The following is a 47,052-nucleotide window of genomic DNA, read 5'->3' on the forward strand; positions in this document are numbered from 1 at the left end:
CAGGTCGAAGTCGATCCCCGCCTCGTTCGCCATGGCGGGCAGGTGAAGCCCGGCATTGGTCGAGCCGCCGGTCGCGGCGACCACGCGCGCGGCATTCTCGAACGCTTCGCGGGTGCAGATGTCGCGCGGGCGGATGTTGCGCGCGACCAGCTCCATTACCTGCTCGCCCGCCGCCTCGGCGATGCCATGCCGGTCGAGGAAGGGCGCGGGCATCATGTTGCTGTTGGGCAGCGACAGGCCGATCGCCTCGCCGACGCACGCCATGGTGTTGGCGGTGAACTGTCCGCCGCACGCGCCGTGGCCCGGGCAGGCGACCTTTTCCAGCGCGATGAGCTCATGGAGCGGGCAGTTGCCTGCCGCATGCTGGCCGACCGCCTCGAACACGTCGACGACGGTCACGTCGCGGTCATGATGCCGGCCGGGCAGGATCGAGCCGCCATAGACGAAGATCGACGGCACGTTCAGGCGCAGCATCGCCATCATCATGCCGGGCAGCGACTTGTCGCACCCCGCAAAGCCGACCAGTGCGTCGTAGCAATGGCCGCGCACGGACAGCTCGACCGAATCGGCGATGACCTCGCGGCTGACGAGCGATGCCTTCATGCCCTGATGGCCCATAGCGATGCCATCGGTGACGGTGATGGTATTGAACCGGCGCGGCATGCCGCCACCACGGATCACCCCCCCCTGCGCGGCATCGGCCTGCGCATCCAGCGTGGTATTGCAGGGGGCGGAGTTGTTGCCAGCGCTCGCCAGCGCAACGAACGGCTTGGCGATATCCTCTTCCTGGATACCCATCGCATAATAATAGCTGCGATGCGGCGCGCGCTCGGGGCCGACGGAAACGTGCCGGGACGGCAGGCGGGACTTGTCGAATTGGCGTGTCATGGCGCAGGCCTATGTCGCCGGACCCGCCGTTGACGCAAGCAAATTTCGCAAAACGGGGTGATGGCGGGGCTTTCGACGCCCCGCATGGCGTTTAGAGCGATCCCAAAGCCTTTGCCACGCCGTCCATGGTGAACGGCTTTTGCAGGCGCGGGCGATCGCGAAAGCGTTCGTCGACCGAATCATCCGATCCGCCAGTGGCGAAAACGAAGGGCACGCCGCGCTCCGCCAACGCTTCGGCGACGGGGGTGCTCTTCTGGCCGCCCCGCAGGTTGACGTCGAGGATCGCAGCATCGATACCGCCCTCTGCCACCCGCGCCAGCGCGTCGTCGACGCTGTCGACGGTACCCGCCACCTGCTTGTCGAGGACGTCCAGGAAATCCTCGAGCATCATGGCGATAAGGGGTTCGTCCTCCACGATGAGGATCTGCACGGGCTCTGTCATCAGCACTGCCATAACATGGTTTGCGTCATCCGCCAGCGGGTTGTTGCGCCAGCGCCGCCTGCGTCGCCTCCGCCAGTTGCTGGACCGAGAAGGGCTTGGGCAGGAAGCCGACATTGGGGAGCGTGATCGACTTGCGCAGCTGTTCCTCGGCATAGCCCGACATGAACAGCACCGCGAGGTCGGGATAGCGCTTGCGCACCAGCCCGACCATCGTCGGACCGTCCATCGTCGGCATGACCACGTCAGAGATCAGCAGGTCGGGCTTGCCGTGCTTGTCGAGCATTTCCAGCGCCGCCTCGCCATTCTCGGCCGCCAGCACGGTATAGCCCTGACGCGACAGCGCGCGCTCGGCGACGGCGCGGACCATGTCCTCGTCTTCGACGAGCAGGATTGTGCCCGAACCCCATGGCGTCGCCGTGGCGCGCGGCGCGGGCTTTCCGGCGGACAGTTGCGCGGCGGGAACGGCGGGCGCGGCGTGGACCGGCAGGTAGATGGAGAACTTGGCACCGCCACTGGCCGGCGAATCGGCGAAGATATAGCCGCCCGACTGCTTGATGATGCCATAGACGGTCGACAGGCCCAGCCCGGTGCCCTTGCCCAGCTCCTTGGTGGTGAAGAACGGCTCGAAGATCTTGGGCAGGATTTCGACCGGGATACCGGTGCCGTTGTCGCTGATGATCAGCGCGGTATAGTCCGCCGCCGGCAGGATGTCGTTGCCCATCGCCCGGACGTCGGCCATCGATACGGCGCGCGTCTGAATGGTTAGGATGCCACCGCCGACCGGCTCGTTTTCCAATATGGCGTCGCGGGCATTGACCGCCAGGTTGACGACCACCTGCTCCAGCTGACCCGGATCAGCGCGGATCGGGCCCAGATTGCGGCCATGGCTGACGTCCAGCCGTACCCGCTCGCCCAGCAACCGCTTCAGGAGGTTGGATACCTCGGATACGACATCGGGCAGTTGCAGGATCTGCGGACGCAGCGTCTGTTGCCGCGAAAAGGCGAGCAACTGGCGCGTCAGGCTGGCGGCGCGGTTGGAGTTCGTCCTGATCTGCTGAATGTCGTCATAATCGCTGTCGCCGGGCGAATGGCGCATCAGCATCAGGTCGCAATGCCCGATGATCGCGGTCAGGATGTTGTTGAAGTCATGCGCCACACCGCCGGCCAGCTGGCCGACCGCTTGCATCTTCGTCGCCTGCGCCACCTCGCGCTTCAGGCGGCTTTCCTCCGAATTGTCCTTCAGGCTCAGCAGCACCGCAGCCTCGCCCAGCCCGCGCGCGCCGGCGATGGTGAGCGCTACGGGTTCCTCGGGATGATCCTTCAGGCGGACCGCCATGTCGGCGGAGTGGGTCGCGCCCCCGGCGAAGCGGCGGATCGCATCGGCCACCGCCGCCTTGTCCTCGCGCACGACCAGATCGCCGGGATAGAGCGGCGGTGCGGCGCCGCTGACCCCGGCGGCCCGCATGAAGGCCGAGTTCATCTGGATGAACCGCCCATCCCGGTCGACGAGCGCGATGCCGAACGGCATCAGCGAGACGAGGCCCCGCACATGGCTGCCCGGATTGGTCCCCGCCGCCGGCAAAAGCTGTGTCTCTTCGTCGAGCAGGATGACGAGCATCGGCGCACCCTCCCCCTCCACGAACGGGATCTGAAGGATGCGCAGCGCCTTGCCCGTGCTCGCTTCGCTGGCGAAATGGACCTGCCCGTTGGGGTCATGCGCCAGGAAGGTGGCGAAGTCCTGTCCGACGATGGACAGCATCTCGCCGCCCATGGCCCGCGCGCACAGAACGCGGTTGGCGGCGCGAACGCGGCCGTCGGGGGCGATCAGCGCCGCCATGATCCCCGCCGCGCCCAGCCGATCGCCCTGCAGGCCGCCGATCAGCCCCTCGACCGTCTCGGCCAGATCCTGTTCCTCGGCGATGGCGAAACGCCAGACCAGCAGGTCGGCCTCGTCCCCCGCCCGCGTTACCAGCACCGACAGCTCGGTCCCCATGACCGCGATGCGGTCCGCTCGGCCCAGACCGTCCCGCCACGCCGCCCGCCCCGCCTGGGCCAGCGCCTCGACGCTCGGCGCGTCCAGCGGCACGCCCGGCGGCGTCGGCATCATGGGGAACAGCGAGGCGAAGGCATCGTTCGCGCAGACCAGCCGCCCCGCACGATCGGTGACCGCGATCGCGTCGGCACTGGCGTCCGCCACGACCCGGGTGAAGTCCCAGTCGATCGTCCGCCGCGTCTGTTCGGCGGACGGACGCAAGAGCCGCCACGCCGCCAGCATGGCGAACGCGACCAGCGCCGTCGCAAGGAAACCGATCGCCACCACCCAGTCACGTACGGCCAGGAACAGCAGCGCCGCCGCCCCCAGCCCGCTGGCGCCCGACAGGATCGCGGCGCTTTTGACCGGGGACAGGGTTGGGGGAGACGCGATCGCCATGATCGAACTCTTCATCAGGCGACCGGGCACGGGTCAAGCGCGATCCTGCGCCCGCCGCGTCTCCCCACTGGATCTTACCAGATCCGTACGCGCTGCTCGGGCGTCAGATAGAGCTTCTCGCCCGGCTTGGGCTGATAGGCGGCATACCAGGGGTTCAGGTTGCGCACGACCCACGCCCGCTGCTGCGACGGCGAGTGCGGATCGGTGAGCAGGCGGTTGCGCAAATTCGCTTCACGATAATTGCGCCGCCATACCTGCGCCCAGCCCAGATAGAAGCGCTGGTCCCCGGTGAAGCCGTCGATGACCGGTGACGTCTTGCCGCCCAGCGACGCATGATAGGCGTCATAGGCGACCGACAGGCCGGCCAGGTCCGCGACATTCTCGCCCAGCGTCAGCGCGCCCTTCACGTGCAGGCCGGGCAGCGGCTCATAGGCGTCATACTGCTTCACCAACGCACCCGTACGCGCCTTGAACGCCGCGACATCGGCGGGCGTCCACCAGTCGGTCAACTGGCCCTTGGCATCGAACTTCGATCCCTGATCGTCGAAATGATGGCTCAGCTCATGGCCGATCACCGCGCCGATTCCGCCATAATTCACCGCCGGATCGGCCTTGGGGTCGAAGAAGGGCGGTTGCAGGATCGCCGCCGGGAAGACGATCTCCACCATGCCGAAATTGGCATAGGCGTTCACCGTCATCGGGGTCATGCCCCATTCCCAGCGCTGGATCGGCTTGCCGAGATGGGCGATGTTGTCCTCGTGACGCCACCGCGCGGCACGCAGCGCGTTGCCGAACGCATCGCCCGACACGATCTTCAGGCCGGAATAGTCCTTCCACCGGTCGGGATAGCCGATCTTGGGCGTGAAGGCGGCGAGCTTGGCATGCGCCTTCGCCTTGGTCTCGGGCGCCATCCAGTCGAGCTGGTCGATACGCTTGCCCATCGCCGCCAGGACGTTCCTGACCAGCGTGTCCGCCGCCGCCTTCGTTTCGGGCGGGAAGTAGCGCGCGACATAGACCTTGCTCACCTCATCGGCCAGCGCGCTGCTGGTGAAGTCGACCGCGCGCTTCCACCGTTCCTGCTGCTGGGGCGTGCCCGACAGGGTAGTGCCGTAAAAGGCGAACTGCTCCTGATCGAACTTGGCGGGCAGCACGTCGGCGAACTCGTCGAGCGAGCGGGCGAGCAGTTGGTCCTTCAGCACCGCGATCGGCGTCGCCTGGATCAACGCGACGATGCCGGTGACCGCCGTCGGCTGCGCGACGACCAGCGTGTCGACGGGGGTCCCGACGCCCTTCAGATAGGTGGCGAAGTCGAAGCCGGGCGCCATCTTCGCCAGATCGGCGACGCTCATCCTGTTATAGGTCTTGGTCCGGTCGCGGCTGTCGATCCGGGTCCAATGCGCCTTGGCGATCTGGGTTTCGAAGGCGACGATCGCCTGGGCGCGTGCCTCGGCATCGGCTTGGCCCGCCATGGTCAACATCTTGGCCAGATGCGCCTGATAGGCGGTGCGCGCGGCGACCAGCTTGGGATCGTCGCTCAGATAATAGTCGCGGTCGGGCATGCCGAGCCCGGCCTGGCGCAAGCCCACCGTGTAGAGATTGGGCTGTCGCGCATCCTGTCCGACGCCGGATCCGAAGGGGATGCCCACGCCGTTGCGATCCGCCTCCGCCAACAGCGCGGGATAGCCGGACTTGTCGCGCAGCGCCTTGATCCGGTCCAGCCATGGCTTGATCGGGGTCAGCCCCTTGGACTCGATCGCCCCCGTGTCGAGATAGGTGGCATAGGCGGTGCCGATCTGGTTCCGCTGGCCCTTGGCCTGCTCCAGGATGGTGTGCGTCCGCTCGCGCGACAGGTCGGCCAGAACGTCGAACGCGCCGTAGCTCGATTTGTCGGCCGGGATCGCCGTCGTCTTCGCCCATTCGCCATTGGCGAAGGCATAGAAGTCGTCGCCTGGGCGAACCGACTTGTCCATGCCCTTTTCATCGAAACCGAAACGACCATAGGTCGGCCCCTTGGCGGGCGCAGCGCGATCCTGCGCCTGCAATGCCACGCCCCCCGTGATCGCGGTCGCACCCAGCAGCGCGGCGATGACCAAGCTCTTCATCATGCTCTCCAAAAAACAAAGCCTCTCCCGACCATGTGATCGGGAGAGGCCATAAGGGCTGTTATCGTCTTACCAGATGCGAACGCGCTGTGCGGGCGGCAGCGCCATCTTGTCGGTCGGCTGCACCTTGAACGCCGCATACCAGGGGTCGAGGTTGCGCACCGTCAGCACGCGCTCATGCCCCGGCGAATGGGGATCGGACAGCAGCGCCTGTTGCAGTGCGGCGTCGCGCCACTTGGTCCGCCACACCTGCGCCCAGCCATAATAGAAGCGCTGGTCCCCGGTCGTGCCGTCGATCACCGGCGCGGGCTTGCCGCCCAGCGACTTGTGATAGGCGTCAAGCGCGACGGTCAGGCCGGCGAGATCGGCGATATTCTCGCCCAGCGTCAATTCGCCTTGGACGTGCTGGCCGGGCAGCGGCTCATAGGCATCATACTGCTTGACCAGCGCGTCGGTGAACGTCTTGAAGCGCGCCACGTCCTGCGGCGTCCACCAGTCGGTCAGCTTGCCGGTCGCGTCATATTTGCGGCCCTGGTCGTCGAAATGGTGACTGATCTCATGGCCGATCACTGCGCCGATACCGCCATAGTTCACCGCCGGGTCGGCCTTCGGATCGAAGAAGGGCGGCTGGAGGATGGCGGCCGGGAACACGATCTCGTTCATCGGCGGGTTGGCATAGGCGTTGATCGTCATCGGCGTCATGAACCATTCGCCGCGATCGATCGGCTGGCCCAGCTTGTTGAGGTCACGCTGGAACTCGAAGGCGTTCGACCGCGCGACATTGCCGACCAGGTCGCCACGCTGGATGGTCAGGCCCGAATAATCCTTCCACTTGTCGGGATAGCCGATCTTGGGCGTGAAGGCGGCGAGCTTGGCCAACGCCTTCTGCTTGGTCTCGGGCGCCATCCATTCCAGATTGCGCAGCCGGTCGCCCATCGCCGAGATCAGGTTCTTGACCAAAGCGTCGGCGGCGGCCTTCGACTCCGGCGGGAAATATTTGGCGACATATTGCTTGCCGACTTCCTCGCCCAGCCCTTCGGAGACGAGCCCAACGCCACGCTTCCAACGCGGCTGCTGCTGCGGCGTACCCGACAGGGTGGTGCCGTAGAAGGCAAAGTTGGTCTTGTCGAAATCGCTCGACAGATAGGGCGCGTAGCTGCGCAGGACCTTGAGCATCGCATAGTCCTGAAGGACGTTCAGCGGCGTCTGGCTGTACAGCTTGGCCTCACCGGTGACCGCGCTCGGCTGCGCAACCAGATAGGCCGGGCGGCCCGCGACGCCCAGCGCCTGCATATATTGCGTCCAGGGGAAGCCCGGCGCCTTGGCGGTGAAATCGGCCGCCATCCATTTATTGTAGGTCTTGTCCGCGTCGCGGCTTTCGATCCGCGTCCAGTGCGCCCCCGCCAGCGCCTTTTCGAAGTTGAAGACGGCGGCCGCACGCGCCTCGGCATTGGGCTCGCCCGCCAGGGTCAGCATCCGCGCGAGATACGCCTGATAGGCGGTGCGCACCGATGCCAGCTTGGCGTCGTCCTTCAGATAATAGTCGCGGTCGGGCAGGCCCAGCCCGCTCTGGCTGAAGCTGACGATATAGGTGTCGGGGGCCTTGTCGTCCTGGCCGACATAGGCGCCGAAGGGCGCACCGACGCCCTGACGCTGGAGCTTGGCCATTTCGACCGCCAGCGCGTCGCGGTCCTTGGTCGCGCGGATCGCGTTCAGCCACGGCTTGACCGGGGCCGCGCCCTTGGCGTTGACGGCCGCCTCGTCCATGAAGCTGGCATAGAAGTCGCCGGCCTTGTTGCCGGTCTGCTTCGTCGCTTCGTCAAGGATCGTGCGGGTCTGTTCGAGCGAGCGGTCCTGAAGCACATGGAACATGCCATAGGTCGAGCGATCGGCGGGGATCGTCGTCGCCTTGTACCAGGTGCCGTTCGAGTAATCGAAGAAGTCGTCCCCCGGCTTCACCGAGGTATCGCGGCCGGCCATGTCGAAGCCGAAATCGCCGATTTCGGGACCGTTCTTGGCGTTGGGCTTGACCGGGCCGACGGCCGCCTTGTCGATCGGCGCATTGGTCTGGGCGATGGCGGGGGAAACGGTGGAGGCGAGAAGTGCGGCAATCAGAACAGAGCGCATCTGAGTTCCCAAATAGGACAGTGATGCACCTGTTGTAGCGGGCCGATAGGTCCAGTCAAACGATACGCCGGGTCAAATCTGCGCCGATCTGCGGCGGTTACGCCATTTCCGTGCGATCCACAGTCGCCACCCCAAGGCCGAGGCGGCATAGCCGACGATCGCACAGCCCGCCGTCAGCACGCACAAACCCAGCCCGAACGCCGGCCCCTGCTCCCACAGCCAGTGAAAGGCGCTGGTCGCCCATTGCAACCAGCCGGTCGCGGCCTCCGCCACCGGCTGCGTATTGATCGGCGTGTCGCTGCGGAGCAACATCGTGCCGATTCGATAGGCGATCAGCCACAGGAGCGGCGTGGTCAGCGGGTTGGTGATGAAGGTCGTCAGCGCCGCGACCGGCACATTGGCGCGGAACGGCAGCGCGAAGACCGCCGCGATCGCGATCTGCGCGACCGGAAACAGGAAGCCTGCGACGACGCCCAGCGCGACCCCGCGCGGCACCGACCGGCGGGTGAAACGCCACAGCTCGGGCGCAAGCACCCGGTGCGCGACCGGCCGGAGCAGCCGGTTCTTCTCCATCGAATCGCGGGTCGGCATGTTGCGCCGCACCCATGCCAGCGATCGGCTCCACATGGTCGGCGCGGCGGAGGCCATCAGCCGCGATCGCGCAGGATACGGCCCTGCTCACGCTTCCAGTCGCGCTCCTTGATCGCGTCGCGCTTGTCGTGCGCCTTCTTGCCCTTCGCCAATGCCAGCTCCACCTTCGCGCGACCGCGCGAATTGAAATAGATCATCAGTGGCACCAGGGTCATGCCCTCGCGCGCCACCGCACCATGGAGCTTGTTTATTTCGCGCTCATGAAGGAGCAATTTACGAGGCCGCTTGGCTTCGTGATTGAAGCGGTTGCCGTGGCTGAATTCCGGCACATTGGAATTGACCAGCCACACCTCCTCGCCGCGCACCTCGGCATAGGATTCGGCGATCGATCCCTCGCCGAAGCGAAGCGATTTCACCTCGGTCCCGGTCAGGGCGATACCGGCCTCATAGGTGGTCTCGATGGAATAGTCGAAGCGGGCGCGCCGGTTCTCGGCGACGATCTTCTTCTTGTCGAATGTCTGGGGTTTCGGGCGCATGGACGGGTCGATGTAGGCGCTTGCACGCGTCATGAAAAGCCGCTGATGGGCACGTCATCCCGTTTCTGGAACGGCGCGTTCAATCGCCACGACGCCCGCCCAGCGGGATCGTCAGCCGGATCATCGCCCGTCTGCTGGGCGATCCACCGACATCGCCCTGTCCGGCTTCGGCGGAAAGGGTGCCGACACCGGCGATATGGGTTTGCGCCTTGGGCAGGGTCATCGCCCTGGAATAGTCGGCTATGGCGCCAATCCGATCCGCGTCGGACGATCGGCCGCACACCACCACCTCGTCACCGGTATCCGTCGGCGGACAACGGCGCCCGGTGGGTGCCTTGCGCGGCGCGGGCAGGACGGGCCCCGCAACCGCGCCGGCTTGCAAGGCGATGATCACCAGGATCGACATCCGCCAACTCTCCCATGCAGCCATCGCCGATGCCGATGGTCGAACCGGATTATGGCCGGAGGAAGGCCGGGTCAGATCAATCCGGCATGGGCCAGCGCGGCATCGACCTGCGCCCGTGCCGCGTCCGACGGCCAGGTCATCGGCAGCCGGACACCGGTCGCAAAGCCCGGCATCACGCGGCTGAGGGCATACTTGACCGGGCCCGGCGAAGCGTCGGCGAACATCGCCTCATGCAGGGGAAACAGGCGGTCGTGCAGTTCCAGCGCGCGCGCCATGTCACCGGCGGCGCAGGCCGCCTGGAAATCGGCGCTCAGGCGCGGCGCGACATTGGCGGTCACCGAGATGCAGCCCACCCCGCCCATCGCATTGAACGCCAGCGCCAGATCGTCATTTCCCGACAGCTGGCAGAAGTCCGGGCCCAGCGCGGCGCGGTGGTGCGACACCCGGGCCAGCGCGCCGCTCGCGTCCTTGACCCCGACGAAGATGTCCGGCGCGCCTTGGACCACGCGGATCAGGGTCGCGGGCTGGATGTCCGTCACCGTCCGGCCGGGGACATTATAGAGGACGATGGGCAGCGGCGCGTCCTTCGCCAGTTCGGCGAAGTGGCGGGCGATCCCGTCCTGGCTCGGGCGGTTGTAATAAGGCGGCACCATCAGCGCGGCATCGGCGCCGGCGGCCTTGGCGGCCTTCAGATTCTCGATCGCGACGATCGTGTCGTTGGACCCCGCCCCCGCGATCACCGGCACCCGGCCATTCGCCTGATCGACGCAGACGCGCACGACGTGGAAATGCTCGTCCTTGGGCATGGTCGCTGCCTCGCCCGTCGTGCCACAGGCGACCAGCGCCGACGAACCCTGTTCGATCTGCCATTCGACGAAATCGCGGAAGCGGCCTTCGTCGAATGCGCCGCCGACATGACCGCCGCGATCCTCGAACGGCGTGACCAGCGCGGGGATGGATCCTGAAAACATGAGAGGAAATGCGCTCCTGTCGCGCCGAAATTTGGAATTTGTTCAGGACATGTACGGGTAGAGGCCCTATTCTGTCCACCATGATGGCATTGACGAAAGCGGGCGCGCTCCTGGCGACACTGGCCGGAGCCCTGGTGGCGCCGGGTGGGCAGGACCAGCTCGAACGGTATCGGACGCAGATGGCGAATATGAGCCCCAATGGGGTTCAGGCACCCAGCGACGGCGCGATCGCCGCCGCGCTGGCACAGTGGCGGGCGCTGCAACAAACCGACTCCCTGCCCTTCGACAGCTATGCCGGCTTCCTGATGGCGCATCCCGGTTGGCCGGGCGAGAGCAGCAATCGCCGCGCGGCCGAGCGTCAGGCCGCGAACTTCACCGCCGCGCCCAGCAGCATCGTCGCCTATTTCCGGCGCTTCCCGCCCCAGACGGCGGCCGGCGGCGTCGCCTATGCGCGTGCGTTGATGGCGACGGGCGCACCGGGCGAAGCCGCACAGGCCGCGCGTGCGGCGTGGCGGCGCGGCGTGCTCTCCCCCACGGACGAAGCGTTGGTGCTGTCCACCTTCGGATCGGCGCTGTCGCCCGAGGATCATGACGCCCGCATGGACACCCTGTTGTGGAGCGGTCAGACGACCGCCGCGCAGCGGGTGCTGGGTTATACCAGCGCGGCGCGGCGGCCGGTCTTCGCCGCCCGTCTGGCGTTCCGCACCAAGTCGGCCGATGCCGCCAGCCTGTCGGCCTCGACCGCCGAGCTTTATGCCAATGATGCGGGCTATGTCGCCGACCGCGCCATGTGGCTGCGCAACACCGGCGACAGCCTGACCGCCCGGTCTTGGCTGGCGCGGCCCCGGCAACTGGCCGTCCGGCCGGGCAATGTCGAGGAGTTCTACGAAACCCTGCTGCTCAACGCGCGCGCGGCGGCATCCGACAATCAGCTTCAGACCGCCTATGACATCGCCCGGCAGGTGGACGACGCCTATCCCGCCGGCACCGACGTCTCGAAGCGCCCCTATGGCGAGCGGGACGACTATACCAGCCTGGTCTGGCTGGGTGGACAGACGGCGATGAAGCTGGGTCGGCCGGCCGATGCGATGACCCTGTTCGACCGCTATGGCCGGGGCAGCCAGTCGCCGCAGACGCGAGCCAAGGGCTTTTACTGGGCGGGGCGTGCGGCGCAGGCGGCGAACCGGCCGGCGGAGGCCGCCGGCTATTTCAACCGCGCCGCCGAATATCGCGACCAGTTCTATGGCCAGTTGGCGCTCGAACGGACCGGTCGCCCCCTGACTGCGCCGCCGACCCTGGCATCGAGCGCTGTGCCCGCCGCCACCCGCGCCGCGTTCGACGCGCGCGAGACGGTGCGCGCCGCCCGCTTCCTGGGCCAGATCGGCCAGTGGCAGGATCAGAGCGCCTTCATCCGCCAGATCGCCGCTGATGCGACGGATGAGAACGACCATCTGCTGGCGGTCGACCTGTCGCGCAACCTCGCCCGGCCCGACCTGGCGGTCATGGTCGGGCGCAGCGCGTTGCAGAACGGGCTGACCGACTATTCGGCGGCGGGCTTCCCGACCATCCCGGTGCCTTCGGGCTACGATTCGAGCTGGACGATCATCCACGCCATCGCGCGGCAGGAAAGCCAGTTCGACCGGGCCGCCGTCAGCCATGCCGGAGCGCGCGGCCTGATGCAGTTGATGCCCGCCACCGCCGCCGAGCAGTCGAACAAGATCGGCTTGTCCTACTCCCCCGCCGCGCTGACCACCGACCCCAATTTGTCGATCCAGCTGGGGGCCAGCTATTTCGAGCGTATCCGCAATAACTTCGGCAGCTATCCGCTTGCGATCGCGGCCTATAATGCGGGTGGCGGCAATGTGAACAAATGGCTGCGGCAGAATGGCGACCCGCGCACCGGCGCGGTCGACATCGTCGATTGGATAGAGGCGATCCCCTATATGGAGACCCGCAACTATGTGCAGCGGGTGCTGGAGAACGCGGTCGTCTACGACCTGATGAACCCGCAGCGCGCGACCAGCCGGGGGCCGACGCCGCTCAGCTGGTATCTGGGCAAGTCGCCGCCGGGTTGATTGCGCGGCGCTGCGCGATAGAGCGGGGCGATGGATCGCCCCAACTATATCACGCCCGCCGGCTATGCCGCGCTTCGCCAGGAATATGAGGCGCTGTTCGCGGTCGAGCGGCCCAAGCTGGTCGACACGATCGCCTGGGCGGCGGGCAATGGCGACCGGTCGGAGAATGGCGACTATATCTATGGTCGCAAGCGGCTGCGCGAGATCGACCGGCGGCTGGGCTGGCTGTCCAAGCGGATGAAGGCCGCCAAGGTCATCGATCCCGCCCGCCAGGAGGATCGTGGCAAGGTGTGGTTCGGCGCGACCGTCATCATCGCCGATGAAGACGACAACGAACGCGTGCTGACGCTGGTCGGCGACGACGAGGCCGATGCCGGCAAGGGGCGCGTCGGCTGGAACGCGCCGCTGGTCCGCGCGCTGCGCGGCGCCTCGGTCGGCGACCTGCGGCGTGTGACGCTGCCGGCGGGCGAGCGGGAATATGAGGTGATCGCCATTACTTACCCGACGGAGTGAGGAACCCATGGCACGCCTTCTTCGCTGTACAGATAGCGAACGAAGGAGAGCGACCATGGAACATCCCCGCACCACCACCGCGCGTGAGAATGACGACAGCGCGATCATCGACGCGGCACAGGCTTCGCCCTCGGCGGTCGGCCATGGCGGCGGCATCGCTACCGATGTCGGCACACGCGATGACCTTGCCCGTGAGGTCGATGACCCCGAAAGCCATGAGCGCGTGACCAAGGGCGTCGAAATGGCGAACGGTCAGGTCCGCAACGGCCAGCGCCGATAAGCCCCCGGCCTTGGCGAGCACGGCGAAGCGATCCGGGCGCCTCGGTGTCCCGGAACGTTTCGCCGCGCCTCACGCAATCGACCACCTGGCAATGGCCCCAGCCGCGCGGCTTTGCTAGACTGGGCTCATGAATGCCCTGACCCGCAACATCGCGCTGCTGATCGACGCCGACAATGCCCAGTCCGCCGCCATAGACCCGGTGCTTACCGTCTTGGCCGAGCTGGGCACGGTCAATGTCCGTCGCGCCTATGGCAACTGGTCGAAGCCCGGCCTGAAGGGCTGGCGCGACGTCATGGTCAAGCATGGCATCGAGCCGCAACAGCAGTTCGATCTCACCAAGGGCAAGAACGCCACCGACATGAAGATGACCATCGATGCGATGGATCTTCTGTTCCGGGGGCGGATCGACGGCTTCGGCATCATGTCGTCGGACAGCGACTTCATGCCGCTGGCTACGCGCATCCGCCAAGACGGCTTTCCCGTCTATGGCTTCGGCAATTCCCGCACGCCCGAGGCGTTCAAGCAGGCGTGCAGCCGCTTCATCGACGTCGGCGCGTTGATTGGCGGCGGGGGACCCAGCGGTGCGGCGAAGCCCGTTTCCGCCAAGCCGAGCACGACCGACGTTCCACTCGCCGACTCGCTGCCGCCCGCGATAGAATTAGGCAAGCGGACCGCCGGAACGCCGCAGCCGATCGACGAGGAATTGCTGAAATTGCTGGTCGACGCCTATAATTCGGTGAAGCGCGACGAGCGAGGCTTTGCCAGCCTGTCGGCGATCGGGCAGTTGGCCGGCAATCGCTCCAGCTTCGATACGCGAAACTACGGCTTCAAGCGGCTTTCCGATCTGATCGAAGCCATTCCCAATTTCCAGACCGAGCGGCGTGAGGACGGGCGTACTTTCGTCAAGCGGGTCCGCTAAACCTCAATCGCGCGGGTCGGGCAGCGTCAGGGTAGCGCAGGTGCCGGGCTCTACCGTCTCGAACCGGATCTCGCCGCGCAACTGCCGCGCAAGGCTGGTGATCATCCGCATGCCCAGACTGCGACGCGACGCGGCTTTCATGTCGAAATCGGCGGGCAGCCCCCGCCCATGGTCGCGGACCGTCATGACGAGGTGACCGTCGCGCGCGTGCAGCGCCACGTCGATCGCACCACCCGATTCGCCGTAAGCATATTTGATGGCGTTCGTCAGCAGTTCGGTCAGCATCAGGCCGATTGGGATGGCGGTATCCGCGCTGATCTCGATCGCCTCGATGTCACAGTGCACCTGATGGTTCTGGGACTGTTGCGCCAGTTGCTCGGCGATGCCGCACGCCAGATCGGCTAGCGATACGATGCCCACCCGCTCGCCCCGCCAGAGCTGGTCGTGGGTCTGCGCGATCGCGGTGATCCGCGCTTGGGCATCGTTCAGCATGCGCAGCACGCGGGGGTCGTCATCCTCCTGTTTCTGGAGATTGAGCATGGCGGACACGAGCGCCAGGCTGTTCTTGACGCGGTGACTGGCTTCGCGGGTCAACAATTGCTGATGTTCGACCGCTTCGGCCAAGCGGCGCTCGGCCTCCTGCCGTTCGATCGCGACGCCGATCAGGTTGGCGAAACCCTGCATGAAGGCCAGATCGGCCTCCTCGAAGCGTCCCTCATCGGCGCTGTCCACCTCCAGCACGCCATAGCGCTGGCCCGATGCCTCGACCAATACGTTGATCGCGCGGCGGATGCCGTGTTCGGCCATGAACGCCGGGGTTCGGAACCGCTCTTCCTGGTCGAGATGATTGGAGATTACCCCCTGCCCGGTCTGAAGCGCGAAGCCGGCGGGCGAGCCGAGGTCGGTGCGCATCTCGGTCGACCCGACCACGCCGGGGCCCCAGCCGACGCCGGTCCGCACGAGCAACGTGTCCCGATCGGCGCGATATTCCAGGAATTTGCAAAAGCGCGACCGCATGCCCTCGGCACAAAGTTCGGTCGCGCGCTGGAGCATCGGGTCCAGATCGCGGGCGCGCAACGCCTCGATCCCGAAGGCGGCGAGCACCGATTGCTGGCGAAGCCGATAATGCAACTGCCCTGCGCCGGCGATCTCCATATCCTCGCCCTGCGCCTGTTCCACTACCGCCATCCGTAACCCAACCCCTTGTGATCCCTTTGCCGGACCGCGTTCAGAATAAGCGGTCGACCAGCCGATTTAAAGCCGTAGCGGCTGCAATCGCGAACGCCTTGCCCAATTTGGCCCCGATTTGGCGAGGCCCGAATACGACAATGCCCTTCCCGATCGCTCGGAAAGGGCATTGCCAGGTCAGCGATGATCGCGAATCAGCGGGTCAGCTTCTTGTACGCCAGACGGGTCGGACGATCGGCGGCATCGCCCATGCGGCGACGCTTGTCCTCCTCGTACGACTCATAATTGCCCTCGAACCATTCGACATGGCTGTCGCCTTCGAATGCCAGGATGTGCGTGCAGAGGCGGTCAAGGAAGAAGCGATCGTGGCTGATGACCACGGCGCAGCCCGCGAACGTCTCCAGCGCCTCTTCCAGCGCGCGCAGCGTTTCCACGTCGAGGTCGTTGGTCGGTTCGTCGAGCAGCAGGACGTTTCCGCCCTCCTTCAGCATCTTGGCCATGTGGACGCGGTTGCGCTCACCGCCCGACAGCTGGCCGACCTTCTTCTGCTGGTCGGGGCCGCGGAAGTTGAACGCGCCGACATAGGCACGCGTGCCCAGTTCCTGCTTGCCGAAGCGGAAGACCTCCAGCTCGTCGGAGATTTCCTGCCAGACATTCTTGTTGGGATCGAGCTCGTCGCGGCTCTGGTCGACATAGCCGAGCTTCACGGTCGAGCCGATCTCGATCGTGCCCGCATCGGGCTGTTCCTGGCCGGTGATCAGCTTGAACAGCGTCGACTTGCCAGCACCATTGGGCCCGATCACGCCGACGATACCACCCGGCGGCAGCATGAAGTCGAGATTTTCGAACAACAGCTTGTCGCCGTACGACTTGGTCAGGCCCTTGGCCTCGATCACCCTGCCGCCCAGACGCTCGGGGATCTGGATCAGGATCTGCGCCTTGCCCGCGACGCGGTTCTCCTGCTTATCCATCAACTCCTCGAATGCGCGGATACGCGCCTTCGACTTGGTCTGACGCGCCTTGGGCGTCTGACGCATCCAGGCCAGCTCGTCGGCGATCGCCTTCTGCTTGCCCGCCTCGTCGCGCTCCTCCTGCTCCAGGCGCTTGGCCTTCTTTTCCAGATAGCCGGAATAGTTTGATTCGTAAGTGTAGTAGCGCCCGCGATCCAGCTCGAGCACCCAGTTCACGACGTTATCTAGGAAGTAGCGATCGTGGGTGACGAGGATGACGTTACCCGCATATTCCTTCAGGTAATTTTCGAGCCACGACACGCTTTCGGCGTCGAGGTGGTTGGTCGGTTCGTCGAGCAGCAGCACGTCGGGCTTTTCGAGGAGCAGCTTGCACAGCGCCACGCGACGCTTTTCACCGCCCGACAGGCGGGTGACGTCGGCATCGCCCGGCGGGCAGCGCAGTGCTTCCATCGCCTGTTCCAGCTGGCTGTCGAGCGACCAGCCGTCGACCGAGTCGATCTTGGCCTGAAGCTCGCCCATCTCTTCCATCAGGGCGTCGAAATCGGTGTCGTCCTTCGGGTCGCCCATCTCGGCCGAGATGGCGTTGAAGCGATCGACCAGGTCGGCGATCGGACGCACGCCGTCCTTGACGTTGCCCATCACGTCCTTGGACGGATCGAGCTGCGGCTCCTGCGCCAGATAGCCGACGCGGACGCCCTCGGCGGCCCAGGCCTCGCCGGTGAAATCGGTGTCCATGCCCGCCATCACCTTCATCAGCGTGGACTTGCCCGCGCCGTTCGGGCCGATGATCGCGATCTTCGCGCTCGGCAGGAACTGAAGGTGGATGTTGTTGAGGACAGGCTTGTTGGCGCCGGGGAAGGTCTTGGTCAGACCCTTCATCACATAGGTATATTGGACGGCCATGGCGGCGCGGGGCTCCGTGCTTTTCGACTGTAGGATATTTCCCCGTCCATGTAGTGGGTACGTCGGCTGTTGGCAAACCGGACCGGTTGGGCAACAGTCCGCGCCATGAAGCGCTTTGTTCTCGCGGCCTTGACCGCCTCCGCACTGTCGTCGCCCACCCTCGCGCAGCGGACCCCGCCACCGCCCCCCGCGACCGTCGCGCCCGAGGTCGATCGGCTGCGCGACGCCGCCCTGACCGACACGATCGCGTGGGACATCGTCGAGGGACTGACGACCGAGGTCGGCCAACGGCTGGCGGGCACCGAGGCGGAAGCGCGGGCGCGCACCTGGGCGGTCGCGCGGCTGACCGCGCTGGGCTTCAGGAATGTGCGGGTCGAGCCCTATCGCATGCCCGTCTGGGAACGCGGTGCCGAGAGCGCGGAGGTGCTCAGTCCCTTTCCGCAAAAGCTGACGCTGGCCGCGCTCGGCAACTCCGCGGCGACGCCGGCCGCCGGCCTGACCGCCGAGGTCGCCGTCTTTCCGAGCATGGCCGCATTCCAGTCGGCACCTGATAGCGAGATCAAGGGGCGGATCGTCTATATCGGCAATGCCATGCCGCGCACCCAGGACGGGTCGGGCTATGGCGCCTATGGCACCGCGCGCTTCACCGGGCCGGCGCTGGCGTCGCAACGCGGCGCGGTCGCGATCGTCATCCGGTCGATCGGCACCGACCATCACCGCTTTCCCCATACCGGCACCACGAACTTCCCGGACGGCGTGAAGGCCATCCCGGCGGCGGCACTGTCCGTCCCCGATGCCGAGCAGCTGGAACGCATCGCCGCGCGCGGCAAGCCGGTGCGCATGAAGCTGGTCCTGACGCCGCGCACGGTGGGCACTCGCGAATCGGGTAATGTCGTCGCCGAGGTGCCGGGCAGCGACCCGTCCGCCGGCATCGTTCTGGTCGGCGGCCATCTCGACAGCTGGGACCAGGGCACCGGCGCGATCGACGACGCCAGCGGGATCGCGATTACCGCGGCGGCCGCCAAGCGGATCATGGATGCCGGACAGCCGCGCCGCACCATCCGCGTCGTCTGGTTCGGCGCCGAGGAGGTCGGCGGCCTGGGCGGCGCGGCCTATGCCAAGGCGCACGCCGGGGAACGTCACGCCACCGCCTCCGAGAGCGATTTCGGCGCCGACCGCATCTGGCGGTTCGAGGTCAATCTGCCGGCCAGTGCCAAGCCGGTCGCCGATCGGTTGCAGATCGCGCTCGCCCCCATCGGTGTCGCGCGGGGCAGCGGCGTGGGGGGCGATGGCACCGATATCGGCCCGACGCTGCGTCTCGGCACCGCCGCGATCGACCTGAACCAGTCCGGCTGGGACTATTTCGACACTCACCACACGCCCGACGATGTCATCGACCGCATCGATCCGGCCGCGCTGCGCCAGAATGTCGCGGCGTGGACGGCGATGCTGGCGGTGGTGGCCAACGCGCCCGAGGAGATTGGCCCGGTCACGCCGCGTTGAGCGAAAAGGTTCCGAAACGGCCGGTAACACTTCGGTAACGCCAACGCCTTGAAAAAGCCTGATAGGCGCCATCGGTTCGTCGCGAACCTTGCCGCGATGTGAATTTTGCGGATTGACCGCGATGAACCGCGCGTTATTTGAGCCGCTTCGCGACGGCATTCGGGCCGGCCGCGATTTTTGCTTTGCTTGGGAGCATTCGAATGAAGAAGATCGCTTTCGTTCTCGCTGCCGCCGGCCTGATGTCCGTCGCCGCATGCACGAAGTCGCCGGAAGCGGCCGCTGTTGAAAACAACGCGGACATGCTGGCCGACAATATGGAAATGCAGGCCGACAACCTCGAAGCGGTTGCCGACAACACCTCGAACTCGGCCGCTGCCGCGACCCTCGAAAACGCTGCCGACAACATGAACGCCGCTGCCGACAACGTCCGCGACGCTGCCGACGCCAAGGCTGACAACATGCAGTAATGTTGTTTCGGGCCTTCGGGTCCGAAGCACCGACTGTTTGTCGGAAAAGGGCGCCTTCCTTCGCGAAGGCGCCCTTTTTCTTTTATGTGACGATCGATCCCGGTTGCGAACGCCCCGCGCGTCACGCTACGGGACAGGCATGGTGGGGCCTGTAGCTCAATGGTTAGAGCTGGCCGCTCATAACGGCTAGGTTGCGGGTTCGAGTCCTGCCGGGCCCACCAATCCCGCCTTCGACTATACGATGATGATCAGGCGATCATGTCAGGCGCAGCGACGCCTCGTTGATCCGGCCGATCTCCACCAGCACCTCCGATGTCTCGAGCGAGAGGTTGCGAACCTCATCGGCGACGACCGCAAAGCCATGACCCTGGCTGCCCAGCCGGGCCGCCTCGATCTGGGCATTCAGCGCGACGAGGCGGGTATTGGCCGCGATCCGCCCGACCCGCTCCAGCATCGCGTGCGCCTGCCGCGTCAGATTCTCGCGCGTCGCGCTGATCCGCTGGAGCTGCCGCTCATGCGTGACGTCGAGATAGGTCATGGTCGCCCCACCATCGGCATGGGGGTGAAAGGCGATCTCGAAGACCGTGCCATCGTCAAAATTGTGATCGAACCGCCGCGACACGCCTTCGGTCGCCCAGCTTCGGTGGTTCCGCATGATATTCGCCCGGCGATCCGGCGACCAGCCCACGACATCGCCGATGCAGTCTATATAGTGCGTCAGCGTCGACCCAACGGTCACCGCCGCTTCGGAAAGTCCGAACGAGCGACTGACATAATGATTGATCAGGCAGATGCGTTCGTCGCGGTCATAGATCACGATACCGTGGCGCAGATGCTCCAATACCTCCGCAAGTTGCTCCACCGCCCCGATTGCCACTTTCCGCCCCTTACTCCGACTAACCTATGTCAGCGGCTATCACGTTTCCGCCGGGTTGGAACCCCGTTTCGCGCGGCGGAGTGATGGCGGGTCTGTCGCTTCGGATGATCCCACGTTAGGATGGGGCCGAAACGATCACGAAGGATGGGCATATGGCGGTAAAGGGCGACCCGAAGGTCATCGAATATCTCAACGAAGCGCTCAAGAACGAACTGACCGCGATCAACCAGTATTTCCTGCACTATCGCCTGCTCGATCACTGGGGCGTCTATAAGCTCGCCCAGTTCGAGTATAAGGAATCGATCGACGAGATGCGCCACGCCGACTGGCTGGCCGAGCGCATCCTGTTCCTCGATGGCCTGCCGAACTTCCAGCTGCTCGGCCGCCTGCGCATCGGTGAGACGGTCGAGGAGGTGCTGAAGGGCGACCTCGCGATCGAGATCGAAGCGGTCACGCAGCTCAAGGAAGCGATCGCCTACTGCGAAGAGGTCAAGGACTATGTCAGCCGCGACCTGTTCACCCGCATCCTCGCCAGCGAGGAAGAGCATGTCGACACGCTGGAACGCCAGTTCGAGATGATCGCGCGCATGGGCATCCAGAATTATGTCCAGCTGAACGCGATGGCGGAGAACGACACGCCCAAGGCCGGCGCCGCGCCGCATCTTCAGGGCTGAACTAAAAAAGGGCGGATCAAACGATCCGCCCCCCTTCTCAAACCGGAAAACCCTCCCCCCTCCGTTCAGCCTGAGCGAAGTCGAAGGCCACGGGAAGACATCGGCCAAATGCCCCGCGCTACCATCAACCCTTGGCCTTCGACTTCGCTCAGGCTGAACGGCGGTTGGGAGGTGGGGGCGGCAAAAAACCTAGAGGCTGCGTCTAGGTTGCAGGGTGCCCCATGACGCCCCGCGTCCTGATCAGTCCTTTTTCCCGAACGGATTCTTCGGCGCGCGCAGCGTGAGGCGGACCGGCACCGCGCCGAAGCCCAGTTCCCGTCGCATCGAATTGACCAGATAGCGCTCATAGCTGGCCGGCAGCTGGTCGACCCGCGTGCCGAAGATCACGAAGCTCGGCGGCCGCGACTTCACCTGGGTGACGTAGCGCAGCTTGATCCGCTTGCCGCCGGGCGCGGGCGGGGGATTGGCATCGACCGCGCGTTCGAACCAGCGGTTGAGTTCGCCGGTCGGCACACGCTTCGACCAGGCCGCGCGTGTCTCGAACGCGGCTTCGATCAGCGTGTCGAGCCCCTTGCCGGTGGCGGCCGAGACCGCGAGCAGCGGGACCCCCTTCACCTGACTGAGCCCATCCTCTAGCGCCTTGCGCACGCCGTTGAACAGCGAGGACGGGCTTTCCGCCACATCCCATTTGTTGAGCGCGATCAGCAGCGCGCGACCTTCTTCCAGCACGCGGTCGGCGATGCGAAGATCCTGCGACTCCAGCCCCAGCGTCGCATCGAGCAGCAGGACGACCACTTCGGCGAAATCCACCGCGCGCAGGGCATCGGCGACGGACAGCTTTTCCAGCTTGTCCTGCACCTTGGCCTTCTTGCGCATGCCGGCGGTGTCGATCAGACGGACCTGCCGCACCTCGCCGTCACGGTCGCGCCATTCCCAATCGATGGCGATCGAATCGCGGGTGATCCCCGCCTCTGGCCCGGTGATGAGGCGATCCTGCCCCAGGAAGCGATTGATGAGCGTCGACTTGCCCGCATTGGGCCGCCCGACGATCGCCAGCTTCAGCGGCGCGAAGGGATTTTCAAGATCGACCTCCTCTTCCTCCTCGACCTCGCGGTCGATGAAGGGGAGCAACGCCTCGAACAGGTCGCCCACACCCTCGCCATGTTCGGCGGACAGCTGAACCGGGTCGCCGAAGCCCAGCGCCAGCGCTTCGAGGATGCCTTGCTCGGCCGCGCGTCCCTCGGCCTTGTTCGCGGCCAGCACGATCGGCGTGTCCGAACTGCGCAACCAGCGGGCGATCTCTTCGTCGAGCGGCATGACGCCCGCGCGCGCATCGACCAGGAACAGCGCGACATCGGCCTCGCTCACCGCCGCCTCGGTCTGGCGACGCATGCGGCCGGGCAGCGTATCGGGGTCCTCATCCTCATAGCCCGCCGTATCGATCACGCGGAAATCGAGGCCCAGGAGATGTGCGTCGCCTTCGCGCCGGTCGCGCGTCACGCCGGGCCGGTCATCGACCAGCGCCAGCTTCTTGCCGACCAGACGGTTGAACAGCGTCGACTTGCCGACATTGGGACGGCCGACGATCGCGACGATAGGGAGTTTTGCCATCGCAGTCCGTTAGCGAAAGGCGAGCCCTTCGTCACGGGGATAGCGGCATGAAATGCACCGCCCCGTGGAACAAATATCCCACGGGGCGAACGCGGCGTCACTTATAGGCGGAAATCCGCCCCTTCTGATCGAGCACGTAGAGCGTGTCGTTGGCGACGATCGGCGGCAGCGCGAACGGCGTCTTGGTGTCGACCGTCGCCTGCACCGCGCCATCGCCCGGATTGGCATAGACGATCTGCCCCTCCGAATTCGTCAGGATCAGGCGATTGCCCGCCAACACGGGGCCGAACCAGATGATGGCGCCGGTCTTCTTCTTCTCGTTGCGGAAGCGCGGCAGCTGCGCGATCCAGCGGGCCTTGCCGCTCGACCGGGCCAGCGCGACCAGCCGCGCATCGTCGGTGACGAGGAAAATCCACTCGCCAGCGATCCACGGCGTGGAGATACCGGCGAAATTCTGTTCCCACAGACGCTGGCCGGTCGACAGCTCCAGCGCGATCATGCGACCGCCCTGACCCAGTGCATAGACACGGCCCTGGTCGATGACCGGTGCGGCGTCGATGTCGGACAGCGTCGACACGGAGGTCGAAATGCTGGTCCGCGACAGCGCGTCCTGCCACAGCATGCGGCCATTCTCATACCGATAGGCGTTCAGCTCGCCGCTGGAGAAACCGGCGACCACCGTACCCTGGCTGGCGGCCGGCGCCGCGACGCCGAACACCCCTTGCGTCTCCAGCGTGCCCTGCCCCGCCCAGATGATCTTACCATCGGTCTGGTTCAGCGCATAAAGCTGGTTGTCCTGGGTCAGGACATAGACATTGCCATTGGCGATGGTCGGCGACCCGCGCAGCGGACCGCTGGGCTTGGCGCGCCACAGCACCTTGCCGTCGGCGGCACTGGCCGCGATCACGTCGCCCAAGCCGTCGGTGGCGAAGACGGTGCCGGTGTCATAGCTGGCCCCGCCGCCGAAACGGGCCAGACGGTTCTGGTCGCCCTCGGTGATCGCCGCCGACCAGAGCCTGGCCCCCGTATCGGCATTGAGCGCGACGAGGTTGCCGACCGCATCGACGACGAACAGCTTGCCCTCGGCCATGACCGGCGCGGCGCCCAGCGGATCACGGACCGAGCCACCGTCGATGGTCGCTTCCCACAGACGCCGGGGCTGTTCGCCCAGCGCAAGCTGGCCCATCGACTTGGCGGCGTTCCCGCCCGGCTGCGCCCATTCGGGGTTCGTCTCGGGCGCAGGCAGCAGGACCTGCACATCGGCGATCGTCTTGTCCGCCTCCACCCCGTTCTCCGAAACCAGGATCGGCACGCGATTGCCGATCGTCGGGGTCTTCTTGGGCGCGCCCTTGAACACGCCACAGGCGCCCAGCGCCATCAGCGCGGCGAGTGCTGCCGAGGTGCGGAATTGCTTCGTCATTGGGTCTTGGTGTCCTCGCTCTGGCCGACCGCATCGACCCCCAATACGCCGGCCATCTGAACCGCACGTTGCCGCAACGTATCGGGCACATCCTTTTCGCTGGCAATCTGCCCGAACAGACGCCCCGCCTCCGCGCGCTTGTTCTGGCGCAGATAGGCGACGGCGACCATCTCGCCGGCGCTGCCGAACCAGGCATTGCCCGGCACCGCCATGCCGCGCAGGCGGGCGACCACCGCCTCGGGCTTCATCGTGTCATATTCTGCCATGGTCTGGCGGACCAGCGCCAGATCGCGGAACGGCTGCGGCAGCGAGGCGTCGTTCGCGATCGTCGCGAACCGCGCGGCCGCGCCCTTCAGGTCGTCGCGCTGCAACAGGATATCGGCCTGGGTGAAGCTGGCGAGTGCCCGATAGGCGTCGACGTCGGACTGGGCCAGCGGCGCCAGCTTGGCCTGCGCGGTCTTCACGTCATTCTGGCCCAGCGCGTCATAGGCGGCCTGAAGCTGTTCGCCGTCCGCACCCGCCTGCTCATGCTGGCGATGCTGCCAATAGAGATAGCCGCCGAACGCCGCGAGCCCGATCAGGATGACTGCGCCGACGACCAGACCCCAGCGGGTCCAAAAGCTGGTCAGCCTTTCGCGACGCAATTCGTCGTCGACCTCACTCATGAAGGCTTGGCTGGATTGGGGCGTAAGGGCCAAGTCGGGCTCCGCTATTTGGATCAGGCGATAATGAAGCCGCGACCTTTAGCGAGGAGCGGCCCCGGTGGGAAGCAGCGTTGCGTCATCCGCCGTCGCGCGGCGCATAGATCTGTTCGGGCCCGGGAAAGCGCCGGGCGCGCACATCCTCGGCATAGGTGCGCGCCGCCTCGCCGATACGGTCGCCCATGGTTTCGTAGCGACGGACGAAACGCGCGGTCCGCTCGAACAGGCCGAGCATGTCCTCCCCCACCAGCACCTGGCCGTCGCATTCGGCCGAGGCGCCGATGCCGATCGTCGGACAGGTGATGCGTTTGGTGATCTCGATCGCGATCGGCTCTACCACGCCCTCGATCACGACCGAAAAGGCCCCCGCCTCGGCCACCGCCACCGCATCGGTGATGATCTTTTCCGCCTCCTCGGGCGTACGGCCGCGCGCGCCGTACCCGCCCAGCACATTGACCGCCTGCGGGGTCAGGCCGACATGGCCCATGACCGGGATGCCGCGCTCGACCAGGAAGCGGACGGTCGGCGCCATCGCGACACCGCCCTCCAGCTTGACCGCCGCCGCACCGGTTTCCTTGAGCAGCCAGGCGGCGTTCTCGAACGCCTTTTCGGGGCTTGCCTCATAACTGCCGAAGGGCAGGTCGATGACCACGACCGCATGATAGCTGCCGCGTACGACCGCCGCACCGTGCGCCGCCATCATCTGAAGCGTCACCGGCACCGTCGAGGGCAGGCCATAGATCACCTGCCCAAGACTGTCGCCGACCAGCAGCATGTCGCAATGCGGATCGAGCAGCTGCGCCGACCGCACCGTATACGCGGTCAGCATGACGAGCGGCGTCCCGCCCTTGGCACGGCGGATGGCGGGGACGGTCAGCCGCTTCATCGGTGCGGGCGTGGGATTGGCGCGACTCGTCGCGGTGTCGAGGGTGTAGGTGGTGGACATGGGGGGCCCCTTACGCTCCCCGCCTGTCCGGCTCCACCCCCTTGGTCGATCAGACAATTTCAGCGTAACGTTCGGGCTTGAAACCGACCGTCAGCGTGCCGTCGCGGTCGAGCACCGGCCGCTTGATGAGCGAGGGATGCGTCGTCATCAACCGGATCGCCTTGTCGGCATCGATGTCCTGCCGGTCGGCATCGGCCAGTTTGCGGAAGGTCGTTCCGGCACGGTTGAGCAGCAACTCCCAACCGACCTGATCGACCCAGCGGCGCAGGGTCGCCTCATCGATGCCGTCCGTCTTATAGTTGTGGAAGCGATAGGCGATGCCGTACTGGTCCAGCCAGACCCGGGCCTTCTTCATCGTGTCGCAGTTGGGGATGCCGTAGAGGGTGATGGTCATGGGGTATCCGTTTGTTGAAGCGCGGTGCCTCTATCGTGGAAATCGACGTTCGTCTCGGATTGGGAGATGCTGACGTGCGCCTCGGCGCTTGGCCGCACCCCACATGGACGAAGCGGAGGGCCGCGTCCTGCCGCATCCTGATCCTTGGCAAACCACATGGGGTGGCGCGCCCCGCCCGGCCCCGCTATCCCCGTGCCATGCAGGACCATCCCTTTTACGCCTTTCATTCCCATGGCCTGATCCGCGTGGCGGCTGCGACGCCCGCCGCGTCAGTCGGCGATCCGCATGCCAATGCGGCGGCGATGCTGGAGCTGGCCCGCGATGCGGACGAACAGGGTGTCGACCTGATCGTCTTTCCCGAATTGTCGCTGACCTCCTATGCGATCGACGACCTCCATATGCAGAGCGCGCTGCACCGCGCCACGCTGGACGCGCTGGGCGAGATGGTGGACGCCAGCGCGGCGCTGACCCCGGTGATGCTGATCGGTGCCGCGCTGCCGCGCAACGGGCGGCTCTATAATTGCGCGGTGATGGTCGCGCGGGGCCGCATCCTGGGCGTGGTGCCCAAGACCTTTCTGCCCAACTACCGCGAATATTATGAAAAGCGCTGGTTCGCGAGCGGCGCGGGGCTGACGGGGTTGACGATCGATCTCGATGGCCAGTCGGTCCCTTTCGGCACCGACCTGATCTTCGCCGCCGAGGGTCGGCCCGGCTTCGTCTTCCATGCCGAGATTTGCGAGGATTATTGGGCCCCCACCCCGCCCTCGACCATGGGGGCACTGGCGGGCGCGGCGATCTGCTGCAACCTGTCGGCGTCGAACATCGTCATCGGCAAGGCACGCGACCGGGCCATGCTGGCCGCCGCCCAATCGGCCCGCACCGCCTGCGCCTATGTCTATTCCGCCGCCGGGATCGGCGAGAGCACCACCGACCTCGCCTGGGACGGTCAGGGGCTGGTCCATGAGCTGGGCCAGCAGCTGGCGGAGTCCGAACGCTTCGCGCGCAAGCCCGCGCTCACCATTGCCGATGTCGATGTCGAGCGCGTGGTGCAGGAACGGCTGCGCACCGGCACGTTCAACGATGCCGCCGCGCTTGCCGGCCACCCCGAACACCGTTTCCGCCGCATCGGCTTCGTCCACGGCGTCGAGCCGAGCGATCGCGGCCTGTGCCGCGCCGTCGCCCGCTTTCCGTTCGTTCCCGATGATCCCGCACGGCGCGATGCCGATTGCTACGAAGCCTATAACATCCAGGTCGAGGCGCTGGCCAAGCGACTGGAGGCGTCGGGCGCCACGTCGCTCGTGATCGGCGTATCGGGGGGGCTCGATTCCACCCATGCACTGATCGTCGCGGCAAAGGCGACCGACCGGTTGGGGTGGAGCCGCGACCGTATCCTGGCCTTCACCATGCCGGGATTCGCCACCGGCGAAGGGACGAAGGCGCATGCCTGGGCCCTGATGCGCGCGCTGGGCGTCAGCGCGGAGGAGATCGACATCCGCCCAGCCGCGCACCAGATGCTGGAGGACATGGCGCATCCGTTCGCGGCGGGCGAGCCGGTGCATGACGTCACCTTCGAGAATGTGCAGGCGGGTCTGCGCACCGATTATCTGTTCCGCCTGGCCAATCAGCGGGGCGGCATCGTGCTGGGCACCGGCGACCTGTCGGAGCTGGCGCTCGGCTGGTGCACCTATGGCGTCGGCGATCAGATGAGCCATTATGCGGTCAATGCCGGCGTGCCCAAGACGCTCATCCAGTTCCTTATCCGCTGGTGCATCCGCACCGTGCAATATGACGCGGCGACCCATGAGGTCCTGGCCGCCATCCTGGCGCAGGAAATCTCGCCCGAGCTGGTGCCGGCGGACGCCAGCGGCGCGCTGCAATCGACCGAGTCGATGATCGGGCCATACGCGCTCAACGACTTCTTCGCGCATTATGTCATCCGCCATGGCCTCAAGCCCTCCAAGATCGCGTTCCTCGCCTGGCACGCATGGCGCAATGCCGGGGCGGGTGATTGGCCCGACGATCTGCCGGCGGACGCGCGCGTCGCCTATGACCTGCCGACCATCCGCCACTGGCTGGAGCGGTTCCTGACCCGGTTCTTCCAGACCAGCCAGTTCAAGCGGTCCGCGCTGCCCAACGGGCCGAAGGTGTCGCCCGGCGGCGCGCTGTCGCCGCGCGGGGACTGGCGCGCGCCCTCGGACGGGACGGCGGCGGCGTGGCTCGCGGAATTACGGGACGGTGTGCCCACCGCCTGATCCGACATGCACTTGGCATCGTGCGTTCTGACGCTATGGTACCGTACCGATCAGTATTGATTACAATGGAATTACAGGCTCCTCCCGGCCTGTCGGCACGAGAGATATCATGAGCCTTGTCGTTCGCACCCTGTCCGAGCAGATTTTCACGATCATTCGCGAACGCATCATCAGCGGCGACCTGCCCGAGGAGCAGCCGATCCGTCAGGACGCGCTGGCCAACGAACTGGGGGTCAGCAAGATTCCCTTGCGCGAGGCGCTGGCGCGGCTGGAGCAGGAAGGGCTGCTGACCAGCCAGGCCAATCGCGGCTTCTTCGTCCGCTCGCTGGGCGCAGGCGAGGCCGAGGAGATCTACGAACTGCGCCTGTCGATCGAACCCAGCGCCGCCGCGCGCGCCAGCCGCGTGGCGACGCCCGCGGATCAGGCGGCGGCACGTGATGCGCTGGCCTCGCTCGACGTCGCGGCACACGAGGCGCTGCACGATGTCGCGCTACAGAACCGGGCCTTCCACCTGGCGCTGGTCCGGCCGCTCGGCGCCGCGCTGACCTTTCAGCTGATCGAGCGACTTCAGGTACTGGCGGAACGCTATGTCATCCAGCATCTGAAACCCGCCGGGCGCGAGGACCGGGCGCATGAGGAGCATCATGCCCTGCTCGACGCCTGGCTGGCGCGCGACGAGGACCGCGTCGCGGCCCTGCTGGGCGAGCATATCGGCGCGACGCTGATCGACCTGCGTGCCCAGCTGGCCGATTGACGGGGCGTCAGCGCGCGGGTCGGATCGGCGTCGTGATGATCCGCGCGCCGCGTCGATAGGTCACATATCGCCAGAACCATTGCAGGCTGACGCGGATACGCTGCGCGAAATTGACGAGCAGCACGACATGAACGATCGCCCATAGCATCCACGCCGGATAGCCCTTCATGTGGAACCGGCCGAAGTCGAAGACCGCCGCGTGGCGTCCGATGATCGCGGCATTGCCCCGATTGTGAAACCGAAAGGGTCCGGCCTTTCGGCCCCGGATCAACTCGTCGCGCAGGGCCTTGCCGAGATACTGGCCCTGCTGCTGCGCAACCTGTGCCAGGCCGGGCAACGGCTGGCCATCCTCGCCCTTCGCAGCGGCGACATCGCCGAGCGAATAGACATTGTCCAACCCCTCGACGCGCAGATCGGGGCGCACGGGCACCCGCCCCCCGTCGCCGGGCTCGATACCCAGCAGCTTGGCCGCGCCCGTCGGCGCGACGCCCGCGCCCCACAGGACGGTGCGCGCGGGGATGAACTGGCCGCCGGCGGTCAGCCCCTCGGCGGTGATCGACTCGACCGGCATGTCGGTCATGATCTTGACGCCCAGCTTGCCGAGCGCGCGTTTGGCATAATCCGCCAGATCGTCGGGAAAGGCCGACAGGATGCGCGATCCCCCCTCGACCAGGATGACCCGGGCCGCCTCGGGCCGGATCCGCCGGAAGTCGGAGGTGAGCGCATGGCGCGCCAGTTCGGCGATCGAGCCGGCCAGCTCCACGCCCGTCGGCCCACCGCCGACGACGACGAAGGTCATCAGCGCCTCGCGGTCCGTCGCACCTTCGCGCTCCGCTTCCTCGAACGCGCCCAGCACGCGCGAACGGATCACGCGCGCTTCCTCGATCGACTTGCAGGCGGGCGCGAAGGCGCGCCACTCGTCATGACCGAAATAGCTGCTGGTCGATCCCGTCGCCATGACCAGCCGGTCGTAGGAAAGCGTCTCCCCGGTCGACAGCGTCACCTGACGCGCCCCGCTATCCACGCCCGTCACCTCGCCCAGCACGACCCGGATATTGGAATAGCGGCCCAGCACATGACGGATCGGCTCGGCTACGTCGGCCGGCGACAGCGCGGCGGTCGCCACCTGATAGAGCAAGGGGACGAACAGGTGATAATTGTTGCGATCGACGACGGTCACCCGCACTGGCGCATTGGCCAGCTGTTGCGCGGTCGCCAGCCCGCCAAAGCCCGCACCGACGATCAGGACATGGGGCCAGTTGGGATCGACCGGATCCTTCGCCACCACATGGCTCACCATGTCGCGACGATCTTGCCGAAATGGTCGCCGCCCTCTTGATGGCGGAAGGCATCGGCCAGTCCCTCCAGCGGGAAGGTGCGGTCGATGACGGGGCGAAGATCAGCGGTGTCGAGCGCCCGCACAAAGTCCTGCTGCATCCGGCGGCTGCCGACGATCAATCCCTGTAGCCGTGCCTGTTTGGCCATCAGCGCGGCGGTCGGCACCTGCCCGGACGTGCCGGTCAGCACGCCGATCAAGCCGATATGGCCGCCGATGCGAACCGCCTCGATCGACTGGGCCAGCGTGGCGGGGCCGCCGACCTCGATCACGTGATCGACGCCGCCCTCGGCCCATTCGCTAACCTGTCCGCCCCATTGTTCCTGCCGCCGATAGTTCAGCGTGAAGTCGGCACCCAATTCGCGCGCGCGTTCCAGCTTTTCGTCGGAGGACGATGTCACGGCGACCGACGCACCCATCAGCTTGGCGATCTGCAACGCCCAGATCGAGACACCACCCGTGCCCAGCACCAGAACCCGGTCGCCCGCCTTCAGCCCGCCATCGACGACCAGGCTGCGCCACGCCGTCAGCCCGGCGGTGGTGATCGTCGCCGCCTGCGCATGGTCATAGTCCTTGGGCGACAGCGTGAAGGCCGTCGCAGGCGCCACCACCACCTCACGCGCGAAGCCGTCGATCCCGTCACCCGGCACGGTCGCGAAGTCGCCGACACGCGGCGGCCCGTCCCACCAGCCGGGGAAGAAGCAGGACACGACCTTGTCGCCGACGGCGAACTCGGTCACACCCTCGCCGACCGCCTCGACCACCCCCGCTCCGTCGGCCATGGGAATGCGTCCGTCCTCGGTCGGCATGTTGCCCGACACGATGCCGTAATCATGATAATTGAGCGATGTCGCGTGGAGCCGCACCCGGATCATGCCGGGCCCCGGCGCGCCCGGATCGTCCCGTTCCACCTGCCGCAGCCGATCGAGTCCGCCGGGCGCGTCGAGGATCATCGCTTTCATGCCACCGTCTTTCTGATGTCCGCTGTTGTCGCGCCAACGCGGCGGCGGTGCGATGCGATCCCTCAGCCGGTCGCCAGCGACCATCCGCCGGGCAGAAAATCGAGCGACATGTAATAATAAAACGCACAGCCGCCGTCCGCACGGTAGCTGCCGCCCTTCACGATGCCGAACGCCGTGCCGCCCAGAAATACCGGGCCGCCGCTGTCGCCGCTGCGACAGGTCGGCCCGCGCACCGCGACCCAGGTCGGGGTGCAGCCACCGCCGCACAGGTCGCCGGCCGGCGCGAAATCGGGCAGCCAGACCTCGGCACAGCTATAGCCGGTCCGCTCGCCACGATGGCAGACGATGTCGCCGGCGCGGGTGGCGGCGCGGGTCCGCTGGCCGTTGACGCGGCGACGGACGGTCTTGGCGGTATCACTCAAGAATGTCGGGGCGAGCGGCACCGCGCTACCCTGAAGCTGAACATCCTGGTAACCCCAGCCCCATTGGCCCAGAAAGGTCAGCGGCGAAGCCAAGCCGGTGCCGTCCGCCCAGGACAGATTGTCGGGGCAATGCGCCGCCGTCACGATCGCGCTTTCCGCGCCGCGCCGCACGACGAAGCCGCTGGTGCACGCGTAACGCCGCCCATCGCCGGGATCGACACCGATCAGCCGCCCGCCGCCCTGGACCTCGGCCATATCGACATCGGGCGCGTCGAGGGTGGCGATCCGCACCGGCACGCCCGTCATCCGGGCGATGCGATCGCGCAAGGCGTCGCCCGGCTCCGACATCGCGTCCGCCTTGCCGACCATCACGACCAGCGCCCCGATCCGGGGATCGATGCCGATCCCCGGCGGCTGCGTCAGCGTGGCGCGGATGTCCGTCTGATACAGTGCCGCCGCCGTGACGAGCTGACGATGGCTGGCATAGGCGCCGGTGCGGAAGCGAATGAGCACGTACACGCCGGCGATGGGAACGCTGCGGTCGGCGACCGGTGCATCACCGGTCAGCAATACATCGATATGAAAGGGCGCGTGGCCGACCGACAGCCCCGCCAGACGATCGCCGAACTCCACGGTCAGCGCATCCGTCACGGGGACCGACGCCTCCTGCACCTGCAATTCGCGTAACGCCTGCGATGGCGAAAGGCCGACGGCGTCGGCATAGGTCGCGGCATCGAGCGCCAGCGCGGAGGGCGCATCGAGCGGCGCAATATCCTGCGCGATGGCCGCCGCCGGCGCCGCCAAGGTGATGAACAAGGCGGACAGCAAAGCCCAGCTATCGCGAACCCAAGCTGGAAACGGCTTATATCCCATCACTTCAGTATGTAATGATTGCGATGAGCCCGCCATCATTTTGGCGGTACGAAGGGATTATCGATTCCATGCTGCGACGTTACGCCCTCTCGCTCGCCTTGCCGACCTCGGCCGGACGCGAAAGATCATGACGTCGGTGCATGTACCGGGGATGACCGTGCATGACAGGCCATCTTGATGGTCGTCGTGAGCGGATAGCGCCTTTCCTCCATCGCCAACGGAAGCTCTCATGGCGATCACCTGGCCCGGCGGCAATCGCCGGGCCATTTTCTTGGCTTTTGGCGCAGGCCCTGTTTTACGGTATCGGCCAAGAATCTTTCAACGAAGCGCTCCGTCTGCCACAACACGCCCGCCATGGCCGGGGGTTTGGGAGGGTTCAGCCCGCCGTGGTCAGCCGCGCCGCACGCCGCGATCCGGCCAGCGCCGTGCTGATGCTGTCGACCATCAGTTCATACTGGTCGGCCGTATAGCCCGCCGCCAGAAACTGACGCACCTCGATCGAGGGAACGCTGTACCCATGATGCCAGCTCAACACCGCCATGCGGCGCAGCGCCTCCAGCGAGGGATCGGCCAGACGCGGATTGCGGGTTTCGCCGAACACGGTCGCCAGCGCACGGGTCAGCCGGCTCGGTTCGCGCAGGCTCGACAAGCGATCCCGCCGCGCCAGCGCTACGACCTGCCACTCCAGCGCGGACAGGCGCGTTTCCGGGCGATGCGCCGCCACGGGCTGCTGCGCGGTCGCCACGCCCACCGCGCTCATCGCGGCACCGATTTCCTGAAAAGCGACATAGGCCATGATAAAACCCCTTTCCTGCCGCGCGACATCCCTCACGCCGGGCGCAAAGCCCCGCATGTCGACGGTCGGGCCGCCGGCTTCATGTCTCGCTCGATTTTTTCCATCCGAAGGCTCTGACCGCCTTCAATACCGCTCGGTATATTAACCGATCGACAGGTCGTCAAGCTGTTTTATACCGCTTGGTATTTATTGCCGCGCCGGCGCTTATCGTGACGGCCAAAGAGCAAGGCCGGTATCGACCAACCGCTCCAGTTCCTCGCGCGTCGCGCCCGATCCGGCCTGGACCGCCATGCCCTGGAACAGCGCGTAGAGATATTGGGTCAACCCTTCGGGTTCGACATCGTCGCGCAGATCGCCGTCTTCCTTGGCGCGCTGAAAACGGGCCAGCAGCGCCGCCTGCGAGGAGGCGCGGCGTTCGAGTACCGCCGCCTTGATCGATTCGGCTTCCTCACCGCAGGCCACGGAGTGGATGACGCCCAGGCAACCCTGCGGTTCGCCCTTATGCGTCTGGGCGTCGACCGCCCCGCGCAGCAAATGTTCGGCCACGCCGCGCGCGGTGGGCTTGTCCAGCGCCTCGCGGATATAGGCCAGCTTCTCCGCCTCGTACATGTCCAGCGCCTTGTGGAACAGGGATTCCTTGTTCCCGAACGCGGCATAGAGGCTGGGCTTGGTGATCCCCATCGCGTCGGTCAGGTCGGCCATCGACGCGCCCTCATAGCCCTTGCTCCAGAAGACACGAAGCGCGGCGGCGAGGGCCTGATCGGTGCAGAATTCGCGGGGACGCCCTTTACACGCGGGCGAAAGTTTTTCCATAACGCTCAGTATAGAAATCCTCGGGGCGTTTGCAAACCCCCCGAGGTCGGGTTGACGGGCACCGGGGCGGCGTGCGCGCGCGCCGGTGCGCAAGGGCGACCGCGGCGGGCCTTACCCCTGGCCCAACGCGCTGCGCCGGCGGCCATAAATAAAGTAGAAGGCCAGCCCCGCCAGGTTCCAGATCACGAACCGCACGATGGTCGAGCTGGGCAGGCTGAACAGCAGATAGAGACAGCCCAGAATCGCCAGCGTGCCGACCAGATAGGGCAGCGGGCAGCGGAACAAGCGCTTGACGTCCGGGGCCTTGCGGCGGAGCACCATCAGGCACGCGCCGACCGCGATAAAGGCGAGCAGCGTGCCGGCATTGGCCAGTTCGGCGATCTCGTCCAGGCGGAAGATGCCCGCGACGATCGCGATCGAGATACCGGTGACCAGCGTGATGCGGGTCGGCGCGCCGCTGCGCTTGCTGACCACGGCCAGCGACTGCGGCAACAGGCCGTCTCGCGCCATGGTGAAGAAGATGCGGCTCTGGCCGTACATCATCACCAGGATGACCGAGGGCAAGGCCACCACGGCCGCCAGGGCGATCAGATGCGCGGCGGTCGGCTGGCCCAGCGACCGCAGCACGAGCGCCAGCGGTTCGGGCGAGTTCGCCAGTTGCAGGAAGGGCAGCGCGCCGATCGCGGCGACCGCGACCGCCATGTAGATCAGGGTACACACCAGCATCGACCCGACGATACCGATGGTCAGGTCGCGGCCCGGATTCTTGGCCTCCTCCGCCGAGGTCGCCACGGCGTCGAAGCCGTAAAAGGCGAAGAAGACGATCGCGGCGGCGGCCATCACACCGCGCTTGGCCCCGTCAATCTCATGCGCGGCGAAGCCATAGGGCATGAAGGGGTGCAGATTGTCACCGTTGAAGGCGGGCAATGCAAAGGCGACGAAGACCGCCAGCGCGACCAGTTTGACGATGACCAGGATGATGTTGAGCGTCGCGCTCTCCCGCGTGCCGGCGATCAGCATGCCCATCACCGACAGTGCGACGAGCACCGCCGGCAAATTGACGATGCCGCCGCCATGTGGCCCGGACAGCAGGGCGGCCGGCAGATGCACGCCCGCCGCCTGTATCCATCCGACCAGATAACCCGACCAGCCGACCGCGACGGTCGAGCAGGCCAGCGAATATTCGAGGATCAGGCTCCATCCGACGACCCAGGCTATCGTCTCGCCCAGTGCGGTATAGCTGAAGGTATAGGCGCTGCCCGCCGCGGGAATGAGGGTGGCGAGCTCGGCATAGGCGAGCGCGGCGCAGGCGCAGACCGCGCCGGCGATCGCGAAGGCCAGGATGACCGCCGGCCCCGCACGTTCCGCACCGACGCCGGTCAGCGTGTAGATGCCGGTGCCGACGATCGCACCGACCCCCAGCGCGATCAGGTGCGGCCAACTGAGCGTCTTGGCCAGCGTCTGCCCTTCGCCATGCTGGGCGGCGCTGCCCAGCGGTTTGAATGGTCCGAACATGAAAGGATAATCCCCCGCCCTAACGGTTATGATTTTTCAACAGACGGGTGCGAACCCGCCTTTCAGGTCCGACAGCGTGGACCGGATATGCGCGTCAAGCAATGCTTTAAGGCGATCGGCATCGCGCGCCAGAAAGGCATCGAGCTGGTCGCGATGCTCCAGATGCGCGCGGGCATCACGCCCTGCGGGTTGCAGATGCGCCACGACATAGCGCTCGGCCAGCACCGCCAATTGTCGAATGATCTGGATGGTCAGTGGCCGACCGATCGGCCGGACCATCGCCATGTGAAACTGCCGATTGCACAGCGCCACGCGCGGCAGATCGCTGGTCGCCGCCTGATCGAGCGCCTCGAACCTTGCGATCAGCGTGGCGCGATCGTCATCGTCGGCGACCAGCGCCGCCTGCGCCGCCGCCAACGGCTCCAATCGCAGGCGCAATTCATAGATCTCCTCCGCCTGCGCCGCCGTCATCGCGCCGACCATATAGCCGCGATTGGCCGCGCTTTGGAGCAATCCCTCCTGCTCCAGCCGCGCCAGCGCCTCGCGCAGCGGTATCTTGCTGACGCCCAATTCGGCGGCCAGCGCGTCCTGGCGGATCGGGCGGTCGCCGGGCAGCGTGCCCGCCACGATCCGTTCGCGGACGATCGCGAAGATGCGATCCGCCAGCGTCTGCACCAGGATGACGCCCCCGCCCCGTTTCCGCCCGTCGTCGAGCAGGATCGCGGCGGGCGAGAGCGTCGTCGCCATCAGGCGGCCTTGGCCTGGCCCAGCGTCGGGCGGGTCGCGGCGGCCTTTTCGACCATCGCGATCACCTCGGCGCGGCGCTCGCCTTCGAGAACGTAACGCGGCGGCAGCACGCGCTCCGATCCACGGCCCATGACCTGCTCGGCCAGCTTGATCGACTGGACCAGGTCATGCTCGGCATCCAGATGGAGGAGCGGCATGAACCAGCGATAGATTTCCATCGCCTTGGCATGATCGCCACGCTCGAACGCGGCGACCAGTTCGACCGACTCCTTCGGGAAGGCGTTGGTCAGGCCCGAGACCCAGCCCTGCGCGCCCAGATACAGCCCCTCGAGCGCGACGTCGTCCAGCCCTGCGAACAGGACGTAACGGTCGCCGAACGCGTTGCGGAAGTCGGTGAAGCGACGCGTGTCGGGCGCCGACTCCTTGACCGCGACGATGTTCTTCACGTCAATCAGCGCTTCCAGCACCGTCTGGTCGATGACCGTGCGATAGGCGGGCGGGTTGTTGTAGAGCATGATCGGCAGGCCGGTCTGGTCCGCCACGCCCTTGAAATGGTTCACCAGCTCATGCGCCTTGGGCACATAGACCATTGGCGGCAGCAGCATCAGGCCGTCGGCGCCGGCCTTCTCGGCGGCCTGGGCGTAGCGCACCGCGCGGCGCGTGTCATATTCCGAGCAGCCGGTGATGACCGGAACCCGGCCCGCCACCGCCTCGACGATCGCGGTCAGTACGGTGACCTTCTCGTCATAGTCGAGCGAGTTGTTCTCACCCACCGTGCCCAGCGCGATCACGCCCGTGACGCCGTCCTTGACCAGATCGTCCACGACCCGCTGCGTATCGGCGAGATCGATCGACAGATCCTCCCGCACCTGGGTCGTCACTGCGGGAAAGACGCCACGCCAGCCGATGCTCACAATCTGTCACCTTCGTTGTTTTAGATACTGTATACTTTTTAGCGATGTTATCGCTCTCGGTCAATCATGATCCTTCTTCATCGGGATAAGGCCCCTTGCCGCCCTCGGCGATGAAGCGATCGGTCCGCGCCGCGATCACCGGCAGCGGGACGTAGCCGAGCTGGAGCATCGCATCGTGCCATGCGCGGATGTTGAATTTCGGCCCCAGCGCCTTTTCCGCCTTGGCCCGCGCCCGCTGGAAGGCGAGCTGGCCCATATAATAGGACAGCGCCTGGCCCGGCCACGCGATGTAGCGATCGACCTCGGTCTCGATTTCATGATCCGACAGCGCGGTGTTGTCGTGGAGATAGGCCTGCGCCCGTTCGCGCGTCCAGCCCATCGCATGGATGCCGGTATCGACCACCAGCCGCGCGGCGCGCCATGCCTGATAGGACAACATGCCGAACCGGTCATAGGGCGTCTTGTAGAAGCCCATATCCTCGCCCAGCGCCTCGCAATACAGCGCCCAGCCTTCACCATATGCCGACAGGTAACTGTCGCGGCGAAAGGCCGGCAGGTCCTTGTTCTCGGCCGCCAAAGGCATCTGGAAGGCATGGCCCGGCGCGCTTTCGTGCAGCGTCAGCGCGGGCAGCGCGTAGAGCGAGCGCGAGGGCAGGTCGTAGGTATTGACCAGATAGATGCCCGTGCCGCCGCGCCCCGCCGTATAGAAGGGCGCGAGGTCCTCGGGCACCGGCTTGATCGCGAACCGGCTGCGCGGCAGGCGCCCGAACCAGTCCGAGGCGATGCCGTCGAAGCTCTTGGCGAACCAGGCGGCGCGGTCGAGCAGTTCCTGCGGCGTCTTGGCATAGAATTGCGGATCGGTGCGCAGGAAGGTCAGGAAGGCGGGGAAGTCGCCCTTGAACTTCACCTCCTTCATCACGCCGTCCATGCGCGTGCGGATGCGCTTCATCTCGGACAGGCCGATCGCATGGACCTGTTCGGGGGTCATGTCGGCGGTGACATATTCGCGAATCTTCGACCGGTAATAGGCCTGGCCGTCGGGCAGGTCGTAGGCGGCGGTGCTGACCTGCGCATGCGGGATGTAATCGTTGCGCAGAAAGGTGAGCAGCTTGCGGTGTGCGGGCAGCACATCGTCGCGGATCGCCGCCTTCGCCTCGGCGCGCAGAGCAGCGACGGTGGCGGCCGGCATGGTCGCGGGCAGGTTGCGGAACGGCGCATAGAAGGGCTGATCGTCGCCGGTCCCGGCATCGACCACCTGCGCCACGCCGATATCGCGCCCCTTCAGCGTGATCGCGGGCGGCGTGAAGCCGCGCGCCAGGCCGGCGCGCATATTGCCGATCTGCTGGTCGTAATAGCGCGGCATGGCGCGCATCATCGCCAGATAGTCGCGATACTGGCTTTCGCGGGTGAAGCTGCCCCGCGACCAGCTGGCCAGATTGCCCCAGAAGCTGGTATCGGCGGTCAGCGGCTTTTCGTAATCGCGGTAGCGCTGCGCGGCGAGCAGCGCGTCGATCTGGCCCTTATAGACCATGTAATCGATGCGGGTATCGGGCGAGAGCGTCGCGGGATCGATACCGTCGAGCGCCTTGGCCGTCGCCTCCCACCGGGCGAGCCGCGCCGCCTGGGCCTGCGGACCGACGTCAGGCAATTGCTTCGAACCGGCGCTGCCGCTGTCCTCATCGGCGGCGTTCTGGTCGATCCGCCACTTATACTCCGCCTCGGACAGGGCACGGAACCGCGCGTCGGCGCCCCGTGCGGGTTTGGACGACGAAGCGCGCGTCTGCGCAGGGTGCGGTGCCGCACCGACCAGTGCGGGTACCAGCAGCAGCGAAACACCCGCCAACAGCCGCGTCATGTGATTGGTCATCCTCAAACCCCTTGTTCAGCCCTTCAGGGCCATGACGTCGCGGTATAGATCGGCCGGGATCACCACCCCGTCCGCCAGCGACCTGGCCCGCGCGGCATAGCGGCGCGCGGACGGCAACCGTGCCCCCTGCCCCGTTATGGCATCGAACATCGCCTCCGCCCGTGCCTGATGTTCCGGCAGAAGATTGCCCAGGAACCCTTTGGGATCAATGGCGATAATCAACTCACCCCCCAGTGGCGAACCACCGCGCCCGGCGTCCCGGTCGATCGACTCGCGACTGGTCATGTCACCGATCAGCGGCCCGGCGAGCAACTCGACCATCGCCGCCAGCGCCGATCCCTTATGCCCGCCAAAGGTCCGCATCGCGCCCGACAGGATCGCGGCGGGATCGGTCGTCGGCCGCCCGTCCGCATCGACGCCCCAATCGTCGGGCACCGTCTTGCCGGCGCGGCGATGCAGTTCGATCTCGCCGCGCGCGACCATGCTGGTGGCGAAGTCGAACACGAACGGCGGCCCATCGGGGCGCGGCCAGCCGAACGCGATGGGGTTGGTGCCGAACACCGGCTCGGCCCCGCCCGACGGCGCGACCCAGGCATGGCTGGGCGTGAAGGCCAGTGCGACGAGACCCGCCTCGGCCAGTTCCTCGACCTCCGGCCACAGCGCCGCGAAATGCACGACATTGTTCAGCGCCAGCGCGGCGATGCCATTGGTCCGCGCCTTTTCGATGAGGGCGGGCTTGCCGGTTTGGAACGCGAGTTGCGCGAAGCCGCCGCCGCCCTCCACCCGCACCAGCGCGCCGGCGGGATGCGACAGGACCGGCACCGCATCGGGCACCACCACGCCCTTGTCGATGCTGGCGACCGCGACAAGCAGCCGATAGATGCCGTGCGAGGCGCAGCCGTCGCGCTCGCCCGCCACCATCGTCTCCGCCACCGCCTCGGCATGCGCGGGCGCAAGCCCCGCGCCGAGCAGCTTGGCGCGGGCAAGACTTCGCAGTTCGTCCAGCGTCATCCGCACATCGGTCACGCCGTCGCAGCCCTTTTCGCGGTGAACAGCCGCATGCCGAAGATCGGGCCGGCGCTGCTGCGGTCATGCGGCACGACCCGGATGCGAACGTCCTTCTTGCCCGCCGTCAAAGCCTCGGGAAGCGGGTATTCGACGTCGAAGAATTGCCCCGGCTTGTCGCTGTCGAGACGTTGGGTAGCGACCTTCACATTGTCGACCAGGATGTCGAAGTCGCGCTTGCGCTCATCGCCCCAATAGGTCGCCTGGAGAATCAGTGGCCCGGGCTTCACCGCCATGGTGAATTCGAAATAGCCGCCCGACCGCGCATCGCGTCCCTGCCGCCCGCGATAGGAGACGGGATATGAGATTTCGGACGTAAGCTTATGATCCCGCTCCGGTTGCATCTCGCCCAGATGCATGACGTCGACGGAGCGCGCGACGATTTCGCGCTCACGCGCCTGCTGCGCCAGGAACGCCGCCTCCTCGGCTTTCCAGGCGGTCTCGGTGAAGCGCTTGAAATAGACGGCGCTGCGCCGGTCATATTGGCTGAAGAAGGGAACGAAGGTCAGGTCGGCGGGACGGAAGACGCCACTGGCGACGTAGCGCGTCGCTGCCGGATCGGTCGGACGGAAGGCGGCGAGCGGATTGGCCCCGACCATCGCGGGATCGGGCGAATCCCACGGCGTCTCCTTTGGGCCGAGATCGGCCGCCATCACCATCGGGCCGCGTACGACCGCAACGACGCTGTCATCGCCCGGTGTCGGTTCGACCCGCAGATCGAGCGGCAGGCTGATGGAGACCGTGTCGCCCGTCTGCCACCGTCGATCGACGACGGCATAGCCCCGCTCGAACACCGGCGTGACCGGCTTTCCATTGACCTCGACCTCTGCCCGTCCGTTGGCCCAGCCGGGCACGCGCAGCGCCACCGGGAAGCGCCCGGCACGCGCCAGATGCGTAAAGGCCAGCTTCGCGGTCCCTTCCATCGGATAGGCGGTATCGAGCGTCACGACCGCGCCGCGTTTTTCCCAACGCGCTTCGGCCGGGATGTAGAGATTGACCAGCAGCGCCTCGCCGCCCTGCCAGAAGATGGACTCGCCATGCTTGGCGTGGCTCTCCATGCCCGACCCGACGCAACACCAGAAGGCATCGTCCTTGACGGTCGAATAGTCGCGCGCCGTCCCCGTCATCAGCGGCGTCATATAGGTGAAGCCGCCATTTTCGGGATGCTGCGCCGCCATGACATGATTGAGATGCGCACGCTCATAATAGTCGAACAGCGACCCTTCCGGCTGCCAGCCGTAAAGGTGCCGGGTCAGCTTGAGCATGTTGTACGTGTTGCAATGCTCGCACGTCTGCTCGGTGATGTGCCGGGCGATGGTGTCGGGGGCGGAGAAATATTCGCGGTCGGCATTGCCGCCGATGACATAGCTGTGATGGTCGGTCACCGTATCCCAGAAGAAACGCGCGCCAGCCGCCGGCGCGGGCTTGGCGGTAATCTCGTGGATGCGGGCCAGGCCGATCAGCTTGGGAACCTGCGTATTGGCATGCAGGTTGGCGAGCTGATCCTTGCCGGCGACGATCGGGTCGAGGACCTTGTTGTCATAGATGCGCTCGGCCAGCGCCAGCCATTGCCGGTCCCCGGTGCGCTGATAGAGTTCGGCGAAGCTCTCGTTCAGCCCGCCATATTCGCAGCCCAGCACCTCTTGCAGTCGTGCATCGTCGAGCGCCGCGAACACGCGGGCGAAATACGCGCCCAGCTTGACCGCCACATCCAGCGCCTGGGTGTTGCCCCAACCCGCATGGATGTCGAGCAAACCCGCGAACAGCTTGTGGACGGTATAGAGCGGAGACCAGCTGCCATTGAGGTCGAAGCCCCCCGACTTGATCTTGCCGGCCATGATCTCGGGGAAGATTTCCTCGCCATCGACGATCGTGCCGTCGGGCCGCTTGCGCCCCAGCGCGCCGACATAGCCCGTGCCGCGCTTGGCCTGCGCCTCGGCGAGTTCGGTGACGATATAGTCGGCCCGGCGGCGCATCTCGGTATCGCCGGTCTGCTGCCAGGTGAGCACAAGGGCGGACATGTAATGGCCCAGCGTGTGGCCCGCGATCGTGTCGCTTTCCCACCCGCCATAGATCGGCGCCTTGGGCTGCAAGCCGGCGTAGAGGCGGAAGTTATGGAGCAGGCGATCGGCGTTCAGCCGATAGAGATAGCGCCGGTTGGCCTCGACGGCCGTCGCATAGATGGACGGGCGTAACCGCACCGCCGCCAGCGGCAGGGGCTCGGCCTTGTTCGGCAGGACCGATCCCGCCGCCGCCATCGCCCTTGCCGGTACCACACCCACCATCGCAATCGTCGCCGCGCCGCGCATCCATTCGCGCCTGTTCGCCTGCCGCATCTTGATCTCCCCGAAATACTGTATACCGTATCGGGCTTACGGGAGGGGGTCAATCGCCAGCGCACTTTGTACCGATATCCCATATCCCATGACATCAGGGAATTCGCCATGCCTCGTCCGCCGTTCCGATACCTGCCTCTGACGCTCGCCACGCTGGCGATCGCGGCGACCGGCCCCGGCGGCAACCCGTCCGCCGCCCAGCAGAAGGCGTCGAAGACCTTGGCGGCGGCACCACTGAAGACCGTACGCGTCGGCGGCTTCGTGCTCAAGCTCGATCCATCGAGCCAGACGGCGCGCGGCCTGTCGCCGGTTTCGACGCCGGCGTTCGACTTCCTGCCGATCGGCCGCTCGGTCGAGCGCGCCGGCAATGGCTATAACCATCTGGGTGACATCCACCTGCGGCTGCGCAGCGGGACGGGTGCGTGGCAGGACTTTTCCTCGTCGCGCCGGCGCGTCCCCGTTCGCGCTCTTCCGGCACGTGGCGGCACCATCGCGGCGGCGGACATCACGGGGTCGATGGGCGCGGGCCTGCCGCTGCGCATCGTGCGCGAATGGGTGAGGGACGGCAAGGGCCCCGCCCTGCGCTTCACCCTGACCAACACGTCCGCCCAGCCGGTGGAGATCGGCGCGCTCGGCATGCCGATGACGTTCGACAACATCATCACCGATCGCGACCTCGAGCAGGCGCATGCCAAGGCCAGCTTCGCCGATCCCTATATCGGCCGCGACGCCGGCTATGTGCAGGTCACCCGGTTGAACGGCGCGGGCCCCGCCCTGCTCGTCCTGCCCGAACGGGCGACGCCGCTGGAGGCCTATGTCCCCATCCCCACGCTGCGCGAGACGGGCGGCAAGGCGGTGATCGTCGAGGCCAGCCCGCGGGCGCAGACGTCGGAAGGCTTTTACGACTGGACCGTGGCGAGCGCGGCCTATGCCCAGACCGACTGGGCCAAGGCGGGCAAGCCATGGAACGACCCGACCAGCATCCGCCTGGCCCCCGGCGAGAGCCGGACGCTCGGCCTGCGCTTCGTCGCCTCGCCCAGTATCCGGGCGATCGAGCCGACGCTGATGGCCGAACGCCGGCCGGTGGTGATCGGCGTGCCCGGCTATGTCGTGCCGACCGACATCGATGCGACGTTGTTCGTTCGCGCGCCGTCCGCGATTACGGGCATCGACAGCTATCCAGCCGGCGCGCTGACCGTCGAGACGCGCGAGGGCAAGCCCGGCTGGGCGCGGCTGGCGGTGCGCGGTCATCAATGGGGTCGCGCCCGCCTGACGTTGCGCTATGCCGACGGGACGGCGCAGACGGTCCAGTATTTCGTCACCAAGCCGCTCGAACAGACCATGGCCGATCTGGGCCGCTTCTCGACGACGAAGCAATGGTTCGAGGCCGAGGGCGACCCCTTCGGTCGCTCACCCGGCATACTGACCTATGACCGCGAGGCGAACCATATCGTCACCGCCGATCCGCGCGTGTGGATTTCGGGGATGAGCGACGAGGGCGGCGCGGGCAGCTGGGTCGCGGCGATCATGAAACAGCTCGACAACCCCGACGCCGCCGAGATCGCGCGGATCGAACAGATGGTCGACAAGACCATCGTCGGCCATCTTCAGGTCGCCGATGGCCCGCAGGCCGGCGGGGTCAAAAAGAGCCTGTTCTACTATGACCCCGCCGCCTTCCCGAACCTGTATCAGCCCGCCAAGGACTGGCAGACTTGGACCTCGTGGAAGAAGGATCAGGCCGACGATCTGGGCCGCGCCTATAATTATCCACATGTCGCCGCCGGGCACTGGGCGCTGTACCGGGTGGCGCGCAATCATCCCGGTATGACGCGCGTCCATGACTGGCAATGGTATCTCGACCATGCCTATCGGACGATCGTCGCGATGATGCGCGACGCGCCGCATTACGCGCAGTTCGGCCTGATGGAGGGCGATGTCTTCGTCGACATCCTGACAGACTTGAAGCGCGAAGGCTGGACTCAGCGGGCGGCGACCGTCGAGGGGCTGATGAAGGCGCGCGCCGATCACTGGAAGACGCTGCGCTATCCCTTCGGCAGCGAAATGGCGTGGGACTCGACCGGCCAGGCGGAGGTGTACGCCTGGATGCGCTATTTCGGCTATGGCCCGCAGGCCGACGTCACGCGCGAGGTGATCCTGGGCTATGACCCCTCGATCCCGCACTGGGGCTATAACGGCAATGCGCGCCGTTATTGGGATTTCCTCTATGGCGGCAAATATCCCCGGCTGGAACGCCAGATTCATCATTACGGATCGACGCTGAACGCCGTGCCGCTGTTCGACTCGTTCCGCCGCAATCCCGCCGACATGCACCTGTTGCGTGTCGCCTATGGCGGGCTGCTGGGCGGGATCACCAATATCGACCAGCAAGGCGCATCCTCGGCGGCCTTCCACAGCTGGCCCGACAAGATGGAATGGGACCCGTATAGCGGCGACTATGGCATGGGCTTTTTCGGTCATGCCTATACGGCGGCGACCTATCTGGTGAACGATCCCACGCTCGGCTGGCTGGGCTATGGCGGCAATCTGCTTGCGACGGGCGATACGATCCGCATCGCGCCCAAGGATGGCGCGCGCAGCCGGCTGTTCATCGCCCCTGCGGGGCTGTGGCTGACGCTGGAAGCGGGCAAGATCGCCGAGGCACGCTATACGCCGGCGACGGGAGAGGTCCGCCTGGTCCTAGACCCTGCCCAGCCGCAGACGCCCAATGCGCGGCTGTTCGTGGAGACGACGCCGCCGGGCGGCCGAACCTATCGGCCGGACGGTGGCACGCCGGAGCGCGGTGGCTACACCATTCCGCTATCGCCGGGCGCGTCGGTCATCGCGCTGTCGCCCAGATAAGCGCGCAACTGGCGAACCAGCGGGCCATCGGCCGGCGGCATGGGCCATGCCGCCATCTCCTCGGGTCGGCACCACAGCAGCGCGTCGGCCTCCTGCGCGACCGGCGCGCCCGACCAGGACCGGATGACGTAGAGCAGCAACAGGAGATGCCGGTCGGCGAGCGGTTCGGTGGCGAACCCGGCCGGCTCCAGCGCGGACGGTGACACCGTGATCGCCAGTTCCTCATGCAATTCGCGGATCAGCGCCGCCTCCGGCGCCTCGCCCGGTTCGATCTTGCCCCCGGGAAACTCCCACAAGCCGGCGAGCGCCTTACCCTGTGGACGCTGTTGCAACAGGACGCGGCCCTGACGATCGACCAGGGCGGCCGCGACCACCGGAAAGATCGGGTGGGAGCGCTCGCCCCCGACATCCTCGACCCTCATTTCGTTAACCTTTCCGCGATACGCCGAACCTCGATGAAACGGCTTTGGCCTCTTGTCGCCACGTTGCGCCATATCGCGGCCGACCGTCGCGGCGCCACCGCCGTCGAATATGCGCTGGTCGTGGCCGCCATCATGCTGGCGATCTTTGCGGGCCTTCAGCAAATCGGCGTCAGCCTGAACGGCGTCGCCCGTTTCCTGGCCGGCCAGCCGCGCATTGACACGCGTTAATGGGAAATTTGTTCCCGCGCGTCAGGGCTTTAAAGATTCCTAAACTCCCGAGGCCGTAAAACCGTCGCCGCTGATCCGGCGTTCCGGCTCAGCCGGGTGATCGACAGCCGCATACGAACGGAGACCGGAATGAATACTCTTCGCAAGATGGTGAAGAACAACAAGGGCGCGACGGCCATCGAATATGGCCTGATCGCAGCGCTGATCGCCGTGGCCGCCATCGCGGGCATGAACTCGCTGGGCGGCAGCCTGAACACCGCGTTCGGCAGCCTGGGTACCACGATCGCTAATCCGAAGCCCGCGAGCTAAGGGGCAAAATCAAGAGAGCGGGTAGCGATCCTTCGCTACCCGCTCTTTTCCTTATTGAAGCCGCCCCATCGCCAGGAACTTCGCGGAGCGCCCCCGCTTCAGTTCGTCCCGGCCGAGGCCCGACAGCTCGCCCAGCGATTTGTGGATCGCATCGCCCAGATTGGCGATCGCCCCCGCCGGATCGCGATGCGCGCCCCCGACCGGCTCGGTGACGATGGTATCGATCACCCCGAACTGCTTCAGGTCCTGCGCGGTGACGCGCATCGCCTCAGCCGCGTCGGCCGCCTTGTCGGCGGTGCGCCACAGGATCGAGGCGCAACCTTCGGGCGAAATCACCGAATAGACGGCGTGCTCGAACATCAGCACCCGGTTGCCCGCCGCCAGCGCCACCGCGCCGCCCGATCCGCCCTCGCCGACGATCGCCGAGACGACCGGTACGCCGGCAGCCAGACAGGCTTCGGTCGAACGCGCAATGGCTTCCGCCTGACCGCGTTCTTCAGCCTGGATGCCGGGGAAAGCACCCGAGGTGTCGACCAGCGTCACGATCGGCAGGCCGAAGCGGTCGGCCAACTCGACCAGGCGGATCGCCTTGCGATAGCCCTCGGGCTTGCCCATGCCGAAATTGTGACGCAGCCGGCTGGCGGTA

Annotated in this window: 42 protein-coding genes and 1 tRNA gene; 13 read left to right on the forward strand and 30 right to left on the reverse strand. The window is 66.4% G+C overall.

What is annotated here, in order from left to right; translation table 11 throughout:
- From ACQKJZ_RS02890 to dapA, 9 genes are all read right to left on the reverse strand, one after another.
- Positions 1 to 888: dihydroxy-acid dehydratase (locus ACQKJZ_RS02890; protein WP_427729915.1), on the reverse strand; the 888-nt coding region annotated here is incomplete at its 3' end.
- A gap of 91 nt (positions 889 to 979) precedes the next feature.
- Positions 980 to 1,330 carry a response regulator gene (locus ACQKJZ_RS02895; RefSeq protein ID WP_312488814.1) on the reverse strand — a complete coding sequence of 117 codons (351 nt, stop codon included), beginning with the start codon at positions 1,328 to 1,330 and terminating at the stop codon, positions 980 to 982.
- Between the two features lie 25 nt (positions 1,331 to 1,355).
- Positions 1,356 to 3,761 (reverse strand): response regulator, encoded by a 2,406-nt coding sequence (locus tag ACQKJZ_RS02900; RefSeq protein WP_427729916.1) that lies wholly within the window; start codon positions 3,759 to 3,761, stop codon positions 1,356 to 1,358.
- Between the two features lie 74 nt (positions 3,762 to 3,835).
- Positions 3,836 to 5,863 (reverse strand): M13 family metallopeptidase, encoded by a 2,028-nt coding sequence (locus ACQKJZ_RS02905; protein ID WP_427729945.1) that lies wholly within the window; start codon positions 5,861 to 5,863, stop codon positions 3,836 to 3,838.
- Between the two features lie 69 nt (positions 5,864 to 5,932).
- Positions 5,933 to 7,990, reverse strand: coding sequence for a M13 family metallopeptidase (locus ACQKJZ_RS02910; protein ID WP_427729917.1), 2,058 nt, complete (start codon positions 7,988 to 7,990; stop codon positions 5,933 to 5,935).
- Between the two features lie 72 nt (positions 7,991 to 8,062).
- Entirely contained in the window at positions 8,063 to 8,638 is a 576-nt protein-coding gene (locus ACQKJZ_RS02915; protein ID WP_312488820.1) for a DUF2062 domain-containing protein, read from the reverse strand.
- A complete protein-coding gene (gene smpB / locus ACQKJZ_RS02920) occupies positions 8,638 to 9,117 on the reverse strand; it encodes an SsrA-binding protein SmpB (protein WP_312488821.1) in 480 nt (159 codons plus the stop codon). Before smpB ends, ACQKJZ_RS02915 begins: the two co-directional genes overlap by 1 nt.
- Before the next feature lie 79 nt (positions 9,118 to 9,196).
- Positions 9,197 to 9,523, reverse strand: coding sequence for a hypothetical protein (locus ACQKJZ_RS02925; protein ID WP_427729918.1), 327 nt, complete (start codon positions 9,521 to 9,523; stop codon positions 9,197 to 9,199).
- Positions 9,524 to 9,594: 71 nt separating this feature from the next.
- The gene (dapA, locus tag ACQKJZ_RS02930; RefSeq protein WP_427729919.1) at positions 9,595 to 10,494 is read right to left on the reverse strand and encodes a 4-hydroxy-tetrahydrodipicolinate synthase; all 900 of its coding nucleotides are present in this window, start codon (positions 10,492 to 10,494) and stop codon (positions 9,595 to 9,597) included.
- A gap of 80 nt (positions 10,495 to 10,574) precedes the next feature.
- On the opposite strand from dapA, the gene ACQKJZ_RS02935 reads away from it, so the two are divergent.
- The 4 genes from ACQKJZ_RS02935 to ACQKJZ_RS02950 all read left to right on the forward strand — a co-directional run bounded on the left by ACQKJZ_RS02935 (position 10,575) and on the right by ACQKJZ_RS02950 (position 14,281).
- Positions 10,575 to 12,569, forward strand: a complete 1,995-nt coding sequence (locus ACQKJZ_RS02935; protein WP_427729920.1) for a transglycosylase SLT domain-containing protein — start codon at positions 10,575 to 10,577, stop codon at positions 12,567 to 12,569.
- Positions 12,570 to 12,599: 30 nt separating this feature from the next.
- Positions 12,600 to 13,082 (forward strand): transcription elongation factor GreB, encoded by a 483-nt coding sequence (gene greB / locus ACQKJZ_RS02940; RefSeq protein WP_427729921.1) that lies wholly within the window; start codon positions 12,600 to 12,602, stop codon positions 13,080 to 13,082.
- Between the two features lie 55 nt (positions 13,083 to 13,137).
- Positions 13,138 to 13,362, forward strand: coding sequence for a hypothetical protein (locus ACQKJZ_RS02945; protein ID WP_427729922.1), 225 nt, complete (start codon positions 13,138 to 13,140; stop codon positions 13,360 to 13,362).
- A 127-nt stretch (positions 13,363 to 13,489) separates the two neighbouring features.
- On the forward strand, positions 13,490 to 14,281 hold the full coding sequence (locus ACQKJZ_RS02950; RefSeq protein ID WP_427729923.1) for an NYN domain-containing protein: 792 nt from the start codon (positions 13,490 to 13,492) through the stop codon (positions 14,279 to 14,281).
- A 3-nt stretch (positions 14,282 to 14,284) separates the two neighbouring features.
- Here the strand turns inward: ACQKJZ_RS02950 and ACQKJZ_RS02955 are convergent, their stop codons facing one another.
- Both ACQKJZ_RS02955 and ettA read right to left on the reverse strand, forming a co-directional pair.
- A complete protein-coding gene (locus ACQKJZ_RS02955; RefSeq protein WP_427729924.1) occupies positions 14,285 to 15,469 on the reverse strand; it encodes a sensor histidine kinase in 1,185 nt (394 codons plus the stop codon).
- 194 nt (positions 15,470 to 15,663) lie between these two features.
- Positions 15,664 to 17,343: an energy-dependent translational throttle protein EttA gene (ettA, locus tag ACQKJZ_RS02960; RefSeq protein ID WP_427729925.1), complete on the reverse strand. Its 1,680-nt coding sequence runs from the start codon at positions 17,341 to 17,343 to the stop codon at positions 15,664 to 15,666.
- A 105-nt stretch (positions 17,344 to 17,448) separates the two neighbouring features.
- Here ettA and ACQKJZ_RS02965 point away from each other — a divergent pair, with 105 nt between their 5' ends.
- From ACQKJZ_RS02965 to ACQKJZ_RS02975, 3 genes are all read left to right on the forward strand, one after another.
- Complete coding sequence (locus ACQKJZ_RS02965; RefSeq protein WP_427729926.1) at positions 17,449 to 18,846, forward strand: M20/M25/M40 family metallo-hydrolase; 1,398 nt, start codon at positions 17,449 to 17,451, stop codon at positions 18,844 to 18,846.
- A 200-nt stretch (positions 18,847 to 19,046) separates the two neighbouring features.
- Positions 19,047 to 19,313, forward strand: coding sequence for a hypothetical protein (locus ACQKJZ_RS02970; protein ID WP_183950786.1), 267 nt, complete (start codon positions 19,047 to 19,049; stop codon positions 19,311 to 19,313).
- A gap of 145 nt (positions 19,314 to 19,458) precedes the next feature.
- Positions 19,459 to 19,534: transfer RNA gene (locus ACQKJZ_RS02975), tRNA-Ile, on the forward strand.
- Positions 19,535 to 19,569: 35 nt separating this feature from the next.
- Here ACQKJZ_RS02975 and ACQKJZ_RS02980 read toward each other — a convergent pair.
- Positions 19,570 to 20,190, reverse strand: coding sequence for a methyl-accepting chemotaxis protein (locus ACQKJZ_RS02980; protein ID WP_427729927.1), 621 nt, complete (start codon positions 20,188 to 20,190; stop codon positions 19,570 to 19,572).
- 152 nt (positions 20,191 to 20,342) lie between these two features.
- On the opposite strand from ACQKJZ_RS02980, the gene bfr reads away from it, so the two are divergent.
- Entirely contained in the window at positions 20,343 to 20,864 is a 522-nt protein-coding gene (bfr, locus tag ACQKJZ_RS02985; RefSeq protein WP_427729928.1) for a bacterioferritin, read from the forward strand.
- A 240-nt stretch (positions 20,865 to 21,104) separates the two neighbouring features.
- Here bfr and der read toward each other — a convergent pair whose 3' ends face one another.
- From der to ACQKJZ_RS03010, 5 genes are all read right to left on the reverse strand, one after another.
- Positions 21,105 to 22,475 carry a ribosome biogenesis GTPase Der gene (gene der / locus ACQKJZ_RS02990; RefSeq protein WP_312489465.1) on the reverse strand — a complete coding sequence of 457 codons (1,371 nt, stop codon included), beginning with the start codon at positions 22,473 to 22,475 and terminating at the stop codon, positions 21,105 to 21,107.
- A 97-nt stretch (positions 22,476 to 22,572) separates the two neighbouring features.
- A complete protein-coding gene (locus tag ACQKJZ_RS02995; RefSeq protein ID WP_427729929.1) occupies positions 22,573 to 23,895 on the reverse strand; it encodes a PQQ-binding-like beta-propeller repeat protein in 1,323 nt (440 codons plus the stop codon).
- On the reverse strand, positions 23,892 to 24,560 hold the full coding sequence (locus tag ACQKJZ_RS03000; RefSeq protein ID WP_427729930.1) for a tetratricopeptide repeat protein: 669 nt from the start codon (positions 24,558 to 24,560) through the stop codon (positions 23,892 to 23,894). Before ACQKJZ_RS03000 ends, ACQKJZ_RS02995 begins: the two co-directional genes overlap by 4 nt.
- 115 nt (positions 24,561 to 24,675) lie before the next feature.
- Positions 24,676 to 25,542: a 3-methyl-2-oxobutanoate hydroxymethyltransferase gene (gene panB, locus ACQKJZ_RS03005; protein ID WP_427729931.1), complete on the reverse strand. Its 867-nt coding sequence runs from the start codon at positions 25,540 to 25,542 to the stop codon at positions 24,676 to 24,678.
- A gap of 49 nt (positions 25,543 to 25,591) precedes the next feature.
- Entirely contained in the window at positions 25,592 to 25,936 is a 345-nt protein-coding gene (locus ACQKJZ_RS03010) for an ArsC family reductase (protein WP_427729932.1), read from the reverse strand.
- Positions 25,937 to 26,133: 197 nt separating this feature from the next.
- On the opposite strand from ACQKJZ_RS03010, the gene ACQKJZ_RS03015 reads away from it, so the two are divergent.
- Positions 26,134 to 28,188, forward strand: a complete 2,055-nt coding sequence (locus tag ACQKJZ_RS03015; protein ID WP_427729946.1) for an NAD(+) synthase — start codon at positions 26,134 to 26,136, stop codon at positions 28,186 to 28,188.
- A 109-nt stretch (positions 28,189 to 28,297) separates the two neighbouring features.
- Positions 28,298 to 28,942: a GntR family transcriptional regulator gene (locus tag ACQKJZ_RS03020; RefSeq protein WP_427729933.1), complete on the forward strand. Its 645-nt coding sequence runs from the start codon at positions 28,298 to 28,300 to the stop codon at positions 28,940 to 28,942.
- Between the two features lie 7 nt (positions 28,943 to 28,949).
- Here the strand turns inward: ACQKJZ_RS03020 and ACQKJZ_RS03025 are convergent, their stop codons facing one another.
- From ACQKJZ_RS03025 to ACQKJZ_RS03075, 11 genes are all read right to left on the reverse strand, one after another.
- A complete protein-coding gene (locus ACQKJZ_RS03025) occupies positions 28,950 to 30,242 on the reverse strand; it encodes an NAD(P)/FAD-dependent oxidoreductase (protein ID WP_427729934.1) in 1,293 nt (430 codons plus the stop codon).
- Positions 30,236 to 31,240: a zinc-dependent alcohol dehydrogenase family protein gene (locus ACQKJZ_RS03030; protein WP_427729935.1), complete on the reverse strand. Its 1,005-nt coding sequence runs from the start codon at positions 31,238 to 31,240 to the stop codon at positions 30,236 to 30,238. The genes ACQKJZ_RS03025 and ACQKJZ_RS03030 overlap by 7 nt, the downstream gene beginning before the upstream one ends.
- A 62-nt stretch (positions 31,241 to 31,302) precedes the next feature.
- The gene (locus tag ACQKJZ_RS03035) at positions 31,303 to 32,490 is read right to left on the reverse strand and encodes a hypothetical protein (RefSeq protein WP_427729936.1); all 1,188 of its coding nucleotides are present in this window, start codon (positions 32,488 to 32,490) and stop codon (positions 31,303 to 31,305) included.
- A 421-nt stretch (positions 32,491 to 32,911) separates the two neighbouring features.
- On the reverse strand, positions 32,912 to 33,331 hold the full coding sequence (locus ACQKJZ_RS03040; RefSeq protein WP_312489107.1) for a hypothetical protein: 420 nt from the start codon (positions 33,329 to 33,331) through the stop codon (positions 32,912 to 32,914).
- A gap of 204 nt (positions 33,332 to 33,535) precedes the next feature.
- On the reverse strand, positions 33,536 to 34,144 hold the full coding sequence (locus ACQKJZ_RS03045) for a TetR/AcrR family transcriptional regulator (RefSeq protein ID WP_312489108.1): 609 nt from the start codon (positions 34,142 to 34,144) through the stop codon (positions 33,536 to 33,538).
- 111 nt (positions 34,145 to 34,255) lie between these two features.
- A complete protein-coding gene (locus ACQKJZ_RS03050) occupies positions 34,256 to 35,659 on the reverse strand; it encodes an amino acid permease (RefSeq protein ID WP_427729937.1) in 1,404 nt (467 codons plus the stop codon).
- Positions 35,660 to 35,695: 36 nt separating this feature from the next.
- Entirely contained in the window at positions 35,696 to 36,406 is a 711-nt protein-coding gene (locus ACQKJZ_RS03055) for a GntR family transcriptional regulator (protein ID WP_312489111.1), read from the reverse strand.
- Complete coding sequence (locus tag ACQKJZ_RS03060; protein WP_427729938.1) at positions 36,406 to 37,320, reverse strand: dihydrodipicolinate synthase family protein; 915 nt, start codon at positions 37,318 to 37,320, stop codon at positions 36,406 to 36,408. The genes ACQKJZ_RS03055 and ACQKJZ_RS03060 overlap by 1 nt, the downstream gene beginning before the upstream one ends.
- A gap of 64 nt (positions 37,321 to 37,384) precedes the next feature.
- Complete coding sequence (locus ACQKJZ_RS03065; RefSeq protein ID WP_427729939.1) at positions 37,385 to 39,187, reverse strand: DUF885 domain-containing protein; 1,803 nt, start codon at positions 39,185 to 39,187, stop codon at positions 37,385 to 37,387.
- A gap of 15 nt (positions 39,188 to 39,202) precedes the next feature.
- On the reverse strand, positions 39,203 to 40,198 hold the full coding sequence (locus ACQKJZ_RS03070; RefSeq protein ID WP_427729947.1) for an Ldh family oxidoreductase: 996 nt from the start codon (positions 40,196 to 40,198) through the stop codon (positions 39,203 to 39,205).
- 11 nt (positions 40,199 to 40,209) lie between these two features.
- A complete protein-coding gene (locus ACQKJZ_RS03075; protein ID WP_427729940.1) occupies positions 40,210 to 42,588 on the reverse strand; it encodes a beta-L-arabinofuranosidase domain-containing protein in 2,379 nt (792 codons plus the stop codon).
- A gap of 108 nt (positions 42,589 to 42,696) precedes the next feature.
- On the opposite strand from ACQKJZ_RS03075, the gene ACQKJZ_RS03080 reads away from it, so the two are divergent.
- Positions 42,697 to 45,447 carry a DUF5695 domain-containing protein gene (locus tag ACQKJZ_RS03080; protein WP_427729941.1) on the forward strand — a complete coding sequence of 917 codons (2,751 nt, stop codon included), beginning with the start codon at positions 42,697 to 42,699 and terminating at the stop codon, positions 45,445 to 45,447.
- On the opposite strand, the gene ACQKJZ_RS03085 is transcribed toward ACQKJZ_RS03080, so the two are convergent.
- On the reverse strand, positions 45,393 to 45,869 hold the full coding sequence (locus ACQKJZ_RS03085; protein WP_312489119.1) for a (deoxy)nucleoside triphosphate pyrophosphohydrolase: 477 nt from the start codon (positions 45,867 to 45,869) through the stop codon (positions 45,393 to 45,395). The two genes, ACQKJZ_RS03080 and ACQKJZ_RS03085, sit on opposite strands and share 55 nt — an antisense overlap.
- 33 nt (positions 45,870 to 45,902) lie before the next feature.
- Here ACQKJZ_RS03085 and ACQKJZ_RS03090 point away from each other — a divergent pair, with 33 nt between their 5' ends.
- Together ACQKJZ_RS03090 and ACQKJZ_RS03095 are read left to right on the forward strand one after the other, a co-directional pair.
- Entirely contained in the window at positions 45,903 to 46,097 is a 195-nt protein-coding gene (locus ACQKJZ_RS03090; protein WP_427729942.1) for a Flp family type IVb pilin, read from the forward strand.
- A gap of 129 nt (positions 46,098 to 46,226) precedes the next feature.
- Positions 46,227 to 46,406, forward strand: a complete 180-nt coding sequence (locus ACQKJZ_RS03095) for a Flp family type IVb pilin (RefSeq protein ID WP_427729943.1) — start codon at positions 46,227 to 46,229, stop codon at positions 46,404 to 46,406.
- 51 nt (positions 46,407 to 46,457) lie between these two features.
- Here ACQKJZ_RS03095 and ACQKJZ_RS03100 read toward each other — a convergent pair.
- The coding region (locus ACQKJZ_RS03100; protein WP_427729944.1) for a carboxyl transferase domain-containing protein at positions 46,458 to 47,052 on the reverse strand (595 nt) is incomplete at its 5' end.

Origin of the sequence: Sphingomonas sp. NPDC019816 (assembly GCF_050274375.1) — a bacterium.
Lineage (GTDB): Bacteria > Pseudomonadota > Alphaproteobacteria > Sphingomonadales > Sphingomonadaceae > Sphingomonas.

Bases quoted from the DNA above. Each gene is read 5' to 3' on its own strand.
- ACQKJZ_RS03010 (WP_427729932.1), bottom strand. From the start codon at position 25,936: ATGACCATCACCCTCTACGGCATCCCCAACTGCGACACGATGAAGAAG.
- ACQKJZ_RS02995 (WP_427729929.1), bottom strand. From the start codon at position 23,895: ATGACGAAGCAATTCCGCACCTCGGCAGCACTCGCCGCGCTGATGGCG.
- ACQKJZ_RS03050 (WP_427729937.1), bottom strand. From the start codon at position 35,659: ATGTTCGGACCATTCAAACCGCTGGGCAGCGCCGCCCAGCATGGCGAA.
- ACQKJZ_RS02950 (WP_427729923.1), top strand. From the start codon at position 13,490: ATGAATGCCCTGACCCGCAACATCGCGCTGCTGATCGACGCCGACAAT.
- ACQKJZ_RS03025 (WP_427729934.1), bottom strand. From the start codon at position 30,242: ATGGTGAGCCATGTGGTGGCGAAGGATCCGGTCGATCCCAACTGGCCC.
- ettA (WP_427729925.1), bottom strand. From the start codon at position 17,343: ATGGCCGTCCAATATACCTATGTGATGAAGGGTCTGACCAAGACCTTC.
- ACQKJZ_RS03085 (WP_312489119.1), bottom strand. From the start codon at position 45,869: ATGAGGGTCGAGGATGTCGGGGGCGAGCGCTCCCACCCGATCTTTCCG.
- ACQKJZ_RS03065 (WP_427729939.1), bottom strand. From the start codon at position 39,187: ATGACCAATCACATGACGCGGCTGTTGGCGGGTGTTTCGCTGCTGCTG.
- smpB (WP_312488821.1), bottom strand. From the start codon at position 9,117: ATGCGCCCGAAACCCCAGACATTCGACAAGAAGAAGATCGTCGCCGAG.
- ACQKJZ_RS02900 (WP_427729916.1), bottom strand. From the start codon at position 3,761: ATGGCGATCGCGTCTCCCCCAACCCTGTCCCCGGTCAAAAGCGCCGCG.
- ACQKJZ_RS03045 (WP_312489108.1), bottom strand. From the start codon at position 34,144: ATGGAAAAACTTTCGCCCGCGTGTAAAGGGCGTCCCCGCGAATTCTGC.
- ACQKJZ_RS02915 (WP_312488820.1), bottom strand. From the start codon at position 8,638: ATGGCCTCCGCCGCGCCGACCATGTGGAGCCGATCGCTGGCATGGGTG.
- ACQKJZ_RS03095 (WP_427729943.1), top strand. From the start codon at position 46,227: ATGAATACTCTTCGCAAGATGGTGAAGAACAACAAGGGCGCGACGGCC.
- panB (WP_427729931.1), bottom strand. From the start codon at position 25,542: ATGTCCACCACCTACACCCTCGACACCGCGACGAGTCGCGCCAATCCC.
- ACQKJZ_RS03080 (WP_427729941.1), top strand. From the start codon at position 42,697: ATGCCTCGTCCGCCGTTCCGATACCTGCCTCTGACGCTCGCCACGCTG.
- der (WP_312489465.1), bottom strand. From the start codon at position 22,475: ATGGCAAAACTCCCTATCGTCGCGATCGTCGGCCGTCCCAATGTCGGC.
- ACQKJZ_RS03000 (WP_427729930.1), bottom strand. From the start codon at position 24,560: ATGAGTGAGGTCGACGACGAATTGCGTCGCGAAAGGCTGACCAGCTTT.
- ACQKJZ_RS02910 (WP_427729917.1), bottom strand. From the start codon at position 7,990: ATGCGCTCTGTTCTGATTGCCGCACTTCTCGCCTCCACCGTTTCCCCC.
- ACQKJZ_RS03030 (WP_427729935.1), bottom strand. From the start codon at position 31,240: ATGAAAGCGATGATCCTCGACGCGCCCGGCGGACTCGATCGGCTGCGG.
- ACQKJZ_RS02955 (WP_427729924.1), bottom strand. From the start codon at position 15,469: ATGGCGGTAGTGGAACAGGCGCAGGGCGAGGATATGGAGATCGCCGGC.
- bfr (WP_427729928.1), top strand. From the start codon at position 20,343: ATGGCGGTAAAGGGCGACCCGAAGGTCATCGAATATCTCAACGAAGCG.
- ACQKJZ_RS03020 (WP_427729933.1), top strand. From the start codon at position 28,298: ATGAGCCTTGTCGTTCGCACCCTGTCCGAGCAGATTTTCACGATCATT.
- ACQKJZ_RS02895 (WP_312488814.1), bottom strand. From the start codon at position 1,330: ATGACAGAGCCCGTGCAGATCCTCATCGTGGAGGACGAACCCCTTATC.
- ACQKJZ_RS02905 (WP_427729945.1), bottom strand. From the start codon at position 5,863: ATGAAGAGCTTGGTCATCGCCGCGCTGCTGGGTGCGACCGCGATCACG.
- ACQKJZ_RS03090 (WP_427729942.1), top strand. From the start codon at position 45,903: ATGAAACGGCTTTGGCCTCTTGTCGCCACGTTGCGCCATATCGCGGCC.
- ACQKJZ_RS02965 (WP_427729926.1), top strand. From the start codon at position 17,449: ATGAAGCGCTTTGTTCTCGCGGCCTTGACCGCCTCCGCACTGTCGTCG.
- ACQKJZ_RS02925 (WP_427729918.1), bottom strand. From the start codon at position 9,523: ATGTCGATCCTGGTGATCATCGCCTTGCAAGCCGGCGCGGTTGCGGGG.
- ACQKJZ_RS03015 (WP_427729946.1), top strand. From the start codon at position 26,134: ATGCAGGACCATCCCTTTTACGCCTTTCATTCCCATGGCCTGATCCGC.
- ACQKJZ_RS02935 (WP_427729920.1), top strand. From the start codon at position 10,575: ATGATGGCATTGACGAAAGCGGGCGCGCTCCTGGCGACACTGGCCGGA.
- greB (WP_427729921.1), top strand. From the start codon at position 12,600: ATGGATCGCCCCAACTATATCACGCCCGCCGGCTATGCCGCGCTTCGC.
- ACQKJZ_RS02970 (WP_183950786.1), top strand. From the start codon at position 19,047: ATGAAGAAGATCGCTTTCGTTCTCGCTGCCGCCGGCCTGATGTCCGTC.
- ACQKJZ_RS03075 (WP_427729940.1), bottom strand. From the start codon at position 42,588: ATGCGGCAGGCGAACAGGCGCGAATGGATGCGCGGCGCGGCGACGATT.
- ACQKJZ_RS03055 (WP_312489111.1), bottom strand. From the start codon at position 36,406: ATGGCGACGACGCTCTCGCCCGCCGCGATCCTGCTCGACGACGGGCGG.
- dapA (WP_427729919.1), bottom strand. From the start codon at position 10,494: ATGTTTTCAGGATCCATCCCCGCGCTGGTCACGCCGTTCGAGGATCGC.
- ACQKJZ_RS03040 (WP_312489107.1), bottom strand. From the start codon at position 33,331: ATGGCCTATGTCGCTTTTCAGGAAATCGGTGCCGCGATGAGCGCGGTG.
- ACQKJZ_RS02945 (WP_427729922.1), top strand. From the start codon at position 13,138: ATGGAACATCCCCGCACCACCACCGCGCGTGAGAATGACGACAGCGCG.
- ACQKJZ_RS03070 (WP_427729947.1), bottom strand. From the start codon at position 40,198: ATGACGCTGGACGAACTGCGAAGTCTTGCCCGCGCCAAGCTGCTCGGC.